This is a genomic window from Azospirillum sp., assembly GCF_050789165.1.
Genome location: NZ_JBOZRT010000105.1, coordinates 55,081 through 112,751, shown reverse-complemented (window position 1 = coordinate 112,751; position 57,671 = coordinate 55,081). Strand labels below are relative to the sequence as shown.

The window sequence follows — 57,671 nt, the reverse complement described above, 5'->3', positions numbered from 1 at the left end:
GTCCAGCCGAGCGAGTTGACGATATGGTACTGAAGGGCCGGGTGCAGACGGTCGAATGGGCTCACAGGTCCAGCTCGACGTCGTCGACCGACCTAGCCGCCGCACCGGCCCGCTCGGCTGCAGTCATCTCGGTCGGAATCACTGTCAGCGCGTAGTGCCGGCGCGGATCGAAATCGGCAAATTGGTCAATGCGGTCCAGGACGTCGCCGACCAGCTTCTTCAGGAACAGGCGCGGCGCGATGCCAACCCGCCCACCGAGTTGCCCCGTCACCGCTCGAGCCAAGTCGGTGACGTAGGTGTCGTCGGCGAGCCGGCGCAACCGCTCCTCTGAGGGCGCGCCCTCGGCGTAGATGTCGCGCACGTTGGCGCCGAGCCGGCCCAGCAGGTCGAGGTCGAAACCGGGCAGACGAACCTGCACCGCCCGTGGGTTGTCAAAGCGCGCCTCGGTGGCAAAATCGACGTGGAGGCGTTGGGCCAACGGCGGCAATCGCTGCATGCCCTGTGGCCCGTCGAAGAAAGCGGGCGTTCCCGTGATCACCACAAACAGACCGGGGAAGCGGCCGGCGTCGATCTCGTCCACCAGTTGGCGTAGCGCGTTCAGCCCCTTCTCACGGGTGTCGGCGCGCATGCGCTGGAGCGTCTCCACCTCGTCGATTACCAGCAGAAGGCCGGCGTAGCCGGAATCGCGCAGGATCGTCAGCAGCCCGGTCAGGAAGTTGGTGGCGCCGAAATGGTCGATCTCCCCCTTGATGCCGGCCGCCCGCTTTATTGACGCCGCGATGTTGGGCTGCCCGCCGAGCCAGCCCAGCAATCCGTCGGCCAGCGCTTGGTCTTCCTGCACCAGGGCGCGGCGATAGGCACGCAGCACGGCCGAGAAGGCCGGGGCCTGCCGGGTAACCTCCGCCAGCCGCTGCTCCATGAGCGCGTCAGTGCGTGCGACAAGGGCTCCGGCGTCAGCCGGGTCGACGTTGCCTTCGGCCAGTACGTCTTCCTCGAGCGTATAGAACCAGCCGTCGACGACGTTGCGCAGCGCACCCTCGCTGGCGTCCTGCGTGGCCAGACGCTCGGTCAGGCGGCGGTACACCGTCTCCATCCGGTGCAGTGGGGTCTCAGTCTCCGAGATCTGCACCTCGCTGGTGGCGAAGCCGCGGCTGCGCGCCCGTTCCTGGAGCCAACGTCCGAAAAAGGTTTTGCCGCTGCCGTACTCGCCCCGCACCGCCTTGAAGGCACCGCGGCCGGTCGCTACCCCGCTCAGCTCTTCGTCCAAGGCCGGAGCGAAACGCTCGATGCCGACGGCCAGAACATCAAGGCCGGTGCGCGGCACCGTGCCCCGCCGCAGCGCATCGATGATCTCCGACCGCCTGTGCGGGCTCAACATCGCGTCCCCCTTACCCCTTCAGCTCGAATTGGGTATCAAGCAGCGCGCGGTTCAAGACCACGGTGCCCGAAGCCTCCTCAACCTCAAGAACCTGCACCTGATCGACGTTGAGCACGCGCCGCGTCGCCATGATCAGCGACCCGACGCGCACCTGGGCGACGCCCAGCCGCTGCGCCAATGCAGTGCGGCTCAGTTTGCCACCACGCTGGATCAGCGCCTCCAGAATGGCGCGGACGTCCTCGTCCTTCGGAGCTCCGCGCCCGGCCAGCTGCTTTTGCGCGGCGTAAACCGGCGATGTCAGGAGCTCCCCAACCCAGTCGAGGGGCGCCGCGGCGCGTGAACTTTGTGCCGGGGCGTCGAACAGAGAGGGCTGGGCGGAGGGTCCTTTGCGCGACGGTGTCGCCACTGGCTCTGGGCGCGGCCGTGGAGTAGCGACCGTCGCAGGGGGAGGCAACCCCTCCCACCACTCCGGCTGTACGGGAGGCGCCAGCACCCAGCCCACGGGAAACACCCCCGCCGACAACACAGCGAGCGGCACCAGCACTTCCTGGGGTGTGGCCCCGCCGTGATAGCCATTCTTTCGTGCCGCGTAGCGGATGGACTCGCTCCACGGCAGTACGGCGATGGCGTCGCCTTCAGGGGTCAGGACACGTCCCTTCGCGAAGGACAGTTCGCTGGGGCCGATGTTGCCGTCAGCGCGTCGCCAGCGATCGCCCTTGCCATCCTCCTTCCCGAGGCCGATCTGGCGGGTGTCGACCTCGATCAGGTGGCCGTGGTCGGCAGTCAGCACCACCACTCGTCCGGCGTTGCGAGCTTCATGGAGGATCGGGCGCAGGAGGTGCAGGTCGTCCAGACTCCAGCGCTGACGCACCTGCTCAGGGCCGTCGAGATGGTCGTCGATGGCGTTGTGGATGATAGCGACGACGCGCCGCGCCGGCGTCCCCACAGCCTCGCGGATGGATGGGGCTAGGGCGCCGCCTTCACTGAGGTCGCCCTTGTGATAGAGGATCGGAGGGCACCCGGCCTTGCTCTCCGCGCGTAGCGCCGGATGGTCGGTGAAGCCGGCCTTCTCCGTGGACTGGCCACCCTGCTGTGGACGCCCGCACAGCAGGCTGGCGCGCGACACCACGGTTACTGTGGGGAGCATGGCGACGGCCGAGGCCGGCTCCGTCTGCCCATCCGGCAGGATTTCGCCCCAGCCCGACGCCATGAGATCGGGCAGCAGCTCGCGGTAAACGGCGTGGCTCAGCCCATCCATGACCAGAAGGAGCACGGGGGCCAATTTGGCCAGCGGTGCCACTACCTCCTCCAGCACCCGCTCCACCGGCACCAGAGGCCAGGCGGCGGCCGGGGCGACGTTCCAACTGCGCAGCAGCCCTGCGAAGCGTTCGTTTTGCACCTCACGGCGCGCACGCACGGTGGCGGCAAGGGCGGCGTAAGCGGATGACAGGGCGGCCATTTCGTCGCCGCCGGCCAGCGTCAGCCGGGCTCGGTCGACGAATGCACCATCGAGGGTATACGTGGCCACGGCGTCGGCGAAGGATGCGGGCTCCGCGTGCGGCGTCGACAGCCAGCGCACGAGGCGCAGCGCCATCACCACCCGCTCCGCCCGGCCCTTCTGGACCGATGCCTGATCGTGAGCGGCGATCCGCTCGGCCGTGGCCTCGATGACGCGCAGATCGGCCGGTGGCGTCGTCGCCAGGGCCTCGGAGAAGCTGGCGAGCCGGGCCTCGAAGCCGGCCAGCAACACCGGGCTCGAGGCGGCGAAGGCGCGGGCATGGATCTGGTCCAGCAAGGCATCGGCTCGTTCAAGCAACCGGCGCCGGGTTGGTTCGTCGAGGGGCCGTAAGGCGCGGGCGGCGGCGGCGGCCCAGGAGCGGCCATGCTCGGCGGGAATGCGCCGCCCGCCCACAAAGGGCTCCAGCCGGACCGAGGCGGCCGTCAGCTCGCTGGTGAGCCATTCGGTGCCGAAGACCACGCCGGCAACGAGCCCCAGCGGCAGCGCATCAGCCCCGAAGCCGCTTTCGATACAGGTGATGACCAGACCGCCAGCCGGACCGGCGACGTCCGACAGCCAAGCCGCGACGCCGCTGCGAGCGACCGGGGGCAAGGCTGTGAAGCGGGAGAGAGCGCCGTCGCCGATGCACCAGTGCAGCAACGCCTCGACGTCCGGCCGGGCGACGGGAAGGCCGAGCGCCCGCTCGAGCACGTTCGCCCAGGCGGTTTCGGCGTCGAGCAGACCGCCGGGGACCAGTGGGTAGGGCCCACGGTGCGCATGCTCCAACATCAGCTCGGCCAGCCACGACTTGCCAGCAATGCGGGGGTCGATGTTGCGGGCCTGAAAGGCTTCGCGCACCATCTCCCACGCCTCAACGGTCAGCAGCCGCGCCTTGGCGAGGCGAGCCACCACGTCGTCGCCCAGTGCATCGGGCGGCAGAGCGGTCAGCAGCACCAGCCCTGCATCGCCGTCCCGGTTGCAAAGCGCTTGGCGCGCCGCCAACGTGGAGTCGCACCACACCACGTCGAAGGCGCGGCCAGCGCACTCCAGACGCTCCGGCCAGGGCTGCCGGGTGGGCGAGCGGATGCCCAGTGCCTGCGCCCGCGGGTCATGCCGCACAATCGCCTCCACCTGGGCGCGGATCTGCGCCGTTGTCGGTGCCAGGAACGTCACGCGCGCTTGCCCTTTCGGACGATCTTCCAGGAGAGATTTATGCTGTAGTCGGGATGGTCGGCGACCGTCCGCTTCAGCCCGTCGAGCACCACCGCGGCCTCATCGGCCGACAGATTGCGCCGATCCTCAATGGTGATGACGACGTCGTCGGGTTCCACGGGGGTGGAGTCCTCGGGGGGCCGCTCCGCCGGAGCAGGCTCGACGGGAGGCTGCCGGGGCGGTCCGCCGGGTGGCGGGGCGGCGACGTCGGTCAGCAGCATCAGCGCCGAGCGGTGCAGCTCCGCCAGCGCCGGCTTCAGCGCCAGCACGTGCTCGTCAGCGGCGAGCACCTCGCTGACCCGGCCCAGGAGGGTGCGGGCGGCTGTGGCCCGATGATCCGTCAGGCGGCGCAACGTTTCGAACACGTCCCAGGAGGAATCGCGCAGGGCCACGTCGGCGTCCGCCGCCGTTGCCATCGCCCGGGCCACTGCGGTATCGGAGGTCCGCAGCACCGCTCCGGCGAAGGCGGCGACCGCCCGATCCGTGGACGCGCCGGCGAGGGCGGCTAGCATCGCCCGCGCCGCCTTCGCGGTGGTCAGGCGGTTGGCGGCATCGGCATCGACGCCGAAGGCGGTGAGGCGCCGTTCGAGGTCGCCCGTCAGTGTGTCGACGGCCGGACGCACCGCCGCCGCCTTCTCCGTAATCTGGGCAACCAGCCGGGCGGCGTTGCCGGCGTTGCGCACCTCCGGCGGGGTCAGCCCGAACAGCAGGCCGGCGCGGCGCACCGCCTCCCGCCACTCATCCTCTGGCGGCAGGGACTGCTCGCGCAGCTCCAAATCGTCGTCGAGGCTGTCGAGCGTCGGGCGGAGGACGGCGCTGCCCTTGAAGAAGCTGCGGTTGGTCTGCTCGGCATAGGTCAGGATGACGAGGTTCTGCACGTCCTTGGGCAGGCCCATGGGCTGCGGCTCATCGATCCAGCCGCGCAGCGCCTTCACCGTCATGGCGCCGCCGTGCTGGGCGTGGCGCTGGGTGAAGTGGGTGCGCCAGTGGTGGCCCAGCACGAAGTGGGTCTCCCCCATCTCGCCCAGCTTCAGCGGGTTGGCGATCGACCGCACGAGTTCGCGCACCGGCTTGTCGGCGACGAAGACGCGCCCGTCGGATTCGGCCAGGGCGCGGACGATCTCCGCCTGCACGGCGCGTAGGGCGCGCGGGCGGATCTCCGTGTCGAAGGCGGGATGAGCAGGGTAGAGATAGCCGAAGAGCTGGTCGAGAAGCTTTTCCAGTGCGCTCTTGAAGGTGGCGGCCACCGGCAGCGTCGGGCGGAAGCCGCCCAGGGATTGCAGGTGATCGGCGGAGTCGAGCGGTGCCACCACGGCGTCGGCCGGATCCGAGGCAATGCCGTAGCTCACCTCCAGGCAGGCACGGAGACGCTGCTGGAGCACGCTGCGCTGGTTGGCAAGCAAGGCGCGCGCCTGATCGCGGTCAACCGCCGAGAGGTGGCGGGCGTGGTCGACAAAGCGCTCCCCGGTCAGCAGAAAATTCAGCCTGACCAGGATGCCGAGGTCGCGCATCGCCTTCTCGCTGAGGAACGAGGGCAGCCAGACCAGGGTGTCGGAGCGGCCGTCGCCGGACCCCTTGAACTCCTGCAAACGGGCGATGTCGTCGGCCGCCGAGCGGTTCGGCTCGTCGAAGGGGAAGTCGAAGATGACCGACCATGCGCCGTCCTGGTTGCGCAACTTGGCGTCGCTCATCTCGCGCACGTTGTCGTAGACAATGTTGACCTGGCGCCGGGTGCCGCGCCAGGACAGAGCGTATTCCAGAAACAGCCCATCGCCCTCCGGGGGCAGCCCCAGCATCTCGAACAGCATGGCGCGGACCAGCCGACGGCGGTTGCCGGGGTTGTCCTCGCCGGCGACACTGGCGAGGATGGGGTCGGTGTCCACGCCGGTGATCTGGATCGAAACGACGGGGTTAGCGTCCTCGGTGATCTTGATCTCGCCGACCTCGGCGGCCCAGGTGCGCAGCTTCGCGAGCACCATGGCGTTCTCGCGCCCGGGGATAGGGGCCCGCACGCTGCCGTGGTTCAGCGCCGCCAGCCGCGGCGCGGTCAGCGCCTTCAGCGCCTCTACCTCCGGCACCAGCGCGGCCAGCAGCAGTGTCTTCAGCAGCCGAGCGTCGTTGCGCAGGGCCAGCGTCTTCGCCGGTTCGGCCGTGCCGTCGGTCACCGTCTGCCACGCCACCCCGTGCTGGCGCTCCAGCAGCGGCAGCAGCTTGGTGCGGTAGAGCTTCTTGGCGTTCTCGAAATGGATCTTCATGGCGTCCGAGAACGGCTCGTCGCCCTCGGCGATCACGTCATAGAGGTCGCCCACGGGAATGATCTGCCCCAGCGTCAGCTCGTCGCGCCGATCGACCAGTAGCTGAGACATCAGCTTCAGCGCCGTTCGCTCGCGCTGAAGCACCGAGGACACATCGATCAGCGCCTGCACCAGGGCGGGGCTGAAGGGATAGACCTGCCGGAACATGGTCTGCTCGCCGGTGGAGCCGAGCAGCGTGTCCAGCACCTCGCGCCGGACCTTCAGGAACTCCTCGAAGGCGGCGCCCAGCGTCACCTCGGCCGACGGCGACATCGGGCGCAGGACGCGCTTCTGGGCGATGACCGGAAGGTTGCGGTCCTCAAGCGTGATGCGGTGGAAGCGCGCTTCCCAGTGCTTCAGGACGTCGGAAAACTGGAGGTGCAGGGATCCGGCGAGGTTCTGGCCGACCAGTTCGCGCAGGTCGCGCTGGCGGGCGATGAAGCTAACCAACGGAATCGGCCGGGCGTGCAGCGCCTCCACCAGCTTCGACAGCTTGGATCCCTCGCGGGACACAAAATCGACGTTGGCGGCCTGGGTGGCCAGCCATAGGATCAGCTCGTCCAGGAACAGGATGACTGCGTCGTAGCCCAGCGTCTGGGCGTGGCGGCTCATGATCGCCAGCCCCTCGTCCAGGGAGACGAACGCCTGCCCCTTGTTGGCCGACACATGGGCGTAGGAGCCGAAGTAGGAATGCACGAGATCGGCGATCAGCCGCACCCGCTCGTCGCTCGTCGGGGGCTCCAGCATGGCGGCGTCGAAGCTCGCGGCGTTCCACGGGCTCTCGCCGTTCAGTGTACCCCAACCGGTGTCGACCGGCGCCTTGGATTTTAGGCCGCGGAAGAACGCCTCGTCGCCGAGCTGCGCGCGCAGCCCCTCGGCGTCGCGGAACAGCGATTCCGACAGGTAGAATCCGGGCAGCGACGCGTCGGGGTGTAGGCGGCGCACGTGGTCGGCGTACTGCCCCAGCACCGCCGATTCCAGATCGTACGCCCCGATCATGTGATAGGGCACCATCAGGAAGCGCCGCCCCTTGACCCAGCCGTCGTGGCGGACCACCACGTCGGCCAACTCCGGGATGGAGCGGGCGTCCAGATTGCCGGCCAGCAGCAGGTTGAGCACAGCCATGAAATGGCTCTTGCCCGATCCGAAGGAGCCGTGCAGGTAGGCCGCCTTGCTGGTGCCCTCGGCCACCGCGCCCTCGATGAAGCCCATGGCGTCGTCGAAGCACTCCTTCAGCTGCGGTGTGACGACGTAGTCGCGCACCGTCGCTTTGGCATGCTCCAGCCCATCGGCCAGCTTCAGCACGAAGTCGCCCTGGTGCACCCGCTCCGGGATGCGGATCAGGTCCTTGATCAGGGTCTGGGGCTGCGTCGTCATGCGCGGTCTGCTCTGGTCCGAAAATGGGGAACAACCATAAGAGGGTTGCCCCGCCGCTGTCACGCCTCCGCCGCGTGGGTCCGATCAGGTCGGGATCGGTACCGGAACCGATTCTCCTTGTGCGACAGGGGCAATGACCAGGCACGCGGAGTTGTGCGCCTCCAGTTGGCGCAGGGTCTCCGGGTCGGCCGGAGCTTCCAACCCGATGGCTGCGCAGCTGGCCAGTTCCTCGTGCCGCTCCGTCAGTCGGTGCGTGACGTAACCAAAGAGCGTGGCTGTCGTCTTTAGCCGCTGGCGCCGATCAGCCGTCAGGTCGAGCGCCAAGGCAAGCCCGGATTCCGAATCCCGCAGAGCCCGTTGGAAGGCGGAGGCAAGCTCGGTGTGCGCCTGCCGACCCTGGTTCAGCGCATCGAGGCCCGCTGCTGGTCCCAGCAACAGCCAATGGCTGCGCGCCCGGGCGACGACGGATAGGGCGTGCTGGGTCAGCAGCACATCGAACATCTCGGCATCCTTCGCGGCGTCGCCACGGCTGATCATATTGCCGAGCATGCGCCGGAAGAACAAAGCGGCCTCGTTGATGGCCGTATCGTACGGCAGAACCGATTGACCCAGGCGATGGGCGGTATGGGCGCCCTCGAGGGCCGCGTGCAGCTTCGCCTGGATCGTTGCTACGCCGGCCTCGCGCAGCCACTGCAAGTGATGATCGATGGTTCCGACCCGGTCGAGGATGGCGTCACACTGCCGCGACAGCCCATCCATCTTCATCGACAGCATGGCGAAACCCGCGACCATGATGGCCGTGTTGAGCACCTGTAGCCCCGCCACGGCCTCCAATCCGGGAATGCGCTGGGGCTGGCCGACGAACTGCCGCATCTCCGGATCGCTGGCAGAGGGCAGCCACATCACCACGGTTTTCGTTTTGACGTCCCGGACGACGCTGCCAACGAGTTCATAGACGCCTGCGTCGAGTGCCGTCTTGATGTAAGCGGGCATTTCGACGGTGATCTGATACAGCATTCCTCACCCCTCGACTTCGTCGGCCACGGCGGCGCACCACAGCCGCAGGCGTGCCTCGGCGATGGTCAAAACGCATCGTGCGGTCATCTTGTAGTTGGGGCCGAACAGGTCCCACACGGCCCAGGCGGCGGTAAGGCCAAGGCCGACCGGGCCGGTGACGGCCCCCAGCCAGCGGATGGCCCCGAATCCGATGGCCGCCTTAGCCACGCCCAGGGCCATTTCTCCGGTGGAGGCGGCGCCTGCCTTTTCCGCCTCGACACGGTTGCGCAGGAGAAGACGTTCCATGTCCAACACCGACGTGTTCTCGCCAACCTCGATCTTGGCCCGCCCACACAGCTCTGCGACAATCGCACGGTAGGACCTGGGCTCCTTCGCGTCGGTGATGTCGTGACTTCCGTACCAGCGGATTTCATCAACGATCTCCGCCAGGTAATGGCGGTGGTTCGGCGCATGCCGCTTGAAGACGTCCTGATCCTTCAGCGGCTTCTCGCGGGTGACGAATTCCTTTTCCGTCAGGATCCTGACGATGGGATCGAGGTCGTCGACCCGAAATGCGCCGAGCGCGGCAAGGAGATCGTCGGACTCGAGACGATCCAGGCGCGTGAGCTTAGGCGGCGTCTTGGCGCCACCTTGGGTGCCCTTCCATTCCGACAAAGGGACCAGCGTCTGCACATACGACATGGGGGCTGCTCCGGAGCCATCACGATGCCCTCGTTCGGCTACGGCGGGTGCCGGGCCGGGCGGGGGGAGTCCACGCGCGCAGGTCCTCGTGGGTGAGGCCCAGCGAGCGGGCCTCGTCCTCCACGAAATCGCGGTAGTAATCTCCCAGCCCAACGCCGAAGTCAGGGTTGTAATTGTTGTGCCATTGCACGAGCCACGGCACAAGCTCCTGCATGCCGGCCAGCAGCGGTATCAGGCGCTCCGCCCTCCACCCCTCGTTCTCCTTCATGACGTAGTAGTAGGACGCCAGCGCGGTGGCCTGTTGCAGGTGATCGTATCCGGCCCAGGCGACAACGAGGCTGCCGTCGGAGTCGCGCTCGGCGAAGGGGTAGCTGACGAAGCGCTCCTTCGGCACGTCGAGCCCCCCGCGCAGGCGCCAGAACTCGCCGCTGCGGAAGTCCGGCTTCTTGTACTTGGGTGGCACCGGGATGTCGCCGACCTCGCGGGCCTTCAGCGCCTTGGCCGCGTCGGGCGTCAGGCGGTCGGGGTCGCCGTCCGGCAGGGCGGTGCGGGCGTCGATGGCGTCCTCGCGGCGCTGGAGGTCCCAGGTCGCCTCCCATTCGCGGCGCTTGCGCATCCCGTCCTCGGTGTAGCGCAGCACCGGCAGGTAGGGGACGGACTCCGCCGCCAGCAACTCGGCCACCAGAGCCGCCGCGTCGAAGTCGGGCCGGCCGGTGTACAGCTCCGCCACCGCCATGAAGTCGGCGTCGCCGCGCGCCCGGTCGGCGAGGCGGGCGACCGAGGTCAGGGCCGGTTCGCCGGACCAGTAGCGCCGGTCCTCCAACCGGTCGAGCAGCCACTCCTTCAGCGCCGCCTGTTCCCGCCGGTGCCAGCCGGCCTCGAAGCCCTGGTCGTCCCACTGCCAGCGCCGCTTGTATTCCGGCCGCTCGACGAGGTCGATCCAACGGTTCCCGGCGATCAGCGCGATGCGCTGCTCCACCAGCGCACGGTAGTCGGCCGGCCAGCGCGCCGGGATGTCGGTGACCGGCGTGGAGCCGTGGCGGGCGAACCACGTCGTCTCCAACTCGCCGTCCGCCATCTTGCGGGCCATGACGATCTCGAACGCCCGCTCGCCCAGGTCCACCTCCGGCGGCTCCGGGTGCTCGGCCGTATCCTCCATCAGGCCGTAGAGCCGGTAGCAGCGGAAATCCAGTTCCTCCTGCGCGGCGATCATGCGGCGGCGGACGGAGAGGGCGCGCGCCTTCGCCGCGTCGAGGTCGGCGCGGGTGGGCACGCCGCGGGCGAGGATGGCCTTGGGCAGCGTGTCGGTCAGGTCGCGGGCGAGGCTGTCCAGTGTGGTGGCGAGGTCGGTGGGGTAGGGGGCCGCGAGGGGGAAGGATTGGAGGCCCGTTGCTGCAAACTCGTAGAATTGCTCCCACGTCTCGTCAGTGATTCCTCCTCCAATTCCTCTGTTGCCCTTATTGTGAAATATCTGCTTCATCCAGAAGCAGGCGCAAGAGCTATTCAATATTCCGACAATGCCAGCAGAGTGTACCTTGCAGTTCTCACTCTCCAACTTAATTATTGGCGAAGATCGATTAAATATACTGCTTCCTGCATCGAATGCAAAATGATTATGTGTCGAAACGAATGCAAATGGTATGGAGAGTGGCGTTCTCAACTTTGACGCCGTCAAGCGACCGTATTCGTACCATTTTAGACCTGCGCTAATTTTTGTCCGACCGTCGAACATTTTGCAATTTGACAGATTTGTTCGGTAGGGCCAGAGAAACATGAGAATGTCATCCGGCGCGCTATCCAACACATTAAAGTTGTCCCCGTAAGGAAAAACAGCATACTCAGCAACGTCTATGCTCCAATCCCTCAGGCGATCTCCAACTATCATGCGGCGCATATGTATATTTTTAATGCCACCGCGGGAAAGAACGCGCCATTCTTGTATAAATGCATCATCTTCAAGCGTAAATGATGTAATACCAATGCTCTTTGTGTGACTGGCAAGGGTTGATGCGGCAGTTGAGCCTTCGATGAGCTCCTTCAGGTCGCTAGCCCCGCCTCCACCCATGCTCCATGGATGCTGATAAAGCGCGGATCGAGCAACATCTCCCCCGGTAATGAAAGAGCTTTCGGAGGATGCGAGATCGATTTGACGAATAATTGAAAGCCATACTGATCCATTGCTAGGATCCTCCGGAATTCCCGGCTCGCCCCTTACTCCTTTAAGTATTCTCAGATACGGATCGGCAGGGGTTTGGTTGCGACCAAACAAAATTGTTGTCGGTGTGTTGTGCCCAGGAATATGCGCGCCTGCAGCGTCAATAACATGCGTTAGGTCAATGTTAGGAAAAAACGCTTCAACAAGTTTTTTCCCGAACTCCCGCTTCATAAAGGAATTCGCAGTAATAATACCAACAAATCCAGATTTATCGGACCTATTTGTGTCGAGGGCAAGGTCAAAGAAGCGCTCAGTGAAGGGAACTCCAAGAGAGTATTTCATGTGACATGTGAAATATCGCTCTCGCACTGCTTGGTTTGTGGCTTTGTCCTTTACCGTAATGTACGGTGGGTTCCCCACTACGGCGTGGTACTGCCGCCCCAGGATGCGGTCCAGCGTCTCCCGGTCCTCCTCGAAGGACACATGGGCCAGCCCGCCCTGCGGCTCGAAGGACATCTGCCAGCCGCGCACGTCCATGAAGCGCTTGCCGTGCAGCAGGCTGTCGCCCACCGCTACGGAGATCTTGAAGTCCGGCGCGCCGCGCAGGCTGGCGATGCCGCAGGTGGACAACGCCGCCACCAGCAGGCGGAAGCGGGCGATGGCGGCGGCGAAGGGGTTGACGTCCACGCCGCTCACCGCGTCAAGCGCCTGCTGCGCGCAGTCGCGCGGGTTGCGGCCCGGCTCGTGACGGGTCCACAGGGCGAACAGGCGGCGGAAGGCGCCCAGCAGGAAGTGGCCGGAGCCGCAAGTGGGATCGATCAGCCGCACCTCGCGGAAGCCGAACTCGCGGATCGCCGGGTCAAGCGTGCGGTCGAGGATGAACTCCTCGACGAATTCCGGCGTCTGGAGCAGGGCGAAGCGCTTACGCGCCGCCTCCGACAGGTCCTGGTAGAGGTCGCCGAGGAAGCGGGTGCCGAGGTCCGGGTCGGTGAAGTCGTGCAGCAGCATGTCGCGGTCCGGGTCGCGTCGCTGCCAGAAGCCGCGCAGCGCGATCGCCCCGTCGCCCGACACCGGCAACCGCCACAGCGGGTTGTGGCGGCGGTCGAACAGCGCGCTCAGGCCCGGCAGCGCCGCCGCTTCGGCGAAACAGTCCAGCAGGAAGTCGCGCTCCTCCCCCGTGGGGTTGGCGCGAATCCACGAATCGTGGCGGTCGCGCGCCAGGGCCAGCCGCTCCCCCGGCCCCGACAGCCAGGGCCGCTCGACCAGCCGGTTGTCCTCGACGAAGCGCAGGAAGACGCAGCCCAGCACCCAGTGCACGGCGGCCTGCGTCACCTCCTCGTCCAGCCACGCGGTGAACGCCTGCGCCGTCCGCTTGGCGTCCCGCGCCGCCTGCCACTCCGCCCGCAGTTCGGCCTCGTGCGGCGATCCCTCCACCCGCTCGCGTATATCGGCTTCCAGCGTGCGCAGCAGGCGCTTCAGGTCGCTGAGGAGGAGGGCGGCGTCGATCATGGGAACCCGGTGCGGATGTGGCGAGGCGAAAGGGAGTACCACACGCGCAGGGCGTGGGGGAGTCCGACGGCGCGCGGAGCGACCGCCGCGTCTCGGGGGCCGGGCGGACGGATCAGGCGGGCTCTTGCCCCGGGACGTCGAAGCGCGCCGAGAACGTGGCGTACTCCTGGCGCAAGGCAGCGGCGAACGCCTCCAGGTCGTGGCGCTGGATGAGCATCTGGAACGCCAGGGTCCCTCCCGGCTCGCGGTGGTGGAACTGCGGCCAGCCGATGGTGAGGTGGAGTTCCCAGACGTCGTCCGCGCTGGCGGGCGTGGCGGCCCGCGCCTCCTCGCGCGCCTTCCAGGCATCCCAGTCCCTCATCCCCACCATCGGCTCGACGGGGAGCACGAAATCCGGGTAGAGAGCGACCTCTACGTCGTCACCGGGGAAGGTGCAGAACTGTCCTCGATTCGTGGCAAGCGCTTGCTCGAACAGCGACAGGAAAGCGCAGGGCGGGTCGCCTTCGCACAGCAGCGCGCCCGGGGCGAGCCGTTCCCAGGCAAGCCGACTCGATGGTTTGGGCTTCCAGACGATGGCGTCGGGGTTGACGAGGGGACGGCCGTCCATCGTCACCAGCAGCTCGTACCCGATCAGCTCCTCCGGGAGGCGGTAGCCGGCGTAGCGAATGGACAGCGTCATGTCGCCGTCGGCGATGCGCGCCATCCCACCGACCTTACGCCGCCGGCCGCGTTCCGGCCCGGTGCCGGTTGGCGATCCAGGACGTCGGGATGCGGGCCCACTGCCCGCCGCCGATGACGGGCACCGGTTGGCCGGCGATGGTCGGCAGCCCCCCGTCGGACTGGGGCAGCAGCAACCAGAGGCCGGGCGGGCCGCCCGCCGTGCCGGACAGGTCGCGCAGGGCCACCAGCCGCCCCATCAGGTCGTAGCGGGCGAACAACCCGCAATCCACCAGCAACTGGGGCTCCGGGGCGGTGCGCAGGGCCTGCTCGACCGCCGGCAGCGCGAACCCGATCAGGCGGCGCAGGTTCGTGCCGTCGTAGGTCTCCGGGGCCGCGGCGTCGGCGCACAGAACCCGCGACCAGTTCACCTTGCGGATCTCGGCCTCGCGGCGTAGGGCGTCGAGCAACAGGCGGTCGATGCTCACCCGGCGCAGCGGGTAGCGGTCGAGCAGCGCCTGCTCGGCGTCGAGGTAGCGGCGGGGATCGACGGTCAGCGCCAGGAAACCGCCGCTGCGCAGTGCGTAGGCCATCTTCTCTTCCAGGTGCCGGGCGGCGTCCACCTCCGGCGTCTGCTCCACCGGCGGCCCGTCGGTCAGCGAGCGGTGAAGCGAACTGAGTCCCGACGACATCCCGAAGCCGGCGTGGTCTGCGTAGTAGCCGGGGCCGTCCTCACCGTTCCCGCGCCAGACGCGGCCGGTTCCGGCCTGCTCCAGAAGCGCATCGAGCGCCGGACGTCCGGGCAGCGGGGACGCCTCGCCATAGCGCCCCTCGACCCGTTCGCGCACCTGCGCCTCGGTCAGCATGTGCGGGCCGAGAAGGGAGCCGGCGGCTAGCCGCAGTGTCCGCTCGGCCGCCATGCCGCGCGGGTAGATCTCACCCCGGCTCGACAGGGCGGCGGAGCGCGACGCCGCTACCGCCAGCGCGCGCACCCGCACGGGCGGCGGGCGGGGGGGGGCGTCGTCCTGCTCCCGGACGGGCCAGCCCAGCGCGTCCAGCTCCTCGTACACCCGCTGCGGGGGAGCCAGCGGGTCCTGCGCGGCGAGGGCATCGGCGGCGTGGGCAAGGGTCCGGGCGTGCTCCGCCAGCTCCGCCGATTCCGCGACCAGCGGGGCGGCCTCGCCCTCGAACATCTGGAAACGCGGTTCAGCGCGCGCGCACTCGGCGTCGGTGGCGGCGCGCAGGACGGCCCCGGCGAACCGCTGGCGCCCCTCGCCGTCGAGCAGAGAACCGTGCATGGCCAGGATCTGCGGCACCAGTTCCGCCACCGTCATCACCCCGCCGTTGGCTCGCAGTAGGGTGCGCAGCTCGTCGCGCACGACGGTCAGCGCCGGTTGCTTGAGCCAGCGCTCCCGCCCCGCGGCCAGAGCCGCGGCAACCACCGTGCGGGCGACGCTGCAGCGGCTGGCGACCTCGCCGACGGTGGGCCATGTGGATGACGGCTCGGTCTCCTCCAACCCCAGGAAGACGGCGAGCGCGCGGTCCTCCACCATCTCTTCGCCGAGCGGGCGGCGCGGGATGAGCAGATCGGCCAGACGGTCGATGCTGACGCGGGCGGTCTCCGCCGCGTTTCCGGGGTCGGTGGGCGAGGGGGCGCCCGGCACGAGATCGGGGCGGAGTTGGGCGAGCCGCTTGGCCTTCAGGCGGATTTCCTTGCGGATGCGGTCGCCGACGCCGGTGAGGTAGCGGATGGAGCCGCGCGGCACAGCCAGCAGATCACGCACGGTGTGCACGCCCATGCGGTCGAGCACCTCCTGCGCCTCGACGCCGTAGCCCAGCTCGGCAATGGGCGTGGCGGCGGTGAGGCGTCGGGCGACGGCGTCGAAGCTGCCCTCCTCCCCTTGTTTCGTCACCGCCTCGTCGAACACGCGGCGCCAGGAACGCAGCATGTCCTCGGCGTTGTCGAAGCGCTCGCGCGGGTCGCGGCGCAACGCCTTGTCGAAAAACGCGGTCAGCCCCTCGCGCAGGTGCGGATCGATGCGCCCGGATTCGATGGTGGCCTCGTCATCGATCAGCGCCGGATCGCTTTGCCCGTCACCCCAGCCGGGCAGCACGCCGGTCATCATCTCGTGCAGGGTCACCGCGGCGGCGAACCGCTCGGCGCTGAGGTCCCAGCGCGGCGGACGGCGCAGGGCGAGGAAGGGATCGAGGTAGGGGCGGGTGCCCGCCTGGACGTTGTCCGGAGAGGTGCGGGCCAGGGAAAAGTCGAACAGCACCAAGCGCCGGCGCTCCCGTCCCTCGGTGATGCCGATGTTGTCGGGCTTGATGTCGCGGTGGGCGATGCCCTTCTGCTCCAGGTGGTCGACGGCGCTCAGCAATTCCTCGCCGAAGCGGCGCTTGAGGTCGAGCGACAGCCCGTCGGGGGTGCGCAGGACCTGCGCTAGCGTCTGGGCGCCGGCGCTCTCCATCAGGATCGCCGTGCGCCCGGCGACGGTCAAGGTGTGCCGGATCGAGACAATGTTGGTGTGGTGTAGCTTAGCGAGCGCCGCTGCCTCGGCCTCAAGGCGGTCGTTGTGCGCCGGGTCGAGCGCCACTTTCAGCACCAGCTCCTCCGCGTCGGCGCCGTCGGCCTGCGCCAGCAGGGCGTCGGCCGAGGCCCCGCGGCCCAGACGCCGGACGACCGTGAAGCCGCCCTCCAGCCGATCACCGGGCTTCGCCACCGCCGGATCGACTGTGGTTTCCGAAGCACCGCGCTGGAGATCGCGCTCGACCTCGGCGAGGCGCTCGAGGAACTCGTCCATCGAGGCGATGCGGGCGGGCACCTCGGGATGGGTGCCGATGCGGATCAGGTCGACGAGGCTCTGCATCGCCCCGTCCACCACGTCGGACACCCGCAGGCCTCCGCCGGCGCGCAGCCGTGCGGCGAGGTCGAGCGGCGTGGAGGCCGGCGCCTGTCCGGTGAACAGGTGGTAGGCGATGGCGGCCAGTGAGAAGACGTCATGATGCGGGCCGGACTGCGGGCCGCCGCTCAACGCCTCCGGCGCGATGTAGACCTTGGCCGGATCCTCGACGTAGCTGTCGAGGTGAATGGTGCCGGAGGTGACGTGGGCCGTACCGGTGGTGGAAGCGTCGCGCGCCGCGGTCTGCCAATTCATGATCTGCAGGCGCGGGAGGGACTGATCGACGTCACGCACGAGGATGCTCTGGGGCGCCAGGGCACGGTGGTAGAGCCGCTTGCCGTGGGCATACTTCAGCGTTTCGGCCAGTTGGCGAAGGATGTGCAGCCTGAGGTCCACCCCCATGCGCTCCAGATGCTCTCGCATCAGGAAATCGAGGCGAATCGCCTTGGGGTCATGGTCGAAGATCAGCGCCGGACCGCGGTCGGTGTCCTTGTACTCCCGTACTCGGAGCACACCGGGGTGGTCGATGCCCTCCAGGACCTGGAACTCCCGTGCCGCCAGCCGGCCAAGCGATCGCCGCTCCTCCTCGCCGGCCGCCGCTGCGTAGGGATAGAAGCGAATGCGCCGCGGTACGCCAAGGGTCACATGGCGCCCTTCCCAATCCTGCCAACCATCGCCTTCGGCGAGGACGCGCGTCAACTCATAGTCCGAGATCCGGCGCTCGCGCAGTGCCGGGCGAATGCCGGCCTCGGCGATCGCGCGGCAGACCATGCGCGCCTGTTCAGCGGTCACCGGGGCGCGCGGCGGAGCCGACGGCAGGCCGGCCGTCAGGGTGTTGATGATGCCTGCACCCCATTTGGACGGGCGGCGCCCAAAGGTAGACAGCGCCGTGGCCGGATCGACCCGCCACACCAAATCCGGGGCAGACAGGAAGATCACTGCCGTCACGTAGGGTAGGCGCAGCCGGGCCCGGGTGACCGCGTTTTGCCGCTTGAGCAGCCCGGCGAGGCGTTTGGCCTTGCGATTGGCGAGGATCAGCGGATTGTCGTCAGTGCGACGACGCCCGTCCGTGGTCCAGGTCCATGTATGCGGGTCGCCCTCGATCTGGCCGGGGCGGCTCTTGATCTCCACCAGAAACAGGCCATGCGGCGACAGGATGAGGGCATCGACTTCATTGACCTTGCCCTCGTCGTCGATGAACTCGACATTCGACCAAGCGTACCAGGGGTCTTGGTTGGGCAGCCGCTCGCGCAGGAACTCCAGGGCCTCGCGTTCCCAAGGGAACGGGGACTCCGTGATCGTCAACCAGCGCTGCGCACTCATCGCCATGCGGCACCTCTTCGGATAGCGACGCAGGATGCGACAGGCCCTGGCCACGGTCCAGAGGCCAATTGCCGTGGAGTTGGGCGGCGAGGTACTGACGGCGCCGGGGGCAGGACCCCAGGAGAGGCATCAGGCGCATGTGCTTGGAGAGTATTCATCCGACACCGACAAGGTTAAGGCGACCCACGCTGCAGCACCCGGAAAACGGCAAAATCGGATCCCGGATCCTCGCGGCCCGGGACGATTGTTTCATACGGCGATGGTGCGCGTCGGTGCCGTCAGTTCGCGCGTTGTCAGTGGTGGCATGGCGCGGTAGATCGTCAGCTCGGCGAGCCCGAGTGTTTCCTTCGGCGCAGTAACTTCACATCCCGCTCAGCCGGTCGCCGCGCCTGCACAATCCGCAGGTACTATAGCGCCGCTCGCCTGCTCGTAAGCGATCCGCATCTCGAGACCGGCTCCGAGGTCGATGGCGTGCACGATCACCGGCAGGGTATGGGGGCACATCTGCTATGCCAGCGCCTCCGCAACGTCTCCCGTCACGCCAGCCTCTCGACGTTCTCGCAGGGCACGTTGGCCGTCATGCAAATGCAACCTTTATGATGCCGATAGCAACACATGGGCCCGCGGTGGCGTGGAGCCTAAAACGAGAAACGGGCCGGTGAACCGGCCCGTTTCCGCGTTAGACAACCGATGACGGTGCTGTTGGTCTTCCTTAGGTTTCTAGACCTTGACGCGGAGTCGAAAGTCTAACGTACCTCTTTAGAATTAACAGTTTGCATCAAACCGAGTAATACATCTTGTACTCGATCGGGTGCGGCATGGTCTCGAAGGCCATCATCTCTTCCGTGCGCAGCTCGATGTAGGACTCGATCATGTCCTTGGTGAACACGTCGCCCTTCATCAGGAAGCCGGCGTCGGCGCGCAGGCTGTCCAGCGCCTCGCGCAGCGAGCCGCAAACCGTCGGGACCTTGGCCAGTTCCTCGGCCGGCAGGTCGTAGAGGTTCTTGTCCATCGCGTCGCCGGGGTGGATCTTGTTCTGGATGCCGTCCAGGCCGGCCATCAGCATGGCGGCGAAGGCCAGGTACGGGTTGGCCGACGGATCCGGGAAGCGGACCTCGACGCGCTTGCCCTTCGGCGACGCCACGTACGGGATGCGGCAGGAGGCCGAACGGTTGCGGGCCGAGTAGGCCAGCAGCACCGGCGCCTCATAGCCCGGGACCAGACGCTTGTAGCTGTTGGTCGACGGGTTGGTGAAGGCGTTCAGCGCCTTGGCGTGCTTGATGATGCCGCCGATGTAGTACAGCGCCAGCTCCGACAGGTCGGCGTAGCCCGAACCCGCGAACAGCGGCTGGCCTTCCTTCCAGATCGACTGGTGGCAGTGCATGCCCGAGCCGTTGTCGCCGAACACCGGCTTCGGCATGAAGGTGGCCGACTTGCCGTACGCGTGCGCGACGTTGTGCACGACGTACTTGTAGTACTGCATGTTGTCGCCGGTGCGGACCAGCGTGTCGAACTTGATGCCCAGCTCGTGCTGCGCGGCGGCCACCTCGTGGTGGTGCTTCTCGACGGGCACGCCCATCTCGGCCAGGACGCTCAGCATCTCGGCGCGCAGGTCCGAGCCGCTGTCGATCGGGGCGACCGGGAAGTAGCCGCCCTTGATGCCCGGGCGGTGGCCCATGTTGCCGTCTTCATAAGCGCGGTCGGCGTTGTAGTGGCCTTCCTCGGAATCGATCTGGTACGACACCTTGTTCATCTCGACCGTGAACTTCACGTCGTCGAAGACGAAGAACTCGGCCTCCGGGCCGAAGTAGACGGTGTCGCCGATGCCGGCCGACGCGGTGTAGCGCTCGGCGGCCTTGGCGATCGAGCGCGGGCAGCGGCCGTAGGGCTGGCCGGTCGACGGCTCGTACACGTCGCACAGGATGTTCAGCGTCGGCTGGGCGGCGAACGGATCCATGATGGCCGTGGTCGGGTCCAGCTTCAGGATCATGTCCGACTCGTTGATCGCCTTCCAGCCGGCGATCGACGACCCGTCGAACATGATGCCGTCCTCGAAGACGTCCTCATCGATCGTCGACACGTGCTGGGCCGTGTGGTGCAGCTTGCCGCGCGGATCGGTGAAGCGGAGGTCCACGTACTTGACGTCGTGTTCCTTGATCAGGTCGAAGACCTTGCTGATGTCGGACATGTTTGTCATTCCACGCTTATAGAGGTTTGGGGCCCGCAGCGTCGTTTCCGGCTCTTCAGTCGGGCCGCTGGTGACGGCGCGTGCGGCGGAGGTTATGTCACGTCTTGCCCGCGGATACAACGGAACGCCCCGGAGCCGGGGCCGTGTCGCGCTGCGGGGTGCGGATGGGACGCAGGCTGAATGGACGAAGTGGTTGGCGGGCGCCGCCTCAAATGGCGTCGGCACCCTTTTCGCCGGTGCGGATCCGGATCACCTCCTCGACGGGAGTGACGAAGATCTTGCCATCGCCGATCCGGCCGGTGTGGGCCGCCTGCTGGATCGCCTCGACCGCGCGTTCGACCAGGGAATCCTCCATCACCACCTCGATCTTCACCTTCGGCAGGAAGTCGACGACGTATTCCGCGCCGCGGTACAGCTCGGTGTGGCCCTTCTGGCGGCCGAAGCCCTTGGCCTCGGTGACGGTGATGCCCTTGATGCCGACCTCGTGAAGCGCTTCCTTCACCTCGTCGAGCTTGAACGGCTTGATGATGGCTTCGATCTTTTTCATGGGTCTCTCGTATGAGGTGCCAACGCCGGCAGGCACCGTCCCAGGCTCTGCCGACGCCCACTGGTTAGCACGGATCGTGCCAGAGCGCCGGAATTGCCGGGAACGGCTTCGGCACCGGTCGTCGGGGTGGGTGTGCCGAAGCGGACGGCACAGGGCTGCCGCGAAATCGGGCGAAGTGAACAATATTTGGGCATAATGCGCAAGCCGGGGCTGTGGGGAGCCCTGCGTCCCCCGATTTCCGCCTCCGGCGAAAAAAGCCTGCGCGCGCTAAAACTCCGCTTGACCGCCCCCAGGGATTGGGGCATATCACCGCCCACTGCGGCGGCGATGGTAGCTCAGTTGGTAGAGCCCTCGGTTGTGGTCCGAGTGGTCGTGGGTTCGAGTCCCATCCATCGCCCCAGTCCCCCTTCCTTCGACATGTAAAGCGTGCCTATCCTGGCGTCCCAAGACGACAGGGAGGACTTCGCGTGTTACGCGAGAACGCTTTGAAAAAGCGGCTGGCCGCGGGCCGGCCGGCGCTCGGCTGCTGGCTCGACATGGCGAGCCCGGTGGCCGCGGAGATCGTCGGGCTGGCCGGCTACGATTTCGTCGTCATCGACCACGAGCACGGGCCGGGCACGCTGGCCGACGGGCTGGCGCTTTTGCAGGCACTGTCCGGCACGCCGGCCACCACCATCATGCGCGTGCCGGCCAACGATCCCGTCTATGTCAAGCGGGCGCTCGACATGGGCGTCGAGGGGCTGATGTTCCCCAACGTGAATTCCGCCGAGGAGGCGCGCGCCGCGGTGGGCGCCTGCCACTACCCGCCGCGCGGCGTGCGCGGGGCGGCTTACGGCATGGTGCGTGGCTCGGACTACGGCTTGCGCGGGGAGCGCTACCGCGAGACCGCGGGCGACGAGCTGCTGGTGATCTGCCAGATCGAGACCGCCGCGGCGGTCGACGCCATTCCGGAGATCGCCGCCGTGCCGGGTGTGGAGTCGCTGTTTGTCGGCCCCTACGACCTGTCCGGCAGCATCGGCAGGCTCGGGCGGTTCGACGATCCGGAGGTGGCGGCGCTGCTCGACCACGCCGAGCGGGCCATCCTCGACTCAGGCCGCATCTACGGCACCATTCCGGTCGCCGGGCGCCCGATGGCCGACCTGGTCGCGCGCGGCGCGCGGCTGGTGGTGGCGGGCAGCGACATCGGCTTCGTCCGCACCGGCGCGGTGCAGCAGGTCGAGGCGTTCCGCGCCGTGAGCGGGGAGCGCTGAGCGTGGCCGGGGAACTGCTCACCGTCGCCGAGATGCAGCGGGCCGATGCGCTGGCCATCTCCGGCGGCGTGCCCGGGCCGGTGCTGATGGAGAACGCCGGGGCCGCTGTCGCGCGCGCGATCCGCGCCCGCTGGTCGCCGCGGCCGGTGGCGGTGGCCTGCGGGCCGGGCAACAACGGTGGCGACGGCTTCGTGGTCGCGCGCCTGCTGGCCGAGGCGGGCTGGCCGGTGCGCCTTGGGCTGCTGGGCGAGCGCGCGGCGCTGAAGGGCGACGCGGCGCAGGCGGCGCAGCGCTGGACCGGCGCCGTCGAGCCGCTGGGGCCGCAACTGCTCGACGGCGCGCCGCTGGTGGTGGACGCGCTGTTCGGCGCCGGGCTGGCGCGGCCGCTGGAGGGCGTGGCGCGCGCGGTGGTCGAGACCATGGCCGGGCTGACGGTGGTGGCGGTGGACGTGCCGAGCGGCGTGCACGGCGATACCGGAGCCGTGCTTGGCGCGGCGCCGGCGGCGGCGCTGACCGTCACCTTCTTCCGGTGCAAGCCGGGCCACTGGCTGCTGCCCGGACGCACGCTGTGCGGTGAGACGGTGCTGGCCGACATCGGCATTCCGGAGACGGTGCTCGACGCCATCGCGCCGCGCTGCCGGGAGAACGGGCCGGCGCTGTGGGGGGCGCGGTACCCATGGCCGCGGGTCGATTCGCACAAGTACGCGCGCGGGCACGCGGTGGTGATGGGCGGGGGCAGAATGACCGGGGCCGGGCGGCTGGCGGCGCGCGGGGCGCTGCGCGCCGGGGCCGGGCTGGTCACCGTCGCCTGCCCGCCGGAGGCGTTCGCGATCTACGCCGCCGGTTCGCCCAGCCTGATCGTCGAGCCGGTGGCGGACGACGCGGCGTTCGCGGCGCTGCTCGCCGACGCGCGGAAGAACGCGGTGCTGCTCGGCCCCGGCGCGGGGGTGGGCGTGCACACCCGCGCCCGGGTGCTGGCGGCGCTGGACGCCGGCAAGGCCTGCGTGCTGGACGCCGACGCGCTGACCTCCTTCGCCGGCGCGCCGGGCGACCTGCTGGACCGGCTGAGCGGGCGGTGCGTTCTGACTCCGCACGAAGGCGAGTTCGCGCGGCTGTTCGGCCAGGCCGGCGACAAGCTCACGCGCGCCCGCGCCGCGGCGGCGCGTTGCGGGGCGGTGCTGCTGCTGAAGGGGGCGGACACGGTGATCGCCGCGCCGGACGGCCGCGCCGCGATCAACGCCAACGCGCCGCCCGAACTGGCGACGGCCGGGGCGGGCGACGTGCTGGCCGGGCTGATCCTCGGCCTGCTGGCGCAGGGGATGGACGGATTCGACGCCGCCTGCGCCGGGGCGTGGCTGCACGGCGAGGCGGCGGCTCGGATCGGGCCGGGGCTGATCGCCGAGGATCTGCCGGACGCGCTGCCGGCGGTGCTGCGGCGGCTGAAGGCGGGGTAGGGGAGCGCCCTACCGGAGCGCCCGCCGCCGCGCCGGGGCGCGGCGCCAGGCGATGCCGGGCGTGCGGCGGTCGCAGGGCAGGGGACCGCCGAGGCGCACCGGCGCGCCGTGTTCCAGCAGATCCTCGGCGTCGGGCTCCTCGTCGCCCTCCAGCACGGCCAGCGGGTCGGCGCGGCTGTCCAGCTCGGCGATCCAGGCGGCGGTCTCCGCCAGCACCATGGCGATCTTCCTGGCCTCGACGGCGTTGCCCTCGGCCCGCCACTCCGCATCGATCATGCGGAGCAGCCGGCGCCGGCCGAGCGGACCCTCCATCAGCTCGCGCAGCAGAAGCGAGGCCGCGCCCGGCGGCAGCTTCTGGTTCCGGGCGACCAGCGCCACCTGGTCGGCCAGCAGGGCGGTGATCGAGAAGGCGGAGGGATCGGTCTGCAAGGCCACGGGGAACTCCTTGGATACCCTGTCCTGTGTGCGATGCGCGGGCGCTCAGGCGGCCGCGTCAAGGGCGCGGGCGCGCCGGCTGCGGCGGGCGTCGTCGAGGACGCGCAGGACGTCGGCGCGGGTGAGGCCGTCGCGGGCCAGCAGCAGGTCCATGATCGGATCGTCGAGAAGCGACTGCACCACGCCATGGCGCGCGGCGGGGGACTTCTTGAACGGAATGGCAGTCGGCATGGCGAACCTCCCTGAGTCGAGTTCGGTTGTTCCGGCCGCGAACGGCTTTGGCACCATGCCCCATTCCGCAGGTGGGGCTGTTGGAGCAATTTTGAGATGTATTATGCCGCCCGGATCCAATCCTCAACGATGGCAATAGGGCCTGTGCTTAGCCTCTGAAAGTATTCCCACGCGCGGACCGTTCTAAAGTAGGAGGGAAGCTTGATCTCATCTACCCCGTTCGTATCGGCCGGCGGAAGCGGGGTAGCCGCTGATCTGGCCGGTAATGTCGCTCAACGCCGGCTTTGCGACAATTCTGTAATGCGGACTACGACCGACCTCGACTCCCGGTGCCGGTCTCCCTGACCTCCGGACGGCATAGGGGGCGTGGGGTGCTCGGCCCTTCGGCCGGGGGCTGCCCCGAGGAGCTAGGACGGGCAGGGCGCTTGTTTCGGCGCAAGTTCCGCTACAGACTCGTCATCATGAGCGACACCGACACCACCATGGAGCCCGCAGGCACGGCCCAGCCGGCCGGCCTGTTCGACCGCGCGCTGGAGAACCTGCGCGCCCGCTGGCGCGACATCGCCGCCTCGGCCCGCGAGGCGGTCGGCGCCGCCCCCCGCCCGCACCTGCCGCGCGAGGACGCCGAGCGGCTGAAGGCGCAGATGCAGGCCTGCCTGGAGGCGCGCGGCGGCGAGGTGTCGGCGCGGGCGCGTGCGGCGCAGCTGGGCCGCACCTACCTGGCGCTGGATCCGAACGGGCGGCGCAACTTCCTGGGCGTGCTGGCGCGCGACTTCGACGTGGACCGCGCCGCGGTGGACGCGGCGGTGGACGCCTTCCACGCAGCCGCCGACCCGGCGGCGCGCGGGCGGGCCGAGCGGGCGCTGCGCCGCGCGCTGGAGCCGCCGCGGCTGACCCTGCTCACCCAGTTCAACGCGCTGCCCGAGGGGGTGAAGTTCCTGGTCGACCTGCGCGCCGAGCTGCTGGAAATGGCTGCCGGCGTGCCGGAGCTGAAGGCGCTGGAGGACGACCTGAAGAACCTGCTGCGCGGCTGGTTCGACGTCGGCTTCCTGGAGATGCGGCGGATCACCTGGGACAGCCCGGCCTCGCTGCTGGAGAAGCTGATCAAGTACGAGGCGGTGCACGAGATCCGCGGCTGGCAGGATCTCAAGGACCGCCTCGATTCGGACCGCCGCTGCTTCGCCTTCTTCCACCCGCGCATGCCCGACGAGCCGCTGATCTTCGTCGAGGTGGCGCTGGTCGAGGGCATGTCGGACAACGTGCAGGCGCTGCTCGACCCCTCGGCGCCGGTGTACGATCCGAAGGCGGCGGACAGCGCCATCTTCTATTCGATTTCCAACGCGCAGAAGGGGCTGGCCGGCATCAGCTTCGGCAATTTCCTGATCAAGCGGGTCGCCGACGGGCTGGCGTCGGAGTTCCCCAACCTGAAGACCTTCGCCACGCTGTCGCCGGTCCCCGGCTTCCGCCGCTGGCTCGACGTCGAGCTGGCCCGCCGCGGCGACGCGCTGCTGGCGGCCGGCGAGCGCGAGAAGCTGGCCGAGTGGCTGGATCCCGCCGAGACGGCGACGCCCGGCCGCGGCGTTCTGGAGACGGCGCTGACCCGCGAGGCGTGGTACGCGGAGGAGGGGCTGGCCAAGGCGCTGAAGGCGCCGCTGATGCGGCTGGGCGCGCAGTACCTGATGGAGGCGAAGGCCGAGGGGAGGAATGGCGGGCCGGCGCGGGCGCGCGACCCGGTGGCGCACTTCCACCTGTCCAACGGCGCCCGGATGGAGCGGCTGAACTGGATGGCCGACCGCTCGCACAAGGGGCTGCAGCAGTCCTGCGGCATGATGATCAACTACCGCTACCGCCTGAACGAGGTGGAGGCCAACCACGAGGCCTACAGCGGCGACGGGAAGGTCAACGCCTCATCGGCGATGCGCGGGCTGCTGAAGGGCGGCTGAGCGCGGGGCTACGCCGCCAGCAGCGCCTCCTCCTCCGCGGGCGGGACCACCTCGAAGGCGGCGCGCAGGTCGTCGGGGATGTCCAGCGGCTGCCCGGTGCGGAAGTCGACGAACACCCAGCCGGTCTCGGCGGTGGCGAGGATGCGGTTGTCGCCGGTGCGGCGGAACAGGTACTTGCGCGGGGAGCTGCGCTGGCCGAATCCGGAGACCCAGGTGAGCAGCGCGATCTCCTCGCCGAGGAAGGCGGGGCGGCGGTACTCGATGGCGTGCGAGCGCACGACGAATCCGGCCCCGTCCCGCAGGTAGCGCTCCAGCGGCCAGCCCTGCGCCGCCGAATGGGCGATCGCCGCGTCCTGCATCCAGGCCAAGTACTTGAGGTTGTTGACGTGCCGCAGCTCGTCGATGGCGTCGGGGGGAACCGTGAAGGTCTGGGTGAACACCGGGGGCATGGCAAGCTCCAATGGGGGATGTGGTTTACGTTAACGTCATGCGCGCGGCCGTCAACCTCCGGCATCGCTGCGCCGGCGCCGGCTAAGACCATTTTGTGTGTTTGCTCGGTACCCGTTGTGCTATAGACCGGTCCAGCCCGGCGGACGGGGCGAGGGGGCAACCCCTGGCCGCGGCCGCCATTGCCGTTGCGGGCGTGGCGGAACTGGTAGACGCGCCGGATTTAGGTTCCGGTGACTTCGGTCGTGGGGGTTCGAGTCCCTTCGCCCGCACCACGGCAAACTCCTGAACCCGATCTTCCGAGACGCGGGTCCGGGCCGCCCGATCCGGGGCGCCGCCGGAACCGCACAACGAGACAGGCATTCGCTCCGATGCAGATTACCGAAACCAGCGCCGACGGCCTCAAGCGCGAATTCAAGGTCGTCATCTCCGCCCAGGACATCGCCACCAAGGTGGACGGCAAGCTCGAAGAGCTGCGGAAGACCGTGCAGCTTCCCGGCTTCCGCCCGGGCAAGGTGCCGGTTGCCGTGATCAAGCAGCGCTACGGCGGCAGCGTGATGCACGAGGTCCTCGAGGACGCCGTGTCCGACAGCTCGCGCCAGGCGCTGAGCGAGCGCGGCCTGCGCCCGGCGCTCCAGCCGAAGATCGACATCGAGAAGTTCGAGGAGAACGGCGACCTCGAGTACAAGATGGCCGTCGAGCTGCTGCCCGACGTGGAGCCGGCCGACCTCTCCGGCATCGAGCTGGAGCGCCTGGTCGCCGAGGTGGCCGAAAAGGACGTGGACGAGGCGCTGGAGCGTCTGGCCCAGTCGCGCTCCTCGACCGAGCCGGTCACCGAGGACCGCCCGGCGCAGAAGGGCGACACCGTCGTCATCGACTTCGCCGGCACCGTCGGCGGCGAGGCCCTGCCGGGCATGGACGCCAAGGACTTCAACCTGGAGCTGGGCTCCAATTCCTTCGTCCCGGGTTTCGAGGACCAGCTGGTCGGCGCCAAGGCCGGCAGCCACGTCACCGTGAACGTCAAGTTCCCGGAGGACTACCCGGCCGAGAAGCTGAAGGGCCAGGACACCGTCTTCGAGGTGGACGTCAAGGAGATCCGCCAGACCGTCCCCGGCAAGGTCGATGAGGACCTCGCCAAGGACTTCGGCATGGAGAGCCTGGAGAAGCTGAAGGACGCCATCCGCGACAAGCTGAAGCGCGACTACGCCGACGCCGCCCGCGTGAAGGTGAAGCGCCAGCTGCTCGACAAGCTGGCCGAGGCGCACAGCTTCGAGGTGCCGGCCGGCATGGTCGACATCGAGTTCGACGCGATCTGGGAACAGCTGCAGCGCGAGATCAAGGCCGGCAACGCCGGCGAGGACGCGGGCAAGTCCGAGGACGAGCTGAAGGCCGAGTACCGCTCCATCGCCGAGCGCCGCGTGCGCCTGGGCCTGCTGCTGTCCGAGGTCGGCCGCCGCAACAACATCCAGGTCACCCAGGACGAGGTCAACCGCGCCCTCATCAGCGAGGCGCGCCGCTTCCCCGGCCAGGAGCGCCAGGTGTTCGAGTTCTTCAAGCAGAACCCGGGCGCCATGGAGAACCTGCGGGCGCCGATCTTCGAGGACAAGGTCGTGGACTACATCCTCGAGCTCGCCAAGGTCAGCGAGCGCACGGTTCCGGTGGAGGAGCTGCTGCGCGACCCGGACGAGGACGCGGCGAAGGCGGCCTGAGGAATGTTTCGTGACAGGGCGGCCTTTCGGCCGCCCTTTTCTTCCCCTATATAGGGGTGAACGCCACGAGGCTCAGGGGGCTAGGGTAACAACAATGTACGACTTCGAGCCTAAGATGAACGCTCTGGTCCCGATGGTCATCGAGCAGACCAACCGGGGTGAGCGCGCCTATGACATTTATTCGCGCCTGCTGAAGGAGCGAATCATCTTCCTGATCGGCGGGGTCAACGACGCTGTTGCCAGCCTGATCTGCTCGCAGCTGCTGTTCCTGGAGTCGGAGAACCCGAACAAGGACATCGCGCTCTACATCAACTCTCCGGGCGGCTATGTGTCGGCGGGTCTCGCCATTTACGACACCATGCAGTACATCCGCCCGCAGGTGTCCACGGTGTGCATGGGGCAGGCGGCGTCCATGGGCTCGCTGCTGCTCGCCGCCGGCGCGCCGGGCAAGCGCTTCTCGCTGCCCAACAGCCGCATCATGATCCACCAGCCCTCGGGCGGCGCCCAGGGCCAGGCCTCGGACATCGAGATCCAGGCGCAGGAGATCCTGAAGCTGCGCTCGCGCCTGAACGAGATCTACGTCAAGCACACCGGCCAGCCGCTGGACGTGATCGAGCAGAACATGGAGCGCGACAAGTTCATGTCGCCCGAGGAGGCCAAGGCCTTCGGCCTCATCGACGAGGTGGTCGAGAAGCGCCCCGGCGGCGAGGAAAACCGCTGACCGCCGCAACAATGTGTTGATCGCGCCGGTTCGCCTGTTGTTGACTGGACGACGGGTGGCCGGCGCGATACGGTAGCCTTGTCACGAGCCGGTTTCGTGACAGACTCAGGAAAAGGACCGGCGTCGGGGGATGCGCGTACCGGGATCCTCCGAGAGCATGACGGAGTACAGATGACCAAGTCCAGCAGCGGCGATTCGAAGAATACGCTCTACTGCTCGTTCTGCGGCAAGAGCCAGCACGAGGTCCGCAAGCTGATCGCCGGTCCGACGGTGTTCATCTGCGATGAATGCGTCGAACTGTGCATGGACATCATTCGCGAGGAGAACAAGACGACCCTCGTGAAGTCCCGCGATGGGGTGCCGACGCCGCGCGACATCCACGCCGTGCTTGACGACTACGTGATCGGGCAGGACCACGCCAAGCGCGTGCTGTCGGTCGCGGTGCACAACCACTACAAGCGCCTGTCGCACGGCACCAAGCACAACGACGTCGAACTGGCGAAGTCGAACATCCTGCTGATCGGCCCGACCGGCTGCGGCAAGACGCTGCTGGCCCAGACGCTGGCCCGCATCATCGACGTGCCGTTCACCATGGCCGACGCCACCACGCTGACCGAAGCGGGCTACGTCGGCGAGGACGTCGAGAACATCATCCTCAAGCTGCTGCAGGCCGCCGACTACAACGTCGAGCGGGCGCAGCGCGGCATCGTCTACATCGACGAGGTCGACAAGATCTCCCGCAAGTCCGACAATCCGTCGATCACCCGCGACGTGTCGGGCGAGGGCGTGCAGCAGGCCCTGCTGAAGATCATGGAGGGTACCGTCGCCTCCGTGCCGCCGCAGGGCGGGCGCAAGCACCCGCAGCAGGAGTTCCTGCAGGTCGACACCACCAACATCCTCTTCATCTGCGGCGGCGCCTTCGCCGGCCTGGAGAAGATCATCGCCCAGCGCGGCAAGGGGACCAGCATCGGCTTCGGCGCCGACGTGCGCAGCCCCGAGGAGCGCTCGACCGGCGACATCCTGCACGGAGTCGAGCCGGAGGACCTGCTGAAGTTCGGCCTGATCCCCGAGTTCGTCGGCCGCCTGCCGGTGGTCGCCACCCTGTCCGACCTGGACGAGGCGGCGCTGGTGGAGATCCTCACCAAGCCGAAGAACGCCCTCGTCAAGCAGTACCAGCGCCTGTTCGAGATGGAGGACGTCCACCTGGAGTTCTCCGACGACGCGCTGCGCAACATCGCCGGCAAGGCGATCGCCCGCAAGACGGGCGCGCGCGGCCTGCGCTCGATCATGGAGGCCATCCTGCTCGACCCGATGTTCGACCTGCCGGGCCTCTCCGGTGTCGAGAGCATCGTCGTCAACGGCGAAGTGGTGGAGGGCCGCGCCAAGCCGCTCTACGTCCACTCCGACCGCCGCAGCGAGGCGCCGGGCGCCTGACGCTCGAAGCGAACTGAGTCGAGGAAAGGGGCGCCTCCGGGCGCCCTTTTCGTTTTGGCCTCTCCCCCGGCCCCGCTGGAGGGAGAGGACGGCGTGTTCGCTGCGCCGCAAAAGGGAATCCCGGCCGTCTGCCCTTGAAGGGGCCCGAGGCGTGTGCCACGTTAGTCGGGTGCCGTAACCAAGGCCCTGCGCTCATCCCGAGGCGGGCCAATGTCCCAGGCCCATCCCGGGCTGGCGGCGTCCCCACCGAGAGGCCCTGTTCCATGTTCGAAATTCCCCGTGGTGCCCTCTATCCGGTCCTGCCGCTGCGCGACATCGTGGTGTTCCCCCACATGATCGTGCCGCTGTTCGTGGGCCGCGAGAAGTCCGTGCGCGCGCTCGAGGACGTGATGAAGGACGACAAGCAGATCCTGCTCGTCACCCAGAAGAACGCGGCGCAGGACGATCCGACCCCAGCCGACATCTACGGTGTCGGCACTGTGGGCACCGTGCTGCAGCTGCTGAAGCTGCCCGACGGGACGGTCAAGGTTCTGGTCGAAGGCGGCCAGCGCGCCGCGATCACCAAGTTCGCCGAGAACGAGGACTTCTTCCAGGCCTACGCCGACCTGACCGAGGAAAAGGTCGGCGAGCAGCAGGAGCTGGAGGCGCTGTCGCGCGCCGTGGTCTCGCAGTTTGAGCAGTACATCAAGCTCAACAAGAAGATCCCGCCCGAGGTGCTGGTCTCGATCAACCAGATCGAGGACTCCGGCAAGCTGGCCGACACCGTCGCCTCGCACCTCGCCCTGAAGATCCCCGAGAAGCAGCAGCTGCTGGAGACGGCCACCGTCTCCGAGCGCCTGGAGCGGGTCTACGCCTTCATGGAGGGCGAGATCGGCGTGCTGCAGGTGGAGAAGCGCATCCGCAACCGCGTCAAGCGGCAGATGGAGAAGACCCAGCGCGAGTACTACCTGAACGAACAGCTCAAGGCGATCCAGAAGGAGCTGGGCGAGTCGGAGGACGGCCGCGACGAGGCGGCCGAGCTGGAAGAGAAGATCAACAAGACCCGCCTCACCAAGGAGGCCCGCGACAAGGCGCTCGCCGAGCTGAAGAAGCTCCGCTCCATGAGCCCGATGTCCGCCGAGGCCACCGTGGTCCGCAACTACCTGGACTGGATGCTCTCCATTCCCTGGAAGAAGCGCACCAAGGTGAAGAAGGACATCAAGCTGGCGCAGAAGATCCTCGACGCCGACCACTACGGTCTGGAGAAGGTCAAGGAACGCATCCTGGAATACCTTGCCGTGCAGAACCGCATGAACAAGGTGAAGGGGCCGATCCTCTGCCTGGTCGGGCCGCCGGGCGTCGGCAAGACCTCGCTGGGCAAGTCGATCGCGCGCTCCACGGGCCGCAACTTCGTGCGCATGTCGCTCGGCGGCGTGCGCGACGAGGCCGAGGTCCGCGGCCACCGGCGCACCTACATCGGCTCCATGCCCGGCAAGGTCATCCAGGGCATGAAGAAGGCCAAGTCGTCGAACCCGCTGTTCCTGCTCGACGAGATCGACAAGCTCGGCGCCGACTGGCGCGGCGACCCGTCCTCGGCGCTGCTGGAGGTGCTGGATCCGGAGCAGAACAGCTCCTTCAACGACCATTACCTGGAGGTCGATTACGACCTGTCCGACGTGATGTTCGTCTGCACGGCCAACACGCTGCGCCTGCCGCAGCCGCTGCTGGACCGCATGGAGGTGATCCGCGTCGCCGGCTACACCGAGGATGAGAAGGTCGAGATCGCCAAGCGCCACCTGCTGGACAAGCAGGTCAAGGCGTCGGGCCTGAAGAAGGGCGAGTTCGCCATCTCCGACGACGCGCTGAAGGACCTGATCCGCTACTACACGCGGGAAGCCGGCGTGCGCAACCTGGAGCGCGAGATCGCCGGCCTGGCCCGCAAGGTGGTGAAGGAGATCCTGATGAAGGGCACCGAGAAGGTGTCCATCACCCGCCGGAACCTCGACAAGTACGCCGGCGTGCGCCGCTTCCACTTCGGCGAGGCCGAACTGGAGGATCTGGTCGGCGTCACCACTGGGCTGGCCTGGACCGAGGTGGGCGGCGAGCTGCTGTCCATCGAGGCGGTGTCGCTGCCCGGCAAGGGCCGCGTGACCACCACCGGCAAGCTGGGCGACGTCATGAAGGAATCGGTCCAGGCGGCCGAGTCCTACGTGAAGTCCCGCGCCGTCGCCTTCGGCATCAAGCCGACGCTCTTCGAGAAGAAGGACATCCACGTCCACGTTCCGGAGGGTGCCACTCCCAAGGACGGCCCGTCGGCCGGCGTGGCGATGATCACCTCGATCGTCTCCGTGCTGACCGGAATCGCCGTCCGCAAGGACGTCGCGATGACCGGCGAGATCACGCTGCGCGGCCGGGTGCTGCCGATCGGCGGTCTGAAGGAGAAGCTGCTGGCCGCCCTGCGCGGTGGCCTGAAGACGGTGCTGATCCCCAAGGACAACGAGAAGGATCTGGCGGACATCCCCGACAATGTGAAGCGGGGTCTGCAGATCATTCCGGTCAACTCGGTGGATGACGTGCTGCGCAACGCCCTGGTCCGCCCGCTCGAGCCCATCGAGTGGTCCGAGCCGGTGGAACCCGTCGAGGCGGCCGCCAAGCCGCGCGACGGCGAAGCGGGTGAAGTGCTCCGGCATTAACCCTGTCGGAGCTGCGTCAAAACGGTCGAAACCGTTGCGAATCGGCGCTTTTTGCGGCTGCGGCCGCCCGTCAGCAATTGACGGGCGGCCGTTGCTGTGTTTACACTTCGGCCCGCAAAGTCGTGGGGCGGCTTTGACCTTAAAGTCTTTGCAGATTCAGGAAGGGGGAATAAGTGAACAAGAATGATCTCGTGGCGCAGGTCGCCGAAGCGGCTGGTTTGTCTAAAAATGATGCGACCAAGGCCGTGGACGCGGTCTTCGAGGGCATCGCCGGCGCGATGAAGAACGGCGACGAGGTGCGTCTCGTGGGCTTTGGTACGTTCGCCATCGCCGAGCGTGCCGCCTCCGAGGGCCGCAACCCGCGCACGGGCGAGAAGATCTCGATCCCGGCGTCCAAGCAGCCGAAGTTCAAGCCGGGCAAGAACCTCAAGGATGCCCTGAACTAAGCGGCTTGCGCTGCTCCAGGCTTCCGGGCCATATACGGGACCGGCCGGCGCCTTCGACGGGCGCGGCCGGTTTCGTCTTTTCAGGACGTGCTTTTTCTGGGATGGGCGATTAGCTCAGCGGTAGAGCGTCTCCTTTACACGGAGAGGGTCGGGGGTTCGATCCCCTCATCGCCCACCATTCCTTCCCGTCGGTATTCCTGCCGGCGATTCGTCTGGAACCCTTCCAAAGACGCGCGGTTCGCCGCACCCCTGCGACTCCGCGTTGTCGAGAGTCCACCCGCGCTTGTGTGTTACAGTTTTCGAAAGACCGAAGCACGGCGGAGGAACGCGCAATGGGCGCTGGGTTTACCGGTGACGAACGGCGGCTGGGCGACCGCATCCTGCACGCACTCGAACTCGCCCTCGACCAGCAGGACCTCGACGTCTGCGAACTGCTCGGCAAGGCGCTGGAAACCGCGCTGACGCGCTTCGGCGGCAAGGACGCGGTGGAGCACCGGCCCATGCCGGAACCGTTCCTGGCGGCCTTCGACCGGCTCGACCGGCTGCGGCATGCCAAGCTGGGCGGGCGGGAAACGGTGGCCTGACTTTTTTTCGTTTTGGTGATTGACAGGGCGGCACGGGGCGGATAGAAACCGGCCCACGCCATACGGACGGCGCCGCGAACGAAGCCCTTGAACGGCAACGCAGAACGGCACAGTCAAAGGTGGTCTTGCGCGGGTGTAGCTCAGTTGGTTAGAGCGCCGGCCTGTCACGCCGGAGGCCGCGGGTTCAAGTCCCGTCACTCGCGCCACTTTCCCTCATTTTAAAAACACTTTAAAACGCCTCGCCTTCTACGTGGTAAGACCGCGTGGAGCGGGCGTTTTCCGCCTTCCGAAAGACGTATAAAAGCGCTTTCCCTGTACGGACAACCGGCCTATATTGCGCCGCGTCTGACGGGCTAATCCAGTCTTATACCACCTCCGCGTGGCACGTCGGCCCCTCAGCCGGGGGCCGCACGGGGCTGCGGGGCGTGGGTTTTTGGGAGGACATGCGGTGGCCAACCCGCTGATCTACGAATACCTTCCGATCCTGGTGTTCCTGTTCATCGCGATCGCGCTGTCGGCCGTCATGGTCATCGCGTCGTACGTGATCAGTCCGAACAATCCGGACCCCGAGAAGGTCTCCCCCTACGAATGCGGCTTCGAGCCGTTCGAGGACGCCCGCACCAAGTTCGACGTGCGGTTCTATCTGGTCTCGATCCTGTTCATCATCTTCGACCTCGAGGTCGCCTTCCTGTTCCCGTGGGCGGTCGCCCTGGGCGACATCGGGCTGTTCGGTTTCTGGTCGATGATGATCTTCCTCGGCATCCTGACCATCGGCTTCGTCTACGAGTGGAAGAAAGGAGCTCTGGAATGGGAGTAGAGGCTGCCAAGCTGGCGCCGATTCCGCCCGGACCGGAACAGGACGCCTACCTCCGCGCGGTCTCCGAGGAGATCCAGGAGAAGGGGTTCATCCTCGCCAAGTACGAGGATGTGCTGAACTGGGCCCGCACCGGCTCGCTGTGGCCGATGACCTTCGGTCTGGCCTGCTGCGCGGTGGAGATGATCCACGCCTACATGAGCCGGTACGACCTGGACCGCTTCGGCGTCATCCCGCGCCCCAGCCCGCGCCAGTCCGACTGCATGATCGTGGCCGGCACGCTGACCAACAAGATGGCCCCCGCTCTGCGCAAGGTCTACGACCAGATGCCGGAGCCGCGCTGGGTGATCTCGATGGGCTCGTGCGCCAACGGCGGCGGCTACTATCACTACAGCTACTCGGTGGTGCGCGGGTGTGACCGGATCGTGCCGGTCGACATCTACGTCCCCGGATGCCCGCCGACGGCCGAGGCCCTGGTGTACGGCATCCTGCAGCTCCAGAAGAAGATCCGGCGCAGCAACCGCATCGCGCGATAAAAAGCAGGCGACAAGCCCATGTCCGAACAAGCGCTGAAAGAACTCGGGGATCACATCGCCTCCACGCTGGGGCAGGCGGTCCTCAAGGTCGAGCTGAAGCTCGGCGAGCTGATGGTGACGGTGCAGCGCGAGCAGATCGTGCCCGTGCTGACGACGTTGCGCGACGACCCGCGCAGCCAGTTCCAGTTGCTGGTGGACGTCACCGCCGTGGATTACCCGGAGCGCGCCGAGCGCTTCGAGGTCGTCTACAATCTGCTGAGCATCAAGCACAACCAGCGCGTTCGCGTGAAGCTCTGCACCGACGAAGACACGCCGGTGCCCTCCATCGTGCCGGTGTTCAACGCCGCCAACTGGATGGAGCGCGAGACCTGGGACATGTACGGGGTGTTCTTCGACGGCCACCCCGACCTGCGCCGCATCCTCACCGACTACGGGTTCGAGGGGCACCCGCTGCGCAAGGACTTCCCGCTGACCGGCTACGTCGAGTGCCGCTACGACGAGGACCAGAAGCGCGTCGTCTACGAGCCCGTGCGCCTGACGCAGGATTTCCGCACCTTCGACTTCCTGAGCCCCTGGGAAGGCATGACCAACGTCATGCTGCCCGGCGACGAGAAGGCTCAGGCCCCTGAAGCAGGGAGCAAGCCGTGAGCATCGTCACCTCCGACATCAAGACGATGGCCAGCCCGACCGACAATCAGTCGGGCAAGGTCCAGATCAAGCCCTACACCATGAACTTCGGGCCGCAGCACCCGGCGGCCCACGGCGTGCTGCGCCTGGTGATGGAGCTGAACGGCGAGGTGGTCGAGCGCTGCGATCCGCACATCGGCCTGCTGCACCGCGGCACCGAGAAGCTGATCGAGTACAAGACCTACATCCAGGCGACGCCGTACTTCGACCGGCTCGACTACGTGTCGCCGATGTGCATGGAGCACGCCTACGTCCTGGGCATCGAGAAGCTGCTCGGCATCAAGCCGCCGGAGCGCGCCCAGTACATCCGCGTGCTGTTCTCCGAGATCACCCGCATCCTCAACCACCTGCTGTCGATCACGACCGGCGCGCTCGACGTCGGCGCCATCACGCCGGCGCTGTGGGCCTTCGAGGAACGCGAAATCCTCATGGAGTTCTACGAGCGCGTCTCCGGCGCGCGGCTCCATGCCAACTACTTCCGCGTCGGCGGCGTCGCCTGGGACATGCCGGCCGGGCTGGCCGACGACATCTGGGCGTTCACCGAGCGCTTCCCGAAGTTCATCGACGACATCGACACGCTGCTGACCGAGAACCGGATCTTCAAGCAGCGCACCGTCGACATCGGCATCGTCAGCAAGGAGCAGGCGCTCGACTGGGGCTTCACCGGCCCGATGCTGCGCGGTTCCGGCGTGGCCTGGGACCTGCGCAAGTCGCAGCCCTACGAGGTCTACGACCGCATGGACTTCGACGTGCCGGTCGGCCTGACCGGCGACTGCTGGGCACGCTACCTCATCCGCATGGAGGAGATGCGCCAGTCGCTGCGCATCATCCGCCAGTGCATCAAGGAGATGCCGGACGGCCCGGTGCGCCACCAGGACCGCAAGGTGGCGCCGCCGCCGCGCGGCGAGATGAAGCGCTCCATGGAGTCGCTGATCCACCACTTCAAGCTGTTCACCGAGGGCTTCCACGTCCCGGCCGGCGAGACCTACACCGCCATCGAGGCGCCCAAGGGCGAGTTCGCCGTCTACCTCGTGTCGGACGGCACCAACAAGCCCTACAAGTGCCACATCAAGGCGCCCGGCTTCGCGCACCTGCAGGGCCTCGACTTCATGTCCAAGGGCCACATGCTGGCCGACGCGGTGGCCAACATCGCCTCCATGGACATCGTGTTCGGAGAGATCGACCGATGAGCGCGCCCGTCCGCTCCCACGCCGCCGAGCCGGCGTCCTTCGTCTTCACGCCCGAGTACATGGACCGGGCGCAGAGGATCATCGCCAAGTACCCCGAGGGCCGTCAGGCCAGCGCGGTGATGCCGCTGCTCGATCTGGCGCAGCGCCAGAACGCCGGCTGGCTGCCGCGCGTCGCCATGGACTACGTGGCCGACATGCTGAAGATGCCGCGCATCCGGGTGTACGAGGTCGCCACCTTCTACACGATGTACAACCTGAACCCCGTCGGTAAGCACGTGGTGCAGGTGTGCACGACGACGCCGTGCTGGCTGCGCGGCTCGGACGACATCGTCAAGGCCTGCGAGACCAAGATGGGCATCGCGCTCGGCGAGACCACCGACGACGGCCGCTTCACGCTGCGCGAGGTCGAGTGCCTGGGCGCCTGCGTCAACGCTCCCATCGTGCAGATCGGCGACGACTTCTACGAGGACGTCGGGCCGGAGCACATGGAGAAGATCATCGACGCGCTGTCGCGCGGCGAGACGCCGAAGGCGGGCTCGCAGATCGGCCGCCGCTCGTCCGAGCCGGTGGGCGGCCTCACCACGCTGCATGCCTACGCGGGCGAGCCCGCGCAGGGCGACGACTAAGGGGGCCCGGGGCATGCTTCGCGACGAAGACCGCATCTTCACGAACCTCTACGGCTTCCAGGACTTCCGCCTCGCCGCGGCCCAGAAGCGCGGCGACTGGGACGGCACCAAGGCCATCCTGGAGAAGGGCAAGGACTGGATCATCGAGCAGGTCAAGGAATCCGGCCTGCGCGGGCGCGGCGGCGCCGGCTTCTCGACCGGCATGAAGTGGTCCTTCATGCCGAAGAACGTCACCGACAAGCCGGTCTACCTGGTCATCAACGCCGACGAGGGCGAGCCGGGCACCTGCAAGGACCGCGACATCCTGCGCCACGATCCGCACAAGCTGATCGAGGGCTGCCTGATCGCCGGTTTCGCCATCGGCGCCAGCGCCGCCTACATCTACATCCGCGGCGAGTTCTACAACGAGGGCTCGGCCACCCAGGTCGCCATCGACGAGGCCTACGTGTCGGGCCTGATCGGCAAGAACGCCTGCGGCACCGGCTACAACTTCGACGTCTTCATCCACCGCGGCATGGGTGCGTACATCTGCGGCGAGGAGACGGCGCTCATCGAGTCCATCGAGGGCAAGAAGGGCCAGCCGCGCAACAAGCCGCCGTTCCCGGCGCAGGCCGGCCTGTACTCCTGCCCGACGACGGTGAACAACGTCGAATCCATCGCGGTGGTGCCCACCATCCTGCGCCGCGGCGCCGGCTGGTTCGGCGGCCTCGGCCGTCCGAAGAACACCGGCACCAAGCTGTTCTGCATCTCCGGTCACGTGAACAAGCCGTGCAACGTGGAGGAGGAGATGGGCATCCCGCTGAAGGAGCTCATCGAGAAGCACGCCGGCGGCGTGCGCGGCGGCTGGGACAACCTGCTGGCGGTCATCCCCGGCGGTTCGTCGGTGCCGGCGCTGCCGCGCTCGATCTGCGACACGGTGCTGATGGACTTCGACAGCCTGCGCGAGGTCCGCTCGGGCCTCGGCACCGCGGCGGTCATCGTCATGGACAAGTCCACCGACATCGTGAAGGCCATCGCGCGCCTGTCGAAGTTCTACGCGCACGAGAGCTGCGGCCAGTGCACGCCGTGCCGCGAGGGCACCGGCTGGCTGATGCGCATGATGGACCGCATGGTCAAAGGCAACGCCGCCGTCGAGGAGATCGACATGCTCTTCGAGGTGACCAAGCAGATCGAAGGTCACACCATCTGCGCGCTCGGCGACGCCGCGGCGTGGCCGGTGCAGGGCCTGATCCGGCATTTCCGGCCGGAGATGGAGGCCCGCATCGCCGCCTACCGCAACGCCGCCTCCGTCCGCGCCGCCGCCGAGTAAGGGAGCCCGAGGGTCCATGCCGAAACTGACCATCGACGGGATCGAGATCGAAGTCGAGCCGGGCACCTCCGTGCTGCAGGCTTGCGAGCAGCTCGGTATCGAAATCCCGCGTTTCTGCTACCACGAGCGCCTGAGCGTGCCGGCCAACTGCCGCATGTGCCTGGTGGAGATGGAGAAGGCGCCGAAGCCGGTGGCCTCCTGCGCCATGCCCTGTGCCGACGGCATGGTGATCAAGACCGACACCGAAACCGTGCACAAGGCCCGCAAGGGCGTGATGGAGTTCCTGCTGATCAACCATCCGCTCGACTGCCCGATCTGCGATCAGGGCGGCGAGTGCGACCTGCAGGACCAGGCCGTCGCCTACGGCTACGACCGCTCGCGCTACGGCGAGAACAAGCGGGCGGTGAAGGACAAGTACATGGGTCCGCTGATCAAGACGATCATGACCCGCTGCATCCACTGCACCCGCTGCATCCGCTTCGTGAACGAGATCTGCGGCGTCGCCGACATCGGCGCGGTCAACCGCGGCGAGCACATGGAGATCACCACCTTCGTCGAGAAGGCGATCGCCTCGGAGCTCTCCGGCAATCTCGCGGACGTCTGCCCGGTGGGCGCGCTGACCTCCAAGCCCTACGCGTTCACCACGCGTCCCTGGGAGCTGCGCAAGACCGAGACGGTGGACGTGATGGACGCCGTCGGCTCCAACATCCGCGTCGACACCCGCGGTCCGGAGGTGATGCGCGTCATCCCCCGCACCAACGAGGACGTCAACGAGGAGTGGATCAGCGACAAGACCCGCTTCGCCTATGACGGCCTGAAGCGCCAGCGTCTGGACCGCCCGTACGTCCGCCGGAACGGCAAGCTGCAGCCCGCCACCTGGGCCGAAGCGTTCGCCGCCGTCGCCGAACAGGTGAAGGGCAAGTCCGGCAACGCGCTGGCCGCCATCGCCGGCGACCTCGCTGACACCGAGTCCATGCTGGCGCTCAAGGAGCTGATGGCGGCCCTGGGATCGGCCAACATCGACTGCCGCCAGGACGGCGCCCGCTACGACACCTCGTCGCGCGCCGGCTACATCTTCAATTCCGGCATCGCCGGGATCGAGAAGGCCGACGTCATCCTGCTGGTCGGCACCAACCCGCGCTGGGAAGGCGCCATCGTCAACGCCCGCATCCGCAAGCGGTACCTGATGGGCGGCCTGAAGGTCGGCGTCATCGGCCCGCAGGTCGAGCTGACCTACCCGGCGACCCACCTCGGCAACGGCCCGCAGGCCCTGCAGGAGCTGATCGCCGGCAACGGCGACTTCGCCGAGGCGCTGAAGGGCGCCAAGCGGCCGATGATCATCCTGGGCCAGGGCGCGTTCCTGCGCGCCGACGGCCCGGCGGTCCACGCCGCGGCCCGCCAGCTGGCCGAGACCTGCAACGTGGTCCAGCCGGACTGGAACGGCTTCAACGTGCTGCACACCGCCGCCTCGCGCGTCGGCGGGCTCGACATCGGCTTCCTGCCGGGTGCGGGCGGCCGCGACGTCGCCGGCATCCTGGAGGGCGCGCAGAAGGGCGAGGTCTCGCTGGTGTACCTGTTGGGCGCCGACGAGATCGACATGGCCAAGCTCGGCAAGGCCTTCGTCGTCTACCAGGGCCACCACGGCGACGCCGGCGCCAGCCGCGCCGACGTGATCCTGCCGGGCGCCGCCTACACCGAGAAGAACGCCACCTACGTCAACACCGAGGGCCGTCCGCAGCTCGCCCGTCTGGCGACCTTCCCGCCGGGCGAGGCTCGCGAAGACTGGAAGATTATCCGCGCGCTGTCGGAGCACCTGGGCGCCACGCTGCCGTACGACAGCCTGACCCAGCTGCGCCGCCGCCTGGTGGACGTGAATCCGGTGTTCGGTAACATCGGCGGCCTGACGCCGGCCGAGTGGACCGCGTTCGGCACCGCCGGCGCGATCGACCCGGCGCCGTTCGTCAGCCCGATCGCGAACTTCTACATGACCGATCCGATCAGCCGCGCCTCGGAGACCATGGCGCGCTGCACCGAGACGTTCCTGACCACCGCCGCGGAAAGCGCCCAGGAGAGGACCGGCACCCATGGCTGAGATTTGGAGCGGCTTCCTGCTGCCGCTGATCATCATCGTGCTGAAGATCCTGGCGATCGTCGTTCCGCTGCTGGTGGGCGTCGCCTTCATGACGCTGGCCGAACGCAAGGTTCTGGGCGCTATGCAGATGCGCCAGGGTCCGAACCTCGTCGGTCCGTTCGGCCTGCTGCAGCCCTTCGCCGACGGCGTCAAGCTGTTCGCCAAGGAGCAGGTGCTGCCGGCCGGCGCCAACCGCGCGCTGTTCTACATGGCGCCGATGATGACCTTTTTCCTGGCGCTGCTGGGCTGGGCGGTCATCCCGTTCGATTACGGCATGGCGCTCACCAACATCAATGTCGGCATCCTGTACCTGTTCGCCATCTCGTCGCTCGGCGTGTACGGCATCATCGTCGCGGGCTGGGCCTCGAACTCGCGCTACGCCTTCCTCGGCGGCCTGCGCTCGGCGGCGCAGATGGTGTCCTACGAAGTCTCCATGGGCTTCGTCATCATCTCGGTGCTGCTGATCGTCGGCTCGCTGAACCTCACCGACATCGTGATGGCGCAGAAGACGGTATGGTTCGTCATCCCGATGCTGCCGATGTTCGTGGTCTTCTTCATCTCCGGCCTCGCCGAGACGAACCGCGCGCCCTTCGACCTGCCGGAAGGCGAGTCGGAGCTGGTCGCCGGCTTCATGGTGGAATACAGCTCGGCTCCGTACGCGCTGTTCTTCCTGGGCGAGTACGCGAACATGTTCCTGGTCAGCGCCATGACCTCGATCCTGTTCCTCGGCGGCTGGCTGCCGCCGTTCGACATCGCGCCGCTGAACTGGATCCCCGGCGTGGTCTGGTTGGCCCTGAAAGTTGCCTTCTGCCTGTTCACGTTCATCTGGGTCCGCGCGACCGTGCCGCGCTACCGCTATGACCAGCTCATGCGCCTCGGCTGGAAGGTGTTCCTGCCGCTGTCGCTGGCGTGGGTGGTGCTGACCGCCGGCGTGCTCGTCACCTTCGGCTGGCTGCCGAAGTAACCGGACTTAGAAGGGAAGAAACGCGGGGGCAGGGCCTGCCCCCGTGCTTAAAGGAGAACAAGAGGCCATGGCATTCCTCGACCGCACGGCGCGCAGCTTCTTCCTGGTGGAGCTGGTGCGCGGCCTCAGCCTGACCTTCAGCTACATGTTCAGGCCGAAGGTGACGCTGAACTACCCGTTCGAGAAGGGCCCGATCAGCCCGCGCTTCCGCGGCGAGCACGCGCTGCGCCGTTATCCCAACGGCGAGGAGCGCTGCATCGCGTGCAAGCTGTGCGAGGCGGTGTGCCCGGCGCTGGCCATCACCATCGAGGCCGAACCGCGCGAGGACGGCAGCCGCCGCACCACGCGCTACGACATCGACATGACGAAGTGCATCTACTGCGGCTTCTGTCAGGAAGCCTGCCCGGTGGACGCCATCGTCGAAGGCCCGAACTTCGAGTTCTCGACGGAGACGCGCGAGGAGCTCTTCTACAACAAGGATAAGCTGCTGGCGAACGGCGACCGCTGGGAAGCCCTGCTCGCCGCCAACCTTGCGAACGAAGCGCCCTACCGCTAAACACTCGATCGCCCTTGGCGGGGTAGGGGGATTGCGCTCCCGGCCCCGATGACGAACGGAAAAACCTCGACCGCGGAGGCGGGGATACAATGATTGTTCAAGTCCTGGCGTTTTACCTTTTCTCCGCCATCCTGGTGGCCTCCGGCGTGATGGTCATCTCCGCGCGGAACCCGGTTCACTCGGTGCTTTACCTCATCCTGGCGTTCTTCCAGGCCGCCGGCCTGTGCGTGCTGATGGGGGCTGAGTTCCTGGCGATGATCCTGGTCATCGTCTACGTGGGCGCCGTCGCGGTGCTGTTCCTGTTCGTCGTGATGATGCTCGACATCAATTTCCGCGAGCTGCGCCAGGGCGCCGCGCAGTACATGCCGTTCGGCGCGCTGATCGGCCTCGTGCTGCTGGCCGAGTTGGCCGTGGTGTTCGGCGCCTGGGCGGTGGCCCCGGCGGCCAGCCAGGCCCTCGGCGCGCCGACCCCGGCGATCGATCAGGTGAACAACACCCGGGCGCTCGGGCAGCTCATCTACACCCAGTACGCGTACCTGTTCCAGGCGTCGGGCATCGTGCTGCTGATCGCCATGATGGGTGCCATCGTGCTGACGCTGCGGCGCCGCGAAGGCGTGCGCAAGCAGGACATCTCGGCCCAGCTGGCCCGCCGCCGCGAAGAGACGATGGCGGTCATCAAGGTCCCGACCGGAGAAGGCGTCTAAAAAATGGAAATCGGGCTCGGTCATTACCTGACGGTCGCCGCGATCCTGTTCACCCTCGGGATCTTCGGCATCTTCCTGAACCGCAAGAACGTCATCATCATCCTGATGTCCATCGAGATGATGCTGCTGGCGGTGAACCTGAACCTCGTCGCCTTCTCGGTGTACCTGCACGACCTGGTCGGCCAGGTGTTCTCGATGATCATCCTGACCGTGGCGGCCGCCGAGGCGGCCATCGGCCTCGCCATCCTGGTGGTCTACTTCCGCAACCGCGGCTCGATCCGAGTCGAAGACATCAACATGATGAGGGGCTGAGGACGCGCCATGGAAGTCCTTGTCGTATTCCTGCCGCTGCTGGCGTTCCTCATCGCCGGTTCGCTGTCGCTGTTCGCCTATGGCCACAACGGCGCGCCGAAGGGCGCCGCCGCGCATGGCCATGGGCATGACCACGGCCACCACGACCACCATCACGATGCGCATGGCCACGACGACCATGGGCACGATGACCACGGCCACGACGACCATCATCCGGCCGCTCCGGCGGACTGGCGTGATCGCACGGCGCAGGTCGTCACCTGCGGCGCGGTGATCCTCGCCGCCATCATGTCGTGGATCCTGTTCTTCCAGATCACCGGCCACGGCGGCTCGCCGCGCACCATAGAGCTGTTCCGCTGGATCAAGTCCGGCTCGCTGGACGTGTTCTGGGCGCTGCGCGTCGACCAGCTGACCGCGGTCATGCTGGTGGTGGTCAACACCGTGTCGGCGTGCGTGCACGTCTACTCGGTCGGCTACATGGCCGAAGACCCGAACAAGCCGCGCTTCCAGGCCTACCTGTCGTTCTTCACCTTCTGCATGCTGATGCTGGTGACGGCCGACAACTTCGTGCAGATGTTCTTCGGCTGGGAGGGCGTCGGCGTCGCCTCGTACCTGCTGATCAACTTCTGGTACGAGAAGCCGTCGGCCAACAACGCGGCGATGAAGGCCTTCCTGGTCAACCGCGTCGGCGATTTCGGCTTCGCGCTCGGCATCTTCTCGGTGTTCGTGCTGACAGGCTCGCTGCAGTTCGACGTCGCCTTCGCCAAGGCGCCGGAGCTGGTCGGCAAGACCCTGCACTTCCTGAGCTGGGACTTCGACGCGCTGACCGTCGCCTGCCTGCTGCTGTTCGTCGGCGCCATGGGCAAGTCGGCGCAGCTCGGCCTGCACACCTGGTTGCCGGACGCGATGGAAGGCCCGACCCCGGTGTCGGCGCTCATCCACGCGGCCACCATGGTGACCGCCGGCGTGTTCATGGTGTGCCGCCTGTCGCCGCTGTTCGAGTACGCGCCCGCCGCGCTCGAGGTGGTGACCGTCGTCGGCGCCTTCACCGCGTTCGTCGCCGCGACCATCGGCTTCACCCAGTTCGACATCAAGCGCGTCATCGCCTATTCGACGATGTCGCAGCTCGGCTACATGTTCTTCGCCGCCGGCGTCTCCGCCTACGGCGCGGCCATGTTCCACCTGTTCACGCACGCCTTCTTCAAGGCGCTGCTGTTCCTCGGCGCCGGCTCCGTCATCCACGCCCTGCACCACGAGCAGGACATGCGCAACATGGGCGGCGTGTGGAAGAAGATCCCCGTCACCTACGCGCTGATGTGGATCGGCAACCTGGCGCTGGCCGGCCTGCCGATCTTCGCCGGCTTCTACTCGAAGGACATGATCCTCGAGGCGGCGTTCGCCGCGCACAGCCCGGTCGGCATGCTGGCCTTCTGGCTCGGCATCTCGGCGGCGCTGATGACCGCCTTCTACTCCTGGCGCCTGCTGATCATGTCCTTCCACGGCGCGCCGCGCATGCCGAAGAAGGTGTTCGAGCACGCCCATGAGTCGCCGCTGGTGATGCTGGTGCCGCTGTTCGTGCTGGGCGCCGGCGCGGTGCTCTCCGGCATCCTGTTCGCCGACAGCTTCATCGGCCACCACCGCGCCGATTTCTGGGGCAAGGCGATCTTCGTGCTGCCGGCCCACGACAGCATCGAGGCGGCGCACCACGATCTGCCCAGCTGGGTCGGCATCCTGCCGATCATCGTCGGCCTGATCGGCATCGCGCTGGCCTACCTGCTGTACCTGCTGCTGCCGCGCCTGCCGGGCGCGATCGCCGGCACCTTCAAGGGCGTCCACGCCTTCCTGTACAACAAGTGGTACTTCGACGAGCTGTACGACTGGGCGTTCGTGCGCCCGGCGCGCTGGCTCGGCCACGGCCTGTGGAAGGGCGGCGACGGCGCGCTCATCGACGGCGTCGGCCCGGACGGCCTGGCGGCCGCCACGCAGAACGTCGCGGCCAAGGCCTCGCGCATGCAGTCGGGCTACGTCTACCACTACGCCTTCGCGATGGTGATCGGCGTGGTCGCGCTGGTCGTGTGGCTCTCGCTGTTCGGCTGAGCGGCTCAAGGGGAATAAGAAAATGCCGATCCTGTCGATCACCACCTTCCTGCCGCTCGTCGGCGCGCTGTTCATCCTGATCCAGCGCGGGAGCCCGGAGGCCGTGGCCAATCAGGCGCGCAAGATCGCCCTGATCACGACGCTCATCAACTTCGTGCTGTCGCTGTTCATCTGGTTCCACTTCGATCCGGCCAACCCGGGCTACCAGATGGTCGAGAAGGCGGAATGGATCCCAGCCTTCAAGGTCAACTACCACATGGGCGTCGACGGCATCTCCATGCTGTTCGTCATCCTCTCCACCTTCCTGACGCCGCTGTGCATCCTCGCCTCGTGGGAGAGCATCCAGACCCGCGTCAAGGAGTACATGGTGGCCTTCCTGGTCCTCGAGACCCTGATGGTCGGCATGTTCTGCGCGCTCGACTTCGTCCTCTTCTACATGTTCTTCGAGGGCGTGCTGATCCCGATGTTCCTGATCATCGGCGTGTGGGGCGGGCAGCGGCGCGTGTACGCGGCGTTCAAGTTCTTCCTGTACACGCTGCTCGGCTCCGTGCTGATGCTCATCGCCATCCTGTCGATGTGGTTCGTCGCCGGCACCACGGACATCCCGACGATCACCGCCACGCACTTCGACCGCACCATGCAGATCTGGCTGTGGCTGGCCTGCTTCGCCTCGTTCGCGGTGAAGGTGCCGATGTGGCCGGTGCACACCTGGCTGCCGGACGCCCACGTCGAGGCGCCGACCGCCGGCTCGGTCATCCTGGCGGGCGTGCTGCTGAAGATGGGCGGCTACGGCTTCCTGCGCTTCAACATCCCGATGCTGCCGGAGGCGACGGAGTACTTCGCGCCGCTGGTCTACACGCTGTCCATCGTCGCGGTGATCTACACCTCGCTGGTGGCGCTGGCCCAGGAGGACATGAAGAAGCTGATCGCCTACTCGTCGGTCGCGCACATGGGCTTCGTCACCATCGGCATGTTCACGCTGAACCAGCAGGGCGTCGAGGGCTCGATCTTCCAGATGCTGTCGCACGGCATCGTGTCGGGCGCGCTCTTCCTGTGCGTCGGCGTGGTGTACGACCGGCTGCACACCCGCGAGATCGCGCGCTACGGCGGCCTGGTGCACAACATGCCGAAGTACGCCATCGTGTTCGGCTTCATGACCATGGCCTCGGTCGGCCTGCCCGGCACCTCGGGCTTCGTCGGCGAGTTCCTCGTGCTGCTGGGCGCCTTCCAGGACAACACCTGGGTGGCGGCGCTGGCGGCCACCGGCCTGATCCTGGGCGCCGCCTACGCGCTGTGGCTGCTGCGCCGCATCGTGTTCGGCAAGCTGGTCAAGCCGGACCTGAAGGCGATGTACGACATGAACATCCGCGAGATCGCGGTGTTCGTGCCGCTGATCGTCGTGGTGCTGTGGATGGGCATCTATCCGTCCAGCTTCCTGAAGATCACGTCGGCGTCGGTCGACAACCTGATCAAGACCTACGAGACCAAGCTGGCCGCGTCCGCCAGCGGCGTCACCGTGGCCGCGCGCTAGAGGGTATGCCATGATCGCCCAGTTCCCCGACCTTTGGCCGGCCCTGCCGGAAATCTTCCTGGCGTGCGCGGGCATGGCGCTGCTCATGCTCGGCGTGTTCCGCGGCGAGGGCTCCACCCGCATGGTGGCCTACCTCACCGTCGGCGCGCTGCTGTTCGCGGCGTTCCTCTCGCTCGGCTACGGCTCCGGCCGTGTCGTCACCTTCAACGGCCTGTTCGTGATGGACGCCTTCGGCGTCTTCATGAAGGTGCTGGTGCTGGTGGCCTCGTCGCTCGCCGTCATCATGTCGCTCGGCTACATCGAGCGCGAGCAGATGAACCGGTTCGAGTTCCCCATCCTCATGCTCTTCGCCACGCTGGGCATGCTGATGATGATCTCGGCCAACGATCTCATCTCGCTGTACGTCGGCCTGGAGACGCAGAGCCTGTCGCTGTACGTCATCGCCGCCTTCCGGCGTGACTCGGGCGCCTCGTCGGAAGCCGGCCTGAAGTACTTCGTGCTCGGCGCGCTGTCGTCGTGCCTGCTGCTGTACGGCTCCTCGCTGGTCTACGGCTTCGCCGGCACCACGGCCTTCGACAAGATCGCCACGCTGCTGGCCGGGGGCACGCACCCGTCGGTCGGCCTGATCATCGGCCTGGTGTTCGTCGCCGCCGGCTTGGCCTTCAAGATCTCGGCCGTCCCGTTCCACATGTGGACGCCGGACGTCTACCAGGGCGCCCCGACGCCGGTGACCGCCTTCTTCGCGGTCGCCCCGAAGGTCGCCGCCATCGCGCTGCTCACCCGCGTGCTGATCGAGCCGTTCGGCCACATGGCGCACAGCTGGCAGCAGATCATCATCGCCTCGTCGATCATGTCGATGGCGCTCGGCGCCTTCGCCGCCATCGTGCAGACCAACATCAAGCGCCTGATGGCCTACAGCTCGATCGGCCACATCGGCTACGCGCTGGTCGGCCTCGCCACCGGCACGCAGGAAGGTGTGCGCGGCGTGCTGATCTACATGGCGATCTACCTGTTCATGAACGTCGGCGCCTTCGCGGTCATCCTCTGCATGAAGCAGAAGGGCCGCATGGTGGAGGAGATCAAGGACCTGTCCGGCCTCGCCCGCACCAACCCGATGCTGGCCGCCGCCATGGCGATCTTCATGTTCTCCATGGCGGGCATCCCGCCGATGGCCGGCTTCTTCAGCAAGCTGTACGTCTTCCTGGCCGCCGTTCAGGCCGGGCTGTACGTCACCGCCATCATCGGCGTGCTGACCAGCGTGGTGGGCGCGTACTACTACCTGCGCATCATCAAGGTCATGTACTTCGACGAGCCGGCCGGCGGCTTCGACAAGGTGACGGACGACGGCATGTCCGCCATCCTGGTCGGCACCACCGCGTTCACGCTGCTGTTCTTCGTCGTTCCGGCCCCGATCCTGAACTACGCCGCCACCGCAGCGGCGGCGCTGTTCGCCGGCTGACCGGATGACCGACGAAGCGACTCCTGAATTTCCGGGGGCGGGGGCAGGGGCCCTGTCCCTTCCCCCGGGCTTCCAGGTCGTCGCCCTCGGCGCCGTCGGCAGCACCAACGACGAAGCCAAGGACCGCGCGCGCTCCGGCTTTCCGGAGCGCACCGTCGTCTGGGCCCGGAGCCAGCAGACCGGCCGCGGCCGGCGCGGGCGGGCCTGGACCTCGCCCGAGGGCAACCTCTACACCTCCACCATCCTGCGCCCGCGCGTGACGCCCGCCGTCGCCGCGCAGATGTCGTTCGTCGCTTCCCTCGCCATCGCCGAGACGGCGGAGGCGTTCCTGCCGCCCATGGCCGCGGTGCGCTGCAAGTGGCCGAACGACGTGCTGGTCAACGGTCGCAAGGTCGCCGGCATCCTTCTGGAGTCGGAAGCCGGCGCCGACGGGCGTCTGTCCTGGCTGGTGCTCGGCGTCGGCATAAACCTCCGGCATTTTCCCGAGGGAACCGAGTTCGCCGCCACCTCGCTGGCCGAGGAGGGCGCGGAGCACCCCGAGCCGGCGACGGCGCTGGAGGTCTACGCGCAGACGCTGGCGCGCTGGTACGCGCGCTGGCAGGCCGAGGGCTTCGATCCGGTGCGCGCCGCGTGGCTGGCCCGTGCGGTCAACCGCGGCGGGCCGGTGGTGGTGCGGCTGAGCGACCGCGAGCTGTCCGGCACCTTCGTCGACCTGGACAGCGACGGCGTTCTGCTGCTCGATAGGGGCGACGGTGGCGCGCCCGTGCGGATCGCCGCCGGCGACGTCTTCTTTCCGGGATCATGACGCATGCTGCTCGCCATCGACGCCGGCAACACCAACGTGGTCTTCGCCGTGTTCGACGGCGACGAGAAGCGCGGCCAGTGGCGCATCTCCACGGATAGCCGCCGCACCGCCGACGAGTACGCCGTCTGGCTGTTCAGCCTGATGGCGGTCAAGGGGCTGAAGCCCGCGGACATCCACGCCGCCGTGCTGTCCAGCGTGGTGCCGGCCGCCACCTTCGACCTCAACCGGCTGTGCACCAACCACTTCCAGTGCGAGCCGATGCGGGTCGGCGACCCGGGCGTCGACCTCGGCATCAAGGTGCTGCTGGACAACCCGAAGGAGGCCGGCGCCGACCGGCTGGTGAACTCCATCGCCGCGGCCGAGACCTATCCGGCGCCGCTGATCATCGTCGATATCGGCACCGGCACCACCTTCGACGTGGTGGACCGGGACGGCAACTTCGTCGGCGGCGCCATCGCGCCGGGGCCGAGCCTGGCGCTGGATGCCCTGCACAAGGTGGCGGCCCAGCTGCCGAAGGTGGAGATCGTCCGGCCGGCGCACGTCGTCGGCAAGGGTACGGTGGCGGCCATGCAGTCCGGCATGTTCTGGGGCTACACCAGCATGATCGAAGGGCTGATCACCCGCATCTCGGCCGAGTTGTCCCCGACGGGCGACCCGCCCGTCACGGTGATCGCCACCGGGGGACTTGGCCGGACGTTCGCCGAGGCCACCTCCATGATCCACCACGTCGACAACGAGCTGACCATGCGCGGCCTGTTGTCGGTCTACAAACGCAACACGCCAGGCAACAAGACAGCGGTAAAGTGACAGTGGACAGCCAGTTCACCCCGGATGGGGACGGCCTGTATTTCCTGCCGCTCGGCGGGTCGGGCGAGATCGGCATGAACCTGAACCTGTACGGCCACCGCGGCAAATGGCTGATGGTGGACTTAGGGATTTCGTTCGCCGACGACACCATGCCCGGCCTCGACGTCATCATGCCGGACCCGGCGTTCATCCGGGAGCAGCGGGAAAACCTCGTCGGGCTGGTGCTGACGCACGCGCACGAGGACCATCTGGGCGCCGTCCAGTACCTGTGGCCGCAGCTGCAATGCCCGGTCTACTGCACGCCGTTCACCGCCTCGGTGCTGCGCGCCAAGCTGTACGAGCGCCAGCTCGCCAACAGGGTGCCGATCCACGAGATCCCGCTGGGCGGCACGTTCGAGCTGGGGCCGTTCCAGCTGGAGTTCGTCACGCTCACCCACTCGATCCCCGAGCCGAACGCGCTGGCGATCCGCACGCCGGCCGGGCTGGTGCTGCACACCGGCGACTGGAAGCTCGACCCCGCGCCGCTGATCGGCCCGGTGACCGACGAGGCGCGGCTGCGCGCGCTCGGCGACGAGGGCGTGCTGGCGCTGGTCGGCGACAGCACCAACGCGATGGTGCCCGGCCGCTCCGGTTCCGAGGCGCAGGTGCGCGCGACGCTGACCGACCTGCTCGGCCGCTATCCGAACCGCATCGCGGTGACCTGCTTCGCCACCAACGTGGCGCGGCTGGAGAGCATCGCCGTGGCGGCGGCGGCGAACGGGCGCAACGTCGCGCTGGTCGGCCGCTCGCTGTGGCGGATCAACGAGGCGGCGCGCTCCAACGGCTACCTCAAGGACGTGCCGCCGTTCCTCAGCGAGCATGACGCGGCCTACCTGCCCAAGGACAAGCTGGTGATGATCTGCACCGGCAGCCAGGGCGAGCCGCGCTCCGCCCTGGCGCGCATCGCCGGCGGCGACCACCCGCAGGTGACGCTGGACCCCGGCGACACGGTGATCTTCTCCTCGCGCGAGATCCCCGGCAACGAGCGCGCCATCGGCCGCGTGCAGAACCTGCTGGTCAACAAGGGCATCGAGGTGGTGACCGCCGACGACGCCTTCGTCCATGTCTCCGGCCACCCGGCGCAGGACGAGCTGGTGCAGATGTACCAGTGGGTCCGCCCGAAGGTCGCGGTGCCTGTGCACGGCGAGCAGCGCCACCAGCTGGCGCACGCCCGCATCGCGCAGGGCTGCCAGGTGCCGCACGGGCTGGTGCCGGGCGACGGAGACGTGGTGCGGCTGGCGCCGGGACCGGTCGAGGTGGTGACGCAGGTGCGCACCGGCCGGCTGGCCATCGACGGCAAGCGGCTGGTGCCGCTCGACACCGGGCTGATGCGGGCGCGCACCCGCATGGTGCACAATGGCGCCGCGGTGGCGACGCTGGTGCTCAACGCCAAGGGTGAGCTGGTCACCGCGCCGCAGGTGGCGGTGATGGGCCTGCTGGACAGCGGCGAGACCGACCACGAGGTGCTGCTCGACGTGGTGGACGCGGTGCGCGAGGCGATCGCCGGCCTGCCGAAGCCGGCGCGCCAGGACGACGCCCTGGTGAAGGAGGCGGCGCGCGTCGCGGTGCGCCGCACCTTCAACGCCTCGCACGGCAAGAAGCCGGTGACGGACGTTCACCTCGTCCGCATTTAGGCGTAGGTTGGGCCGCTTCATAAAAAGAAGACATCGGGGAACTCACATGATCGGCAAGCTCAACCACGTCGCCATCGTCGTACCGGACCTGCCGGCGGCCACCGCGCTCTACCGCGACACGCTCGGCGCCCAGGTCTCGGCGCCGGTGGACCTGCCGCCGCACGGCGTCACCGTCGTCTTCGTCACCCTGCCCAACACCAAGATCGAGCTGCTGCACCCCTTCGGCGACAAGTCGCCGGTGGCGCCGTTCCTGGAAAAGAACCCGTCCGGCGGCATCCACCACATCTGCTACGAGGTGGAGGACATCCTGGCGGCGCGCGACCAGCTCAAGGCGCAGGGCGCGCGCGTGCTCGGCGACGGCGAGCCGAAGATCGGCGCGCACGACAAGCCGGTGCTGTTCCTGCACCCGAAGGACTTCTGCGGCACCCTGGTGGAACTCGAGCAGGCGTAGGGGCATCCCATGGGACCGGTCACCATCGGCGCGATCTTCTTCACCGTGTGGTGGACGGTCCTCTTCGCCGTCCTGCCGTGGGGCGTGCGCACCCCGGAGCGGGCGGAGCCCGGCATGGCCGACAGCGCGCCGCAGAAGCCCATGCTGCTGGTCAAGTTCGCCGTGACGACCGCGCTGTCGGCGCTCATCACGCTGGGCATCGTGCTGCTGTACAACTCCGACCTGATTTCGTTCCGCGAGATGGCCAAGGGAATGTAGACTCCCCCCGCGATCAACGAAGCGGGGAGATGACGTCGTGGGTGCCCAGACCTATTGCGAGGCCGCGCCGGGCCATCCCGTGCACGCGCCCTACCACGACACCGAGTACGGCTTTCCCACCGACGACGACACCCTGCTCTTCGAGCGGCTGGTGCTGGAGATCAACCAGGCCGGCCTGTCCTGGTTGACCATCCTGAAGAAGCGGGACGCCTTCCGCGCCGCCTACGACGGCTTCGACATCGACCGCGTCGCCGCGTACGGCGAGACGGAGCGGGCGCGGCTGCTCGCCGACTCCGGCATCATCCGCAACCGGCTGAAGGTGGACGCCGCCATCGAGAACGCCCGGCGCATCGTCGCCTTGCGCCCGCACCACGGCTCCTTCGCCGGCTGGCTGGCGGCACACCACCCGCTGCCCAAGGCCGAATGGGTCAAGCTGTTCAAGCGCAGCTTCCGCTTCACCGGCGGGGAGATCGTCGGCGAGTTCCTGATGAGTCTCGGCTATCTGCCGGGCGCGCATCACCCCGGCTGCCCGGTCTGGGCGGTGGTGGAGGCGCGCAACCCGCCCTGGATGGCCGCCATGCGCCAGGGATTCACCGGCTATGATGCCCGCGATGCAGGCAAATTGCTGCCTGTTGCTTGAGCAATCGCACAGATGATCGGCAAAACCTGAAGAAAATGTGATGATGATCGGCGTTAACCCGCTCGCGGTCTTGCCATTCGGCAAGGTGAAGCGCAGTATTCATCGCAGAGAAGGGCGCATCCCCTTTTCCTACGCCTGGTGGCGATTCCTCCCAAGACTCGGGCCGCGCGGCATCCGCCTCGCGGCCCTTACTTTGTGCGGTTGCCGGCGGCGGCGCCGGACATTTCCTGTCCGGTCGCGGACCGAAAAGTGATTCGGTCGTGAAGGGTCTTTTAGGATTTTTTTAAAGTAGTAGAATCAAATGCCGATGGGCGAGATGAACGACCGCGGATGAAGTGCGCATGAGGCGCCTTCCATAGGCGCTGGCACCCGACGGCCACCATGGCCTATGGTGCGCAAGGGAGAGTGATCGAGGCATCCATGGCCGTATCCGAAAGCGAACGGTTCGAACAGTTTTCTTCGGTCCTGCTGACCGAGTTGCTGGAGCGCACCAGGAAAAACATGGAGCTGCTTCAGCCCGACCGCCGGCCGTGCGCGCCTCTGCCGTTCGCGCAGACGCCGTCGTTCCTCGACATCTACAGCGAGGTGGTGCGGGTCGGCATCTTCCCGGTCGTGCTCAGCCGCCGCCCGGTGCGCGCCATCGTCGGCGACGTGGACTGGGCCAGGGACGGGCGCGAGTACCTGCAGACGCTGCTGGACGACCGCAACAACGTGGTGTTCCCCGCCTGGGACTACGCCTGGGACGCGCTGTGGGACGAGCGCAAGGCGTCGGCCCCCTCCTCCTCGCAGGAGACCGAGAAGAAGAAGGGCGGCTTCTTCGCCTCGCTGTTCGGGCGCAAGAACGCCGCCAAGCCGGAGCCCAAGCCCAACGAGGGCGGCGAGGAGGAGGGCGGCGTCATGGCCGGCCTCTACACCATGCTGAACCAGTTGGCGGACAAGCGCGGCTACCTGCCGCTGTTCCGCGACGACACCCGCGTGTTCAAGGCGCTGGTGCGCATCAAGCCCGGCAAGATCGCTTCGGCTATCAAGGAGCTGAGCCAGTACCACCACCAGGAATTCGTCGTGCAGGGCAAGGAGCAGGCCAAGGCCGGCGTGCTGAACGACGCCCTGCAGAAATGGCAGTTCAACCTGCCCGACCGCGTCGGCGAGATGCTGGTCATCAAGTGCGCCGTCGATCTGGAGCACGTGAACAAGACCTACATCGGCAAGTACATCCGCCAGTCGGCCCGCTCCCAGGAGGAGGCGGAGAAGGGCATGCCCTACCTCTCCATCTACTGGAAGGCGATGCCCAGTGCGGTCACGGTGCAGGACTGACGCCGCCGCTCTGCTGGGCCTCCTGCTGGCCCAGCTGCCGGGTGGGACGCCCGCCGCGGCGCAGACGCCGACGTTCGACGTCGCGATCTGCCGCACCCTGCCGCGCCACGTGCCCTCGGCGGACGTCGAGTACAAGCCCGGCGTCGACGTGCGGGGCAACCGCGTCGCCCCGGCGGACCTGCCGGGTTCGGCCGGCGCGGCGCCGATGGACCGCTTCGAGATTCCGGTGACGCTGGAGGTCGCCCGCCGGCTGGGGTTCGCCACGCCGGGCGCGGGCGCGCTGCCGCGGACGGCGGAGGTCGGCCGGCTGAGCATCCAGGGCAACCGCCTGTTCTTCAACGGCCAGCCGCTGAACGCCGCCAGCGAAGCGGAGCTGGTCGCGCTGTGCCGGACGGTTCGATAGACACGGTTCGGTGGACAAGAGCGCGGCGGGTTCCTAAAGTCGCTGACCCTCATTCCCGAGCGACTTGGAATTCCGTCATGCGGCTCTCGACCTTCTTCCTGCCGACCCTCAAGGAAACCCCGACCGAGGCGCAGATCGTCTCGCACCGGCTGATGCTGCGCGCCGGCATGATCCGCCAGCAGTCGGCCGGCATCTACGCGTGGCTGCCGCTCGGCCACAAGGTGCTGAAGAAGATCGAGCAGATCGTCCGCGAGGAGCAGGACGCCGCCGGTGCCCAGGAACTGCTGATGCCGACCATCCAGTCGGCGGACCTGTGGAAGGAGAGCGGGCGCTACGACGACTACGGCAAGGAGATGCTGCGCATCACCGATCGGCACGAGCGCGAGATGCTCTACGGCCCGACGAACGAGGAGATGATCACCGACATCTTCCGGACGTTCGTGCGCAGCTACCGCCAGCTGCCGCTGAACCTCTACCACATCCAGTGGAAGTTCCGCGACGAGGTCCGCCCGCGCTTCGGCGTGATGCGCGGCCGCGAGTTCCTGATGAAGGACGCCTACTCCTTCGACATCGACCCGGCGGGCGCGCGGCGCTCCTACCAGGCGATGTTCCTGGCCTACCTGCGCACCTTCGCCCGCATGGGCCTGAAGGCGATCCCGATGCGCGCCGACACCGGCCCGATCGGCGGCGACCTCAGCCACGAGTTCATCATCCTGGCCGAGACCGGCGAGAGCGGCGTGTTCTGCGACAAGGCGTGGCTCGACCTGGACGTGCTGTCGGATGCGCCGGACTACAGGGACGACCTGCAGCCGTTCTTCGACAAGTACACCTCGATCTACGCCGCCACCGACGAGAAGCACGACGCCGCCTCCTGCCCGGTGCCGGAGGACCGGCTGGAGAGCGCCCGCGGCATCGAGGTCGGCCACATCTTCAACTTCGGCACCAAGTACTCCAAGCCGATGAACGCCACCGTCGCCGGCCCGAACGGCGAGCCGGTGCACGTGGAGATGGGCAGCTACGGAATCGGCGTGTCGCGCCTGGTGGCCGCGATCATCGAGGCCAGCCACGACGACAACGGCATCATCTGGCCGGACGCCGTGGCGCCCTTCAACGTCGGCCTCGTCAACCTGAAGCCCGGCGACGCCGAGACCGACCGCGTCTGCGGGGAGCTGTACGCCAAGCTGCAGGCCCAGGGCGTCGAGGTGCTGTACGACGACCGCGACGAGCGGCCGGGCGTGAAGTTCGCCGACATGGACCTGATCGGCCTGCCGTGGCACCTCGTGGTCGGCCCGCGCGGCCTGAAGAACGGCGTCGTCGAACTGAAGCGCCGCGCCACCGGCGAGCGCGAGGAGCTGTCGGTGGAGAGCGCGCTGGCGAAGCTGGCGCGCTGACGGGTATGGCCCCACCTCGTCCCTCTCTGCCGCGCAGGGGAGGGATGGGGTGGGGCGACCGGTGCTCCTACAGCACGTTCACCGGCACCCTCAGGTACACCACGCCGTTGCTGTCCGGCGGCGGCAGGTGGCCGGCCGCGGCGTTCACCTGCACCGCCGGGATGATCAGCGCCGGCATCGGCAGCGTTTTGTCGCGGGCGGTGCGCAGCGCCACGTAGGCGGCTTCGGCGACGCCGTCGCGCACGTGGATGTTGGCACGGCGCTGCTCGGCCACGGTGGTCTCCCAGGCGTGCGGCCGGCCGCCCGGTGCGTAGTCGTGGCAGACGAACAGCCGCGTTTCTTCCGCCAGCGCCAGCAGGCGGCGGATCGAGCCGAACAGCTCGGCGGCGCTGCCGCCGGGGAAGTCGCAGCGCGCGGTTCCGCCGTCGGGCATGAACAGCGTGTCGCCGACGAACACCGTATCGTCGATGAGGTAGCTCACCGAATCCCGCGTGTGACCCGGCGTGTGCAGCACGCGGCCCTGCAAGGCGCCGACAGTGAAGGTCTCGCCGTCGGCGAACAGCCGGTCGAAGGGCTGCCCCCGCGGGCGGAAGGCCAGCGGGTCGTTGAAGACCTTGCCGAAATGCTCCTGCACCTCGGTCACCCCGGCGCCGATGCCGATGCGCCCGCCGAGCCGGCGCTGCAGGGTGGGGGCTGCCGACAGGTGGTCGGCATGGATGTGCGTCTCCAGGATCCAGCCGAGCGTCAGCGAGTGCTCCGCCAGGAAGGCCGCGATCGCGTCGGCCGACTGGCTGCCGGTGCGGCCGGCGGCGGCGTCGAAGTCGAGGACGGAGTCGATGACCGCGGCGGTGCCGCCCGGCCGGTCGTACACGGCGTAGCTCACCGTGGAGGTCGGTGCGTGGAAGAAGGGCTGGACGAGCGCGGGCATCGGCCGCTCCCACCTGTTGGTTC

Annotated in this window: 47 protein-coding genes and 4 tRNA genes (1 of these 51 running past the window's edge); 36 read left to right on the top strand and 15 right to left on the bottom strand. The window is 67.7% G+C overall.

Annotated features, from left to right (window positions below; all coding sequences use genetic code 11):
- The 11 genes from ACRWK7_RS24155 to ACRWK7_RS24105 form a co-directional block, all read right to left on the bottom strand.
- On the bottom strand, positions 1 to 65 hold the start of the coding sequence (locus tag ACRWK7_RS24155) for a DEAD/DEAH box helicase (RefSeq protein ID WP_431858867.1). Its footprint begins 2,038 nt before the window's first position; 65 of the gene's 2,103 nt are visible here — the first part of the coding sequence; the start codon lies at positions 63 to 65; its stop codon lies beyond the left edge, outside the window.
- Entirely contained in the window at positions 62 to 1,378 is a 1,317-nt protein-coding gene (brxD, locus tag ACRWK7_RS24150) for a BREX system ATP-binding protein BrxD (protein WP_431858866.1), read from the bottom strand. The genes ACRWK7_RS24155 and brxD overlap by 4 nt, the downstream gene beginning before the upstream one ends.
- 10 nt (positions 1,379 to 1,388) lie before the next feature.
- Positions 1,389 to 4,049 carry a BREX-2 system phosphatase PglZ gene (gene pglZ, locus ACRWK7_RS24145; RefSeq protein WP_431858865.1) on the bottom strand — a complete coding sequence of 887 codons (2,661 nt, stop codon included), beginning with the start codon at positions 4,047 to 4,049 and terminating at the stop codon, positions 1,389 to 1,391.
- On the bottom strand, positions 4,046 to 7,759 hold the full coding sequence (locus ACRWK7_RS24140; protein WP_431858864.1) for a phage resistance protein: 3,714 nt from the start codon (positions 7,757 to 7,759) through the stop codon (positions 4,046 to 4,048). Before ACRWK7_RS24140 ends, pglZ begins: the two co-directional genes overlap by 4 nt.
- An 84-nt stretch (positions 7,760 to 7,843) precedes the next feature.
- The gene (locus ACRWK7_RS24135) at positions 7,844 to 8,776 is read right to left on the bottom strand and encodes a hypothetical protein (protein WP_431858863.1); all 933 of its coding nucleotides are present in this window, start codon (positions 8,774 to 8,776) and stop codon (positions 7,844 to 7,846) included.
- Between the two features lie 3 nt (positions 8,777 to 8,779).
- Positions 8,780 to 9,457 carry a hypothetical protein gene (locus ACRWK7_RS24130; protein ID WP_431858862.1) on the bottom strand — a complete coding sequence of 226 codons (678 nt, stop codon included), beginning with the start codon at positions 9,455 to 9,457 and terminating at the stop codon, positions 8,780 to 8,782.
- A gap of 19 nt (positions 9,458 to 9,476) precedes the next feature.
- Entirely contained in the window at positions 9,477 to 13,121 is a 3,645-nt protein-coding gene (gene pglX / locus ACRWK7_RS24125; protein ID WP_431858861.1) for a BREX-2 system adenine-specific DNA-methyltransferase PglX, read from the bottom strand.
- Between the two features lie 112 nt (positions 13,122 to 13,233).
- Positions 13,234 to 13,824, bottom strand: a complete 591-nt coding sequence (locus tag ACRWK7_RS24120; protein WP_431858860.1) for a hypothetical protein — start codon at positions 13,822 to 13,824, stop codon at positions 13,234 to 13,236.
- A 10-nt stretch (positions 13,825 to 13,834) separates the two neighbouring features.
- Positions 13,835 to 18,007 (bottom strand): BREX system serine/threonine kinase PglW, encoded by a 4,173-nt coding sequence (pglW, locus tag ACRWK7_RS24115; RefSeq protein WP_431858859.1) that lies wholly within the window; start codon positions 18,005 to 18,007, stop codon positions 13,835 to 13,837.
- Positions 18,008 to 18,779: 772 nt separating this feature from the next.
- Positions 18,780 to 20,189, bottom strand: coding sequence for a type I glutamate--ammonia ligase (gene glnA, locus ACRWK7_RS24110; RefSeq protein ID WP_431858858.1), 1,410 nt, complete (start codon positions 20,187 to 20,189; stop codon positions 18,780 to 18,782).
- 208 nt (positions 20,190 to 20,397) lie between these two features.
- Positions 20,398 to 20,736, bottom strand: a complete 339-nt coding sequence (locus ACRWK7_RS24105; RefSeq protein WP_109117203.1) for a P-II family nitrogen regulator — start codon at positions 20,734 to 20,736, stop codon at positions 20,398 to 20,400.
- A gap of 324 nt (positions 20,737 to 21,060) precedes the next feature.
- Between ACRWK7_RS24105 and ACRWK7_RS24100 the strand changes: the two genes are divergently transcribed.
- From ACRWK7_RS24100 to ACRWK7_RS24090, 3 genes are all read left to right on the top strand, one after another.
- Positions 21,061 to 21,136: transfer RNA gene (locus tag ACRWK7_RS24100), tRNA-His, on the top strand.
- Between the two features lie 85 nt (positions 21,137 to 21,221).
- The gene (locus tag ACRWK7_RS24095; protein WP_431858857.1) at positions 21,222 to 21,986 is read left to right on the top strand and encodes an HpcH/HpaI aldolase family protein; all 765 of its coding nucleotides are present in this window, start codon (positions 21,222 to 21,224) and stop codon (positions 21,984 to 21,986) included.
- 32 nt (positions 21,987 to 22,018) lie between these two features.
- Positions 22,019 to 23,440, top strand: coding sequence for an NAD(P)H-hydrate dehydratase (locus ACRWK7_RS24090; protein ID WP_431858927.1), 1,422 nt, complete (start codon positions 22,019 to 22,021; stop codon positions 23,438 to 23,440).
- A gap of 9 nt (positions 23,441 to 23,449) precedes the next feature.
- Here ACRWK7_RS24090 and ACRWK7_RS24085 read toward each other — a convergent pair whose 3' ends face one another.
- Positions 23,450 to 23,875, bottom strand: a complete 426-nt coding sequence (locus ACRWK7_RS24085) for a hypothetical protein (protein WP_431858856.1) — start codon at positions 23,873 to 23,875, stop codon at positions 23,450 to 23,452.
- Positions 23,876 to 23,920: 45 nt separating this feature from the next.
- On the bottom strand, positions 23,921 to 24,106 hold the full coding sequence (locus ACRWK7_RS24080; RefSeq protein ID WP_431858855.1) for a hypothetical protein: 186 nt from the start codon (positions 24,104 to 24,106) through the stop codon (positions 23,921 to 23,923).
- Between the two features lie 461 nt (positions 24,107 to 24,567).
- Between ACRWK7_RS24080 and ACRWK7_RS24075 the strand changes: the two genes are divergently transcribed.
- Positions 24,568 to 26,049, top strand: a complete 1,482-nt coding sequence (locus ACRWK7_RS24075) for a malonyl-CoA decarboxylase (protein WP_431858854.1) — start codon at positions 24,568 to 24,570, stop codon at positions 26,047 to 26,049.
- An 8-nt stretch (positions 26,050 to 26,057) separates the two neighbouring features.
- Here the strand turns inward: ACRWK7_RS24075 and ACRWK7_RS24070 are convergent, their stop codons facing one another.
- Positions 26,058 to 26,498 carry an acyl-CoA thioesterase gene (locus ACRWK7_RS24070; RefSeq protein WP_431858853.1) on the bottom strand — a complete coding sequence of 147 codons (441 nt, stop codon included), beginning with the start codon at positions 26,496 to 26,498 and terminating at the stop codon, positions 26,058 to 26,060.
- A 188-nt stretch (positions 26,499 to 26,686) separates the two neighbouring features.
- On the opposite strand from ACRWK7_RS24070, the gene ACRWK7_RS24065 reads away from it, so the two are divergent.
- The 32 genes from ACRWK7_RS24065 (at position 26,687) to proS (ending at position 56,720) form a co-directional block, all read left to right on the top strand.
- Positions 26,687 to 26,771, top strand: a tRNA-Leu gene (locus ACRWK7_RS24065).
- 96 nt (positions 26,772 to 26,867) lie between these two features.
- Positions 26,868 to 28,205, top strand: a complete 1,338-nt coding sequence (tig, locus tag ACRWK7_RS24060) for a trigger factor (protein ID WP_431858852.1) — start codon at positions 26,868 to 26,870, stop codon at positions 28,203 to 28,205.
- 94 nt (positions 28,206 to 28,299) lie between these two features.
- A complete protein-coding gene (gene clpP, locus ACRWK7_RS24055; protein WP_431858851.1) occupies positions 28,300 to 28,926 on the top strand; it encodes an ATP-dependent Clp endopeptidase proteolytic subunit ClpP in 627 nt (208 codons plus the stop codon).
- A gap of 171 nt (positions 28,927 to 29,097) precedes the next feature.
- Positions 29,098 to 30,360 (top strand): ATP-dependent Clp protease ATP-binding subunit ClpX, encoded by a 1,263-nt coding sequence (gene clpX / locus ACRWK7_RS24050; protein WP_431858850.1) that lies wholly within the window; start codon positions 29,098 to 29,100, stop codon positions 30,358 to 30,360.
- A 263-nt stretch (positions 30,361 to 30,623) separates the two neighbouring features.
- On the top strand, positions 30,624 to 33,032 hold the full coding sequence (gene lon, locus ACRWK7_RS24045; protein WP_431858849.1) for an endopeptidase La: 2,409 nt from the start codon (positions 30,624 to 30,626) through the stop codon (positions 33,030 to 33,032).
- A gap of 173 nt (positions 33,033 to 33,205) precedes the next feature.
- Entirely contained in the window at positions 33,206 to 33,478 is a 273-nt protein-coding gene (locus tag ACRWK7_RS24040; protein ID WP_431858848.1) for an HU family DNA-binding protein, read from the top strand.
- 103 nt (positions 33,479 to 33,581) lie between these two features.
- A tRNA-Val gene (locus ACRWK7_RS24035) sits at positions 33,582 to 33,656 on the top strand.
- A gap of 154 nt (positions 33,657 to 33,810) precedes the next feature.
- Complete coding sequence (locus tag ACRWK7_RS24030) at positions 33,811 to 34,062, top strand: hypothetical protein (protein WP_431858847.1); 252 nt, start codon at positions 33,811 to 33,813, stop codon at positions 34,060 to 34,062.
- A 129-nt stretch (positions 34,063 to 34,191) separates the two neighbouring features.
- Positions 34,192 to 34,268: transfer RNA gene (locus ACRWK7_RS24025), tRNA-Asp, on the top strand.
- Between the two features lie 242 nt (positions 34,269 to 34,510).
- Positions 34,511 to 34,879 carry an NADH-quinone oxidoreductase subunit A gene (locus ACRWK7_RS24020; RefSeq protein ID WP_431858846.1) on the top strand — a complete coding sequence of 123 codons (369 nt, stop codon included), beginning with the start codon at positions 34,511 to 34,513 and terminating at the stop codon, positions 34,877 to 34,879.
- Entirely contained in the window at positions 34,870 to 35,412 is a 543-nt protein-coding gene (locus tag ACRWK7_RS24015; protein WP_431858845.1) for a NuoB/complex I 20 kDa subunit family protein, read from the top strand. Before ACRWK7_RS24020 ends, ACRWK7_RS24015 begins: the two co-directional genes overlap by 10 nt.
- Positions 35,413 to 35,430: 18 nt before the next feature.
- Positions 35,431 to 36,060 carry an NADH-quinone oxidoreductase subunit C gene (locus ACRWK7_RS24010; RefSeq protein WP_431858844.1) on the top strand — a complete coding sequence of 210 codons (630 nt, stop codon included), beginning with the start codon at positions 35,431 to 35,433 and terminating at the stop codon, positions 36,058 to 36,060.
- A 26-nt stretch (positions 36,061 to 36,086) separates the two neighbouring features.
- Complete coding sequence (locus ACRWK7_RS24005) at positions 36,087 to 37,289, top strand: NADH-quinone oxidoreductase subunit D (RefSeq protein WP_431858926.1); 1,203 nt, start codon at positions 36,087 to 36,089, stop codon at positions 37,287 to 37,289.
- Entirely contained in the window at positions 37,286 to 37,915 is a 630-nt protein-coding gene (gene nuoE, locus ACRWK7_RS24000) for an NADH-quinone oxidoreductase subunit NuoE (RefSeq protein ID WP_431858843.1), read from the top strand. The genes ACRWK7_RS24005 and nuoE overlap by 4 nt, the downstream gene beginning before the upstream one ends.
- 13 nt (positions 37,916 to 37,928) lie before the next feature.
- Positions 37,929 to 39,224, top strand: coding sequence for an NADH-quinone oxidoreductase subunit NuoF (gene nuoF / locus ACRWK7_RS23995; RefSeq protein ID WP_431858842.1), 1,296 nt, complete (start codon positions 37,929 to 37,931; stop codon positions 39,222 to 39,224).
- A 16-nt stretch (positions 39,225 to 39,240) separates the two neighbouring features.
- Complete coding sequence (nuoG, locus tag ACRWK7_RS23990) at positions 39,241 to 41,316, top strand: NADH-quinone oxidoreductase subunit NuoG (protein WP_431858841.1); 2,076 nt, start codon at positions 39,241 to 39,243, stop codon at positions 41,314 to 41,316.
- Positions 41,309 to 42,319, top strand: a complete 1,011-nt coding sequence (gene nuoH, locus ACRWK7_RS23985) for an NADH-quinone oxidoreductase subunit NuoH (protein WP_431858840.1) — start codon at positions 41,309 to 41,311, stop codon at positions 42,317 to 42,319. Before nuoG ends, nuoH begins: the two co-directional genes overlap by 8 nt.
- A 67-nt stretch (positions 42,320 to 42,386) precedes the next feature.
- Positions 42,387 to 42,875, top strand: a complete 489-nt coding sequence (nuoI, locus tag ACRWK7_RS23980) for an NADH-quinone oxidoreductase subunit NuoI (protein WP_431858839.1) — start codon at positions 42,387 to 42,389, stop codon at positions 42,873 to 42,875.
- Between the two features lie 89 nt (positions 42,876 to 42,964).
- Positions 42,965 to 43,579 (top strand): NADH-quinone oxidoreductase subunit J, encoded by a 615-nt coding sequence (locus tag ACRWK7_RS23975; protein ID WP_431858838.1) that lies wholly within the window; start codon positions 42,965 to 42,967, stop codon positions 43,577 to 43,579.
- 3 nt (positions 43,580 to 43,582) lie between these two features.
- A complete protein-coding gene (nuoK, locus tag ACRWK7_RS23970; RefSeq protein WP_109117184.1) occupies positions 43,583 to 43,891 on the top strand; it encodes an NADH-quinone oxidoreductase subunit NuoK in 309 nt (102 codons plus the stop codon).
- Between the two features lie 9 nt (positions 43,892 to 43,900).
- On the top strand, positions 43,901 to 45,988 hold the full coding sequence (nuoL, locus tag ACRWK7_RS23965; protein ID WP_431858837.1) for an NADH-quinone oxidoreductase subunit L: 2,088 nt from the start codon (positions 43,901 to 43,903) through the stop codon (positions 45,986 to 45,988).
- Between the two features lie 22 nt (positions 45,989 to 46,010).
- The gene (locus ACRWK7_RS23960) at positions 46,011 to 47,519 is read left to right on the top strand and encodes an NADH-quinone oxidoreductase subunit M (protein ID WP_431858836.1); all 1,509 of its coding nucleotides are present in this window, start codon (positions 46,011 to 46,013) and stop codon (positions 47,517 to 47,519) included.
- Positions 47,520 to 47,529: 10 nt separating this feature from the next.
- Positions 47,530 to 48,978: an NADH-quinone oxidoreductase subunit NuoN gene (nuoN, locus tag ACRWK7_RS23955; RefSeq protein WP_431858835.1), complete on the top strand. Its 1,449-nt coding sequence runs from the start codon at positions 47,530 to 47,532 to the stop codon at positions 48,976 to 48,978.
- A gap of 4 nt (positions 48,979 to 48,982) precedes the next feature.
- On the top strand, positions 48,983 to 49,783 hold the full coding sequence (locus ACRWK7_RS23950) for a biotin--[acetyl-CoA-carboxylase] ligase (RefSeq protein WP_431858834.1): 801 nt from the start codon (positions 48,983 to 48,985) through the stop codon (positions 49,781 to 49,783).
- A gap of 3 nt (positions 49,784 to 49,786) precedes the next feature.
- Complete coding sequence (locus ACRWK7_RS23945; protein WP_431858833.1) at positions 49,787 to 50,590, top strand: type III pantothenate kinase; 804 nt, start codon at positions 49,787 to 49,789, stop codon at positions 50,588 to 50,590.
- Between the two features lie 74 nt (positions 50,591 to 50,664).
- On the top strand, positions 50,665 to 52,263 hold the full coding sequence (locus tag ACRWK7_RS23940; RefSeq protein WP_431858925.1) for a ribonuclease J: 1,599 nt from the start codon (positions 50,665 to 50,667) through the stop codon (positions 52,261 to 52,263).
- Between the two features lie 46 nt (positions 52,264 to 52,309).
- Complete coding sequence (mce, locus tag ACRWK7_RS23935) at positions 52,310 to 52,714, top strand: methylmalonyl-CoA epimerase (protein WP_431858832.1); 405 nt, start codon at positions 52,310 to 52,312, stop codon at positions 52,712 to 52,714.
- A gap of 9 nt (positions 52,715 to 52,723) precedes the next feature.
- Positions 52,724 to 52,972 carry a DUF1467 family protein gene (locus ACRWK7_RS23930; RefSeq protein WP_431858831.1) on the top strand — a complete coding sequence of 83 codons (249 nt, stop codon included), beginning with the start codon at positions 52,724 to 52,726 and terminating at the stop codon, positions 52,970 to 52,972.
- Between the two features lie 37 nt (positions 52,973 to 53,009).
- Positions 53,010 to 53,612, top strand: coding sequence for a DNA-3-methyladenine glycosylase I (locus ACRWK7_RS23925; protein WP_431858830.1), 603 nt, complete (start codon positions 53,010 to 53,012; stop codon positions 53,610 to 53,612).
- 420 nt (positions 53,613 to 54,032) lie between these two features.
- Complete coding sequence (locus tag ACRWK7_RS23920) at positions 54,033 to 54,926, top strand: hypothetical protein (protein ID WP_431858829.1); 894 nt, start codon at positions 54,033 to 54,035, stop codon at positions 54,924 to 54,926.
- The gene (locus ACRWK7_RS23915; RefSeq protein ID WP_431858828.1) at positions 54,904 to 55,329 is read left to right on the top strand and encodes a hypothetical protein; all 426 of its coding nucleotides are present in this window, start codon (positions 54,904 to 54,906) and stop codon (positions 55,327 to 55,329) included. Before ACRWK7_RS23920 ends, ACRWK7_RS23915 begins: the two co-directional genes overlap by 23 nt.
- A 77-nt stretch (positions 55,330 to 55,406) precedes the next feature.
- Positions 55,407 to 56,720 (top strand): proline--tRNA ligase, encoded by a 1,314-nt coding sequence (gene proS / locus ACRWK7_RS23910; RefSeq protein ID WP_431858827.1) that lies wholly within the window; start codon positions 55,407 to 55,409, stop codon positions 56,718 to 56,720.
- 67 nt (positions 56,721 to 56,787) lie between these two features.
- Here the strand turns inward: proS and ACRWK7_RS23905 are convergent, their stop codons facing one another.
- Positions 56,788 to 57,648 carry an MBL fold metallo-hydrolase gene (locus ACRWK7_RS23905; RefSeq protein WP_431858826.1) on the bottom strand — a complete coding sequence of 287 codons (861 nt, stop codon included), beginning with the start codon at positions 57,646 to 57,648 and terminating at the stop codon, positions 56,788 to 56,790.
- Between the last annotated feature and the right edge of the window lie 23 nt (positions 57,649 to 57,671).

Coding starts and splice junctions, on each gene's coding strand:
- ACRWK7_RS23920 (WP_431858829.1), top strand. CDS start 54,033: ATGGCCGTATCCGAAAGCGAACGGTTCGAACAGTTTTCTTCGGTCCTG.
- nuoL (WP_431858837.1), top strand. CDS start 43,901: ATGGAAGTCCTTGTCGTATTCCTGCCGCTGCTGGCGTTCCTCATCGCC.
- ACRWK7_RS24005 (WP_431858926.1), top strand. CDS start 36,087: ATGGCCAGCCCGACCGACAATCAGTCGGGCAAGGTCCAGATCAAGCCC.
- lon (WP_431858849.1), top strand. CDS start 30,624: ATGTTCGAAATTCCCCGTGGTGCCCTCTATCCGGTCCTGCCGCTGCGC.
- ACRWK7_RS24015 (WP_431858845.1), top strand. CDS start 34,870: ATGGGAGTAGAGGCTGCCAAGCTGGCGCCGATTCCGCCCGGACCGGAA.
- mce (WP_431858832.1), top strand. CDS start 52,310: ATGATCGGCAAGCTCAACCACGTCGCCATCGTCGTACCGGACCTGCCG.
- brxD (WP_431858866.1), bottom strand. CDS start 1,378: ATGTTGAGCCCGCACAGGCGGTCGGAGATCATCGATGCGCTGCGGCGG.
- ACRWK7_RS24105 (WP_109117203.1), bottom strand. CDS start 20,736: ATGAAAAAGATCGAAGCCATCATCAAGCCGTTCAAGCTCGACGAGGTG.
- ACRWK7_RS24090 (WP_431858927.1), top strand. CDS start 22,019: ATGCAGCGGGCCGATGCGCTGGCCATCTCCGGCGGCGTGCCCGGGCCG.
- pglW (WP_431858859.1), bottom strand. CDS start 18,007: ATGGCGATGAGTGCGCAGCGCTGGTTGACGATCACGGAGTCCCCGTTC.
- glnA (WP_431858858.1), bottom strand. CDS start 20,189: ATGTCCGACATCAGCAAGGTCTTCGACCTGATCAAGGAACACGACGTC.
- proS (WP_431858827.1), top strand. CDS start 55,407: ATGCGGCTCTCGACCTTCTTCCTGCCGACCCTCAAGGAAACCCCGACC.
- ACRWK7_RS24140 (WP_431858864.1), bottom strand. CDS start 7,759: ATGACGACGCAGCCCCAGACCCTGATCAAGGACCTGATCCGCATCCCG.
- nuoG (WP_431858841.1), top strand. CDS start 39,241: ATGCCGAAACTGACCATCGACGGGATCGAGATCGAAGTCGAGCCGGGC.
- ACRWK7_RS23945 (WP_431858833.1), top strand. CDS start 49,787: ATGCTGCTCGCCATCGACGCCGGCAACACCAACGTGGTCTTCGCCGTG.
- ACRWK7_RS23950 (WP_431858834.1), top strand. CDS start 48,983: ATGACCGACGAAGCGACTCCTGAATTTCCGGGGGCGGGGGCAGGGGCC.
- ACRWK7_RS23905 (WP_431858826.1), bottom strand. CDS start 57,648: ATGCCCGCGCTCGTCCAGCCCTTCTTCCACGCACCGACCTCCACGGTG.
- clpX (WP_431858850.1), top strand. CDS start 29,098: ATGACCAAGTCCAGCAGCGGCGATTCGAAGAATACGCTCTACTGCTCG.
- pglX (WP_431858861.1), bottom strand. CDS start 13,121: ATGATCGACGCCGCCCTCCTCCTCAGCGACCTGAAGCGCCTGCTGCGC.
- ACRWK7_RS23930 (WP_431858831.1), top strand. CDS start 52,724: ATGGGACCGGTCACCATCGGCGCGATCTTCTTCACCGTGTGGTGGACG.
- ACRWK7_RS23940 (WP_431858925.1), top strand. CDS start 50,665: ATGAACCTGAACCTGTACGGCCACCGCGGCAAATGGCTGATGGTGGAC.
- ACRWK7_RS23960 (WP_431858836.1), top strand. CDS start 46,011: ATGCCGATCCTGTCGATCACCACCTTCCTGCCGCTCGTCGGCGCGCTG.
- tig (WP_431858852.1), top strand. CDS start 26,868: ATGCAGATTACCGAAACCAGCGCCGACGGCCTCAAGCGCGAATTCAAG.
- ACRWK7_RS24120 (WP_431858860.1), bottom strand. CDS start 13,824: ATGGCGCGCATCGCCGACGGCGACATGACGCTGTCCATTCGCTACGCC.
- clpP (WP_431858851.1), top strand. CDS start 28,300: ATGTACGACTTCGAGCCTAAGATGAACGCTCTGGTCCCGATGGTCATC.
- nuoK (WP_109117184.1), top strand. CDS start 43,583: ATGGAAATCGGGCTCGGTCATTACCTGACGGTCGCCGCGATCCTGTTC.
- nuoN (WP_431858835.1), top strand. CDS start 47,530: ATGATCGCCCAGTTCCCCGACCTTTGGCCGGCCCTGCCGGAAATCTTC.
- nuoE (WP_431858843.1), top strand. CDS start 37,286: ATGAGCGCGCCCGTCCGCTCCCACGCCGCCGAGCCGGCGTCCTTCGTC.
- ACRWK7_RS24010 (WP_431858844.1), top strand. CDS start 35,431: ATGTCCGAACAAGCGCTGAAAGAACTCGGGGATCACATCGCCTCCACG.
- ACRWK7_RS24080 (WP_431858855.1), bottom strand. CDS start 24,106: ATGCCGACTGCCATTCCGTTCAAGAAGTCCCCCGCCGCGCGCCATGGC.
- ACRWK7_RS23975 (WP_431858838.1), top strand. CDS start 42,965: ATGATTGTTCAAGTCCTGGCGTTTTACCTTTTCTCCGCCATCCTGGTG.
- nuoI (WP_431858839.1), top strand. CDS start 42,387: ATGGCATTCCTCGACCGCACGGCGCGCAGCTTCTTCCTGGTGGAGCTG.
- nuoH (WP_431858840.1), top strand. CDS start 41,309: ATGGCTGAGATTTGGAGCGGCTTCCTGCTGCCGCTGATCATCATCGTG.
- nuoF (WP_431858842.1), top strand. CDS start 37,929: ATGCTTCGCGACGAAGACCGCATCTTCACGAACCTCTACGGCTTCCAG.
- ACRWK7_RS24070 (WP_431858853.1), bottom strand. CDS start 26,498: ATGCCCCCGGTGTTCACCCAGACCTTCACGGTTCCCCCCGACGCCATC.
- ACRWK7_RS24075 (WP_431858854.1), top strand. CDS start 24,568: ATGAGCGACACCGACACCACCATGGAGCCCGCAGGCACGGCCCAGCCG.
- ACRWK7_RS24135 (WP_431858863.1), bottom strand. CDS start 8,776: ATGCTGTATCAGATCACCGTCGAAATGCCCGCTTACATCAAGACGGCA.
- ACRWK7_RS24130 (WP_431858862.1), bottom strand. CDS start 9,457: ATGTCGTATGTGCAGACGCTGGTCCCTTTGTCGGAATGGAAGGGCACC.
- ACRWK7_RS24030 (WP_431858847.1), top strand. CDS start 33,811: ATGGGCGCTGGGTTTACCGGTGACGAACGGCGGCTGGGCGACCGCATC.